This is a genomic window from Streptomyces sp. NPDC057702 (assembly GCF_042799315.1).
Taxonomy (GTDB): Bacteria; Actinomycetota; Actinomycetes; order Streptomycetales; family Streptomycetaceae; genus Streptomyces.
Genome location: NZ_JBHVJC010000008.1, coordinates 115,344 through 173,014, shown reverse-complemented (window position 1 = coordinate 173,014; position 57,671 = coordinate 115,344). Strand labels below are relative to the sequence as shown.

The following is a 57,671-nucleotide window of genomic DNA, read 5'->3' as shown; positions in this document are numbered from 1 at the left end:
GGGCCCGGGCCGGCCGGTCCGGCCCGGGTCGCCCCACGGGCGGTGGGCCCGTGGGGCGGGGTCGCCCGGCGTGTGGGCAGCCCGTCGGCGGCGGCGTCTCACGCGGCGTTGGGGCCCACGTCCGCCGGGGTGAGGGAGGTGCGGACGGGGGCCTGCGTCGCGTACTCGTCCGCGCCGATGTCGCGCTGGGCACCCCGTGCGTGGCCGTCGATGTCCTCGGTCACCGTCAGGCTCGTGAGGGTGGCCGCCGCGATGGCCGGGCTGCCCGCCCCGAGCCGGTACACCCCGTCCGACGCCTTGCGCAGCAGGGGGTTGGCCCGGGTGAAGCCGTCGGCGGGGATGGTGCCGTTGGACGCCGCGCCCCACAGGATGTTGCTCTGCCAGGTGAAGCCCTTCGTCTTGTCCATCGCGACCAGACTGCCTGTCTCGCCGACCAGCAGGTTGTCGGCGACGACCACGTCGCGCGGCTCGTGGGTCCGGCTCTCGCCGGCGAGGGCGCCACGGTTGTTGAGCAGGGTGTTGTGCGCGATCACCACCCGGTCGCACGCGTCCTTGCCCCGCCGCTCGTCCTCGCTCTCGCCGGCGTGGTGGTCGCGCGTGGTGCCGCTGCCGATCACCAGGGCCTGCGACGACAGCCCGCTCAGGTAGTTGTTGACGATGAGGTGGTCGTTGCCGTAGACGCGTATCCCCGCGGCCCCGCCGAGCAGGTAGTTGCCCTCCACCGTGGTGCGGTTGCCGTGACGCAGCACGATGCCGCCCCGACTGTCGCGGATCGTGTTGTAGCGGATGGTGTTGTCCGAGGACTTCACCGAGACGGCCTCGGGGTCTCCGTCGCAGCGCTCGAACAGGTTGTACTCCACGACGGCGTGCGCGCTGGCCAGCGCGCGGCTGCTGACGCCGAGTCGGATCGTCTCGCCGCCGTTGTCGCCGCTGAAGGTGTGGTCGGAGAAGTGGTTGCGGAAGACGTGCAGCCGTTGCGCCATGGTGTCGGCGTCCGGCCCGTCCAGGACGACGAAGATGCCCGCGGTGGTCTTGTGGTGGAAGTGGTTCCGGTCGATCTTGACGTCGTCGCCCCGGACGACCACCCAGTAGAGCTTGGTGACGTCCGCGAGTTGGAAGTCGTTGCGGGTCAGACGGATGCGCTGGCAGCTCGCCGGGATCTCCAGGCCCGTCTTCTGCCGGAAGGCGAAGCCGCTGACGGTGATGTTGCTCGACTTGTCGAAGACGAAGCCCCGGTCACCCTGGAGGACCACGCCGCCCCGGGTCTCCGCCGAGATGGTGATGGGCGCGCTGGTCGTGCCGTTCTTGCCGAGGACGTTGATGGCGCCGCCCGACGGAACGGTGTACGTGCCGTTGGCCAGGACGATGCGGGCGCCGGGTGCCGCGCGGTCGATCTCGACCTGGAGCGCCTTGAGCGAGGTGACCGGGGCCGCCGACGCACTGGCCGCCGGCAGCACGGCGGTGAGCGCGGTACCCAACACGGTGCCGGCGAGAAACGTACGTCTGTGCATGGTGCCTCCTGGGGACGGGGTGCTGCCGGGTCGACGCGATGATCGTCCCCGCTGCCCGAGCGGTGGAAAAGGGTGCGGCGCGCGCACCGGGCGGGGGTGACACGGGCGCCGGGCGCGAGCCGTCACGCCGGGCGGGTGACGCCCCTCCCGCACAGTCTCGGGCACGGCTCTGCCGTACCGCTGACGTACCGCTAACGCGGGTCGGCCGCGCCGCGCGCTCGCGCGCGAGGTCGGCCGGGTGGGAGCGGGGCGAGTCGCTCGCGGGCCAGGGTGGGAGTGGGTCCGAGGCGCGAGCCGGGGTGGGAGGAGGTGATCCCGCCGCCTGGGAAGACGTGGTGAGCTGCTGGGTCACCGCGAGGTTCCCCGGTCACCGGAAAGTGCGTTCTCCCATGTCAGCGGCGGCTCTCCTAGGGTCGTGGCGTAACCACGAGAGACCGAGTCACCCTGGCTCGGCCGTCGCGGGCCCGGGGGTCCGCGTCACGAGGAGGCGAGCCGTATGGCCATCACCCTGATCGATCCGAGCGGGCTGCCGGCCGTGGACGCGTACCGGCAGGTGTCGGTCGCCACCGGGTCCAGGTTGGTCAGCGTCGCCGGGCAGGTCGCCTGGGACGCCGAGGGGGCCACGGTGGGCGCGGGCGACCTCGCCGCCCAGGTCGAGCGGTGCTACCTCAACGTCGACACGGCGCTGGCCGGGGTCGGCGCCTCGTTCGCCGACGTGGTCAGGCTGCGGGTGTACGTCGTCGACTGGACCCCGGACAAGATGGCGCTGTTCGCGGCGGGCGTCGCGCGGGCCGCCGCGACGCTGGGCATCACCCCGCTGCCGCCGGGCACCCTGCTGGGCGTCGCGGCGCTGGCCTTTCCCGAGCACCTGGTGGAGGTCGAGGCCACCGCCGTCCTGGACTGAGTCCGACACCGACCGCCCCCCGGTTCACCCGGTCCGGCGCGGCGCGGGCCGGGCGTGATGGCGCTCGCGCGCGGGTCGCGCGTCGAGCTGGCGGGGCCCTGGTGGCTGACATAGCCTGATCCGAAATGCCCGAGATGCCTGCTTTTCTGCGGTATCCCGAACGGGCGCGGAGCGAGAGGGTGAGTGCCGTGACCACCTCCCAGGACGAGCCGGCGGCGGAGCGGGCTCGCGCAGAGTCCGCCACCCGAGGGGAGCCGGAGTTCCGCCCGTACCGCCATCCCGCCGCCGGCTGGGGTGCGGCGAAGAGCGTGAGCCGATTCCTGGTGCGGGAGGGCGCCCTGGTGGACGGGCCCCGGGCGATCGCGCGGATGAACCACGAGAACAAGGGGTTCGACTGCCCGGGCTGTGCCTGGCCGGACGACCTCAAGGGCCTGCACCTGGACATCTGCGAGAACGGCATCAAGCACGTCACCTGGGAGCTGACCCGCAAGCGCGTGGACCGGGAGTTCTTCGCCGCGCACTCGGTCGCCGAGCTGTCCCGGTGGAGCGACCACGACCTGGAGGACCAGGGCCGGCTGACGGAGCCGATGACGTACGACCCGGACAGCGACCACTACGTCCCCATCTCCTGGAAGGACGCCTTCGCGCTCGTCGGCGAGACCCTGCGTGGGTTGGACTCCCCACACCAGGCGTCGTTCTACACCTCGGGCCGGCTCGGCAACGAGGCCACCTTCCTCTACCAGCTGCTGGCCCGGGAGCTGGGCACCAACAACCTGCCCGACTGCTCCAACATGTGTCACGAGGCCAGCGGTCGCGCGCTCCAGGCCGCCCTGGGCACCGGCAAGGGGACGGCCGACCTGGCGGACTGGGAGAGGGCGGACGCGCTGTTCATCCTCGGCGTCAACGCCGCCTCCAACGCGCCGCGCATGCTGACGGCCCTGACCGAGGCCCACCAGCGCGGCGCCCAGATCGTGCACGTCAACCCCCTGGTCGAGGCAGCCGCCACCCGCGCGATCATCCCGCACGACTTCCGGGCCATGGCCACCTACCGCGCCACCCCCACCAGCACCCTGAACCTCCAGCCCCGCGTCGGCGGTGACATGGCCCTGCTGCGCGGCATGGCCAAGGCGATCCTGGAACAGGCGCCGTCCGACCCCGGGGCGCTGGACCGCGAGTTCATCGACCGTCACACCGTCGGGTTCGCGGACTACCGCGCCGTGTGCGAGGCCACCACCTGGGAGACGATCGAGGCCCAGTCGGGGGTGGGTCGCGCCGACATCCTGCGAGCGGCGCGCGTCTACCGCGAGGCGGACCGCACCATCATGAGCTGGTGCCTTGGTGTCACCCAACACGAACACGGCGTCGACACCGTCCGTGAGATCGTCAACCTCCTGCTGTTGCGCGGCAACCTGGGCCGCGAGGGCGCGGGCCCCTCCCCCGTACGCGGCCACAGCAACGTCCAGGGCAACCGCACCTGTGGCATCAACCACCGCCCCGACCAGCACTTCCTGGACCGCCTCGGCGAGGCGTGCGGGATCGACCCACCACGCGAGCCGGGGTTGGACACCGTCGGCACCCTGCGCGCGATGCACCGGGGCGAGGTCAGGGTCTTCGTCGGCATGGGCGGCAACTTCGCGCTCGCCGCGCCCGACACCGCGTACACCTTCCAGGCCCTGCGCACCTGCGACCTGACCGTGCAGGTGAGCACCAAGCTCAACCGCGGCCATCTGGTACACGGCCGCCGGGCGCTCATCCTGCCCTGCCTCGGTCGCACCGAGAAGGACCACCAGCGGGCGGGGGTCCAGCGCACCTCCGTCGAGGACTCGATGAGCATGGTCCACCTCTCCCTGGGCATGAAGCGCCCGGCCTCCCCGCACCTGCTGTCCGAGCCCGCCATCATCGCCGGCCTGGCCCGCGCCGCGCTGCCCGACAGCGCCACCCCCTGGGAGTGGTACGTCGAGGACTACGACCGGGTCCGCGACACCATGGCCCGCGTGCTCGACGGCTTCGAGGACTTCAACCGTCGCGTACGCCTACCGCTCGGCTTCCGCCTTCGCCAGCCCGCCCGCGAACTGGTCTTCCGCACCCCCTCCGAGCGCGCCGAGTTCTCCACCGCCGACCTGCCCGACGTCGTCCCGGCCCCGGGCACCCTGGCCCTGGGCACCATGCGCTCGCACGACCAGTGGAACACCACGATCTACTCCGACGACGACCGCTACCGGGGCGTGCGCAACCTGCGCACGCTCGTCTTCATGAACCGGGACGACATGCGCGAGCGCGGACTCACGACGTTCGACCCCGTCGACATCACCAGCACCGCCAGGGACGGTGGGCGACGTCACCTGCGGGGCTACCTGGCCATCGCGTACGACATCCCGCGCGGCTGCGCGGCCGGGTACATGCCCGAGATGAACGTGCTGTGCGCGCTCTCCGACTACAGCACCCAGAGCGACCAACCCATCATGAAACACGTGAAGGTCACCATCACGCCGGCCGCCTGACGACGGCCCGCTGGCAGCGCGGCCCCCTCCCCATGCCAACCTCCCGGCGCCCGGGCACGCCTCGGCGGCCTCCTGCGCGGTCGGTGGGCCGGGGGTCAGTAGGGGTGCTTGTCACACTTGCACTTCCACGCCCGGTAGGCGGTGTCGCCGAGCTCGGGGTGGACCTGGCGGATGCGGATGAGGCGCTCGTCGAGTGGCTTCTTGAAATCCTCGTACTGGTAGGCGTCGCTGAACCCGATGTCCTCGGTGGCCTTGAGGTCGCAGGCGAAGTAGACGGCGTCCAGCCGCGCCCAGTAGATGGCGCTCATGCACATCGGGCAGGGCGCGCCGCTGGTGTAGATCGCGCAGCCCTTGAGCATGCGTGCCCGGTACTCGACCTTGTCGGGCGATCCCTCCTCGCGTCGGATGAGCTTGAGGGTGCTGGTGTTCTGGCGGTTCCGGGCGATCGAGGGGGCCGAGGGGTTGAGCACCTGGACGGCCTTGCGGATGGCCTCCACCTCGCCGTGCGCGGTGGGGTCCCCGGTCAGCAGGACACGGTTCTGACCCCGGGCGACGATCTTCCCGTCGCGGGTGATGACCGCCCCGAAGGGGCCACCCCAGTTGTTCTCCACCGACTCGGTGGCCAGCCGCGTCGCCTCGGCCATGAACAGCAGGTGCTTCGACATGCCAGGTCTCCGTCCCGGCCCGCGTGGACCGTCGCACAGCCTTGCCCGTTGACTCCTTTTACGACCATATGCGCTGAGGTAGGGACGGCAACTCCATCGCGCCGCTCCGCCCCGGACGGAGCGGGCTCGGCAGTGGCCACCCACCCGGACCACCCCGGCCAGCCCCTCCGGCCCCGGTGTCCGAAACCCACTCCACCGCACCGGCTTGTCGTGGCGCGGAGCCGGCGCTCACCCGGCGCCCGTGACACCCGCGCGCGTCGGCACGCCCTCCGCCCGGGGTAGTCCGCGCCGGGGGCAGAGGCCAAAGTTCAGCGTGCTCGGTCCACGCTGTCGAACCTTCGGGAGGACAAGGTGTCCGTACGACCGTACGTCACGGCGATCGCCGTGCTCGGGCTGCTCGGCGTCGCCGCCGGCGCCACACAGGCCGCACCGACCCACGACACGACCTCGGCCAGCACGACGAAGCACGGCGCCGCGCCCCGTGGCGTCGACGACGGGAGCTTCGAGTACCCCACGGCACCCGCGAACAACTTCACCAACGTCACCACGGGCCAGTCGATAGGCCCGTGGACCGTCACCCAGGGCAACGTCGACCACATCGGCCGCAGCTTCTGGCAGGCGGCGGAGCGCTTCCAGTCGGTCGACCTCAACGGCGGCGCGCCCGGCACCATCACCCAGTCCTTCCCGACGACACCGGGCACGACGTACGCGATCACCTACGCGCTCGCCGGCAACCCCGGCGGCACACCGGTCAAGACGGGCCGCGTGGTGGTCGACGGCCAGACCGTCCAGGACTTCACGTTCGACGTCACCGGCAAGACCACCACGAACATGGGATACGTGGGACGACAGGCCACCTTCGTCGCCCGCTCCACCTCCACGACCCTGTCCTTCGCCAGCACCACCGCCAACAGCGCGCACGGCCCGGTGGTTGACGACGTGGTGGTCCGGGCCTCCTGCTGTTCCTGTTCCTGCGGGAAGGCGGCGACCGACAGACACTGACCACCCTCCCACGACCCCGCCGGCGGCGGGGTCGTGGGAGCGACCGCCGGTCCGCGCGGACCGGCCCGGGGCCCCGACGTCAACCAGCGTCGGGGCCCTCGCGCGCCCGCGTGCCGGCGTGCGGGCTCGGGTGGCACGCGTGCCGGGTCGCACGCGGGTGGGTGGGCCGCCCGTCAGGCGGCCGGGGTAGCGCGCGGGCCCCCAGCGGGCGGCGCGCTCCCGCGCCCACGGCGGCGCGGCGGCCACGACCCACCCAGACGCGGGCCAACGCCGGCGCACGCCCTCACGAGCGGGTGTGGCCGACCGCAGCGGCGACCGACCAGAACACCGGACCAGAACGCCGCCCGGCACGCCGGCCGCGCTCCCCACCTCGCACCCCCAGCCCCGCCCCGGCCGGCGGCCTCGCCCCACCCCGGCCGTGTGAACGGGGTGAGGCCGAGGGTGGCGAGGCTGGACAGGCGGCTGACAAAGCTCAAGTCACCCGGCCTTGCCCGAGCGCCGGGTGCGGCCCGCTCACACCCGGCGCCACCGGCGCTGTCCGGTGGCGCCGGCCGATGGTGACAGCCCACCCCGGGGGTCGCCGTCCTCACCCTGGCGTTCCCCGGCGTTCCCCGAACCCGGCCCGGGAGTGGAGCGGACCGCCGAGTGTCCGCCCCGCGTACGCCGTTCGCCGGAAGCCCGACGACACCCCGGCGTACGCCACGGCCCCGCCGGGCGACGACCCCGGCCACAGCTCCCGACGCGGCCGACCCGCGCAAAGCGACTCTTCGCCAGGTCGCGCACACCCGGGCGCGCGGGCCGGCCAGACCGGATTCCGCCAGCCCAGGCGCGGGCCGCGCGGGTGTCTACTCCCCTACACCAGCGGTGAGTTGGGCACTGGCACCCGATACTCCGCGCTCAGGCGTCACCGGCCGTCGGGTCGGGCAGCAGCGGGAAGAGTCGGGCGATGAGCGCCACCGGCTGGGCGTCGGCCGGCCGGGTGGCCGGCTCCCGCTCACGGTCCTGGTAGGGCGCGAGCGTCCGGCGTACCGCCTCGGCGACCGCGCCCAGTTCGGCGGGGGTCAGATAGACCACCGCACTGAAGGCGTCGTCCTGTCGCCAGGCGGCCGGGGCACGGTCGCGGCGGGTGAGCCAGCGCTGGTAGCTCTCGTCCTCCAACCCACGGGCCAGTTGCCCAAAGCCCGCCCCCAAGGGCCCGGCCGCCGAGGGTGGCTCCGGGGCACGCAACCGCCACGGGCGGGCCCGGCCGCCGGTGTGCGGAACCTCCTCGATACACCCGTAGCGGGCGAGTTGCCGCAGGTGGAACGAGCACAGCCCGGAGCTGTACCCCAGCCGCCCGGCCGCCTCGGTGGCCGTGACGGTGCCTGCCTCGGCGAGCAGGTCCAGCAGGGCCGTACGCACCGGATGCTCGGCGAGGCGGTCGCCAGCGGGCGCGCGGCCAAGGGCCGCCATGGGCCCGGGCTCCGCTTGGACACCTTCTTCAGTCACTTTGCAAAGTCTGCTACTTTGCAAAGGGCTTGGCAAGCGGCCCCGACCGTCCGCCCCGCAACACGCCTCGTCGACCTCGCGAGGGAAGGGATGATGTCCGCGGTGTCCGTTCGTGACGACCGACCCGGCCGTATCGACCGGCGGGTCCGGGTCCAGGGCAAGCCCGTCGACGCCTACCCGCCGCTGCCGCCCGAGGCCGCGCGCGGCTCGGTGCGCCGGATCACCGTGTGGGGCGAGGAGGTGCTGCACCAGCCGTGTCGGGAGGTGACCGAGTTCGGCACGCCCGAACTCGCCGCCCTGATCGACGACATGTTCCTGACCATGCACATCGCCGACGGCGCCGGCCTCGCCGCCAACCAGGTCGACGTCGGTCTGCGGATCTTCGTCTACGACTGCCCGGACGACCACGGCGTACGCCATGTCGGGCACATCCTCAACCCGGTCCTGGACGAGCTTCCCGCGACCGGCCGGCACCTCGTCGAGGAGGGTGAGGGTTGTCTGTCGGTGCCGGGGGCCAGCACGGACCTTCCCCGCCCTGACCGCGCCGTGGTGCGCGGCGTCGACCAGTGGGGTCAGCCGCTGGTCATCGAGGGGACGGGGTACTTCGCCCGGTGTCTCCAGCACGAGGCCGACCACCTCGACGGACGACTGTACGTCCACCGGCTCGCCAGGCGGGACCAGAAGGCCGTGCTACGGCAGATGGCCGACCGCTGCGAGGAGGTCTTCGCGCGGCGGGCCAGCAGGGCGGCCCGACTCGGCCGCTGAGCCCGGCCGCCCCCGTACGCCACGGACGCACGGCCCAGCGGGGGCGGCGGGTTGGCGGGTTGGCAAGGGTCGCTCAGGACGGGTGCTTCGGGTCGTGGGTGGTGAGCTCGTCCACCGTGCGTCGTAGGTGGGCGCGTTCGGGCTCGGTGCCGGCCAGCGCGAGTGCCTCCCGGTAGGCCGCCGCCGCCTCGTCCCGCCGGCCCAGTCGGCGCAGCAGGTCCCCCCGAGCCGCCGGATACGGGTGGTATCCGCGCAGTTGCCGCTCGTCGGCCAGCGCGTCGAGCAGGGCCAGACCCGCCTCGGGTCCGTCCCGCATCGCCACCGCCACCGCCCGGTTCAACGCCACGATCGGCGAGGGTGTGAGCGCGAGCAACACGTCGTAGAGCGCCACCAACTGGGGCCAGTCGGTGGTGGCGAGGTCGGCCGCCTCGTCGTGCAGGGCCGCGATGGCGGCCTGCACCCCGTAGGGCCCCGCCGGTCCACCCCGCAGTGCGCGGACCACCAGGTCCCGGCCCTCCTCGATCATCGGCCGGTCCCACCGGGTGCGGTCCTGCTCGGCCAGCAGCACGAGCGCGCCGTCCGCGTCGGTGCGGGCCGCGCGCCGCGCGTGCGTCAGCAGCATCAGCGCGAGCAGCCCGGTCACCTCCCGCTCGGCGGGCAGCAGCCGGCGCAGGATGCGCGCCAGCCGGATGGCCTCCCCCGCCAGGTCGAGCCGCTGCAGGTGCGGACCCGAGCTGGCCGCGTACCCCTCGGTGAACACCGAGTAGACGACCTGGAGCACCCCGGGCAGCCGCTCGGGCAGTTCGTCGGCCCCGGGCACCCGGAAGGGGATGCGCGCCTCGCGGATCTTCTTCTTGGCCCGCACGATCCGCTGGGCCATCGTCGCGGGCGGGACCAGGAAGGCCCGCGCCACCTCGGGGGTGGTCAGGCCGGCCAGGCAGCGCAGGGTGATGGCCACGCGGTCCTCGGCGGCCAGGGCGGGGTGGGCGCAGGTGAAGAACATCTGCAACCGCTCGTCGGGCAGGTCGTCGCCGACGTCGGCGGGCGGGGCGGGGTCGGCCCGCTCCGCCTCCGCCTGGAGCAGGGCCAGTCGCGCGGCGTACGCCTGGTCCCGGCGCAGCCGGTCGACGGCCTTGCGGCGGGCCGTGGTCAGCAGCCAGGCCCCCGGTTTGGCGGGCACTCCGTCGCGGGGCCAGTGCGTCAACGCCGCTTCGACGGCCTCGGAGGTGACCTCCTCGGCCAGGTCGAGGTCGCCGAAGCGGCGGACGAGGGAGGCGAGCAGCCGGCCGCGCTCCTCCCGGAACACGGCCTCGACCGAGGCGCGCGCGGGCGCTCGGCCGGCGGACTCGCCCGAGGTGTCGGGCGTGGCACGCGGCTCGTCTCCCATGGCTCAGGCGCCGAAGTCGGCGATCGGGCGCACCACCATCGACCCGCTACCGCGCGCGCCGGGGCAGCGGGCGGCCCAGTCCAGGGCGATGTCCAGGTCCGGTACGTCGATGACGTAGAACCCGCCGAGGACCTCCCGGCTCTCGGCGAACGGCCCGTCGGTGACGGTGCGCTTGCCGTCCTCGCCCACCCGGACCGAGGTGGCGGTCACGAGATCGGCCAGCGACTCCCCCGAGACGAAGATCCCCGCGTCCTTGACCTGCTGGTCGTAGACCATCCAGTCCTCGACGGTGCACTCGGCGGCCGAGCCGTCCTCGCCGACCGCGCCAGCGTTGATCAGCAGCATGTACTTCATGGTCCGACTCCTGTCAGGTCCTGTGTTCTTCTCGCACGGCGAGTCGCCGTACACCGTGACGACGAACGGGCGAGGCCCCGATCGACACGGCTTCGAGGATTTTCTGCGGGCACGTCCCCGGCACGGCTCGGACACACCCCGGCACGCCCCGGGCAGGGTCGCGGCACGCCCTCCCCGACGGCGTGCGCGGGTGCGGCGCCCGGCCCTGTCAGGCGACCCTACGCGGCGTGGCCGGGCCCCGCGCGAGCGCCGGAGGCAGACGGGGCGGGGGTGGCGGCCGGCCGGCGAGGGGGTGGGTCAGCGGAAGGCGGCGACGTTCTCCGTGACCCACTGCCGCACGGTGCGGGCCGGGGCGCCGGTGAGCCGCGGGACCGTATCGCGCACCCGGGCCAGGTCGGCGTTGACGTCACCGCCGGTGACGTCCAGGACCGCGTCGGCGGCGTCCGCGCCGAAGACCGCGACCATCCACGGGCGCGCCTGCTCCCGGCTGACCTGCTCGAACGGCACCTCCCGGCCCAAGGCGGCGCCGATGGCCGCGACCTGTTGCCGGGCGGTCACCGGCGCCGGCCCGGTCAGGGCGTACGTCTGGGACCGGTGACCCGGCTCGGTCAGCGCGAGGCGGGCCACCGAGGCGATGTCCGCCGGGTGGATGGTGGGCAGCGCCGTGTCGGCGTACGGCGCGCGCACGGTCCCGTGCTCGCGGATGGTGGTGGCCCACAGCAGGGTGTTGGAGGCGAACTGCGTGGGCCGCAGGATCGTCCAGGCCATACCGCTGCCCTGGAGCAGCCGCTCGACGGCCAGGTTCCCGGCCGCGGGACCCAGGTGTGGGTGGGTCTGGACCGTGATCGAGGAGACCAGCACCACGTGCTCCACGCCCGCCCTCCTGGCGGCGTCCAGCAGATCGGCCTCGGGTCCCAGGCCGGGCACGAGGAACAGTGAGCGCACCCCGTCCAGCGCGGCCGGCCACGTCGCCGGCTCTGCCAGGTCACCTTCCACGGCCGTCACCCCCCTCGGAAGGTCGGCCCGCGCGGCGGCGCGCGTCAGCCCCCGGAGCGGCCCGGCGCCGTGCGCGTGCAACTGTGTCAACAGCGCGCCGCCGATGTTTCCGGTAGCTCCGGTCACCAGGATCATGAGAACGCGCCTCCCGCGGTTGGTTGATCGTCTGGGTGGCACGCTAGAAGTTGCACCAAGCTTCAGGTCAAGGCGAGACCGGCCGCGCCATGTCACGAGCGGGCGCGGGGGCGAGGGGTGGTGGGCGCGGAGAGGGCGAGCGCGGTCCGCCTCGCGTACGCCGGCGGGTACGTCGTGTCCCCCGCGAGCCGCGCGGAGTGCGTCGCGCGGGAGCGCGCGGAGCCCGGATGATCAGCCGTGGTCGAAGACGACCAGCGGCCGATGGGAAAGTGAGCCAAAAAGAAAGGGAAAGGAGGCTGTCCGCTCCTTTCCACTCTCAACTTATAGCGCACCGGGGGGCTTGCGGCAAGGCCCCCGGTGTCCTGCAGAATCACCGGCCGTGGGGCAATGACCTGCGGAAACGGAGAGCACTGAGTGCACGTGTGGGTATCGACGTACGCATCGCGCGGGGGCGCCGCCGCGGTGGCGGGATACGTGGCGCCGGCGGGACAGGCGGGCGCGCCGGCGGGCGGGGGCGTACCGCCGGGCGGCGCGTGGCCGCCGGCCGACACCGGCGCGCCACCGGGGCCGCGCCTCGTGGAGCCCCGGCCCCCCGCATCGCCCGCCCTGCCCGACCCCCCGCTGAGCCACCCGCGATCCCACCTCGGAGCTGATGCCGTGAACCCCCTGAAGACCAGCGCGTTCGCCCTGTCCGACCGCCTCGCCCCCAAGGCCGACCCGACGCTGATCGCCGACGACGAGCGGCACTTCGCGGCCATCGCGGACTGTCTTGAGCGCACGATCGCCGAGATCTCCGACCAGCTCGACGCCGAACGCCGGGCGCCCGGTGGCGTGGGCCGCGAGGCGATGGACCGGGACACGGAGATCCACCGGTTGGCCGGCCGGTTGCGCGCCCTGCGCCGCTTCGGGCTGGACCTGTGTCTGGGCCGCATGGTCGGCGCGGACGACACCGAGCCCGTGTACGTCGGGCGGCTCGGCCTCACCGACAGCACGGGGCGTCGGCTGCTGCTCGACTGGCGCTCCCCGGCCGCCGAGCCGTTCTTCGGTGCCACCCACGCCCGGCCGATGGGCCTGGCCAGCCGTCGCCGGTACCGCTGGAGCGGTGGCCGGATCAGCGACTACTGGGACGAGGTGTTCGCCGCCGACGCCTTCGCCGGGCACGCGGCGCTGGACGACCAGTCCGCCTTCATCGCCAGCCTGGGAGGCAACCGCTCGGCGCGGATGCGCGACGTCCTGGGCACCATCCAGGCCGACCAGGACGCCGTCATCCGCGCGGGCTCGCGCGGTGCGCTGGTGGTCGACGGCGGTCCGGGCACGGGCAAGACCGTCGTCGCCCTGCACCGCTCCGCCTACCTGCTCTACGCCGATCCCCGGCTGGGCCACCGCCGGGGCGGTGTCCTCTTCGTCGGCCCACACCAGCCGTATCTGGCCTACGTCGCCGACGTGTTGCCCAGCCTCGGCGAGGAGGGCGTACAGACCTGCACCCTGCGCCATCTGGTCCCCGAGGGGGCCGACGCGCGGGTCGAGGCCGATCCGGCCGTGGCCCGGCTCAAGGCGTCCGTGGCGATGGTGCGGGCCGTGGAACCGGCCGTCGCGCTCTACGAGGAGCCGCCCACCCGGGGGATGACGGTCTCCACTCCCTGGTCCGAGCTGTGGCTGGGCCCGGACGACTGGGCCGCCGCGTTCGAGGCACCCGAGCCGGGCACGCCGCACAACGAGGCGCGCGAGCAGATCTGGGCGGAGCTGACCGCGATCCTGCTGGACAAGCACGACGGCGACGATGTCTCCCCCGACCTGTTCGGCAGGTCGCTGCGGCAGGACAGGGAGCTGGTCACGGCCCTTCACCGGGCGTGGCCGATGATCGAGGCGACCGACCTGGTCGGCGACCTGTGGTCGGTGCCCGCCTATCTGCGCCGGTGTGCTCCCTGGCTCGGCCCCGACGAGGTGCGTCTGCTCCAGCGCGCGGACCCGCACGCCTGGACCGTCTCCGACCTGCCGCTCCTGGACGCGGCCCGGCAGCGGCTCGGCGACCCGCGGGCGGCCCGGCGACAGCGTCAGCGGCAGGCGGCCCTGGCCGCCGAACGCCGGCGCATGGCCGACGTCATCGACACCGTCCTGGCGGCCGACGAGGACGGCGAGGGCGCGGTGTCGATGCTGCGCGGGCAGGACCTCCAGGACAGCCTGGTCGACACGGACGCGCTGCCCGACACCGACCCGGACCGGCTCGCCGGCCCGTTCGCGCACGTCGTGGTGGACGAGGCGCAGGAGTTGACCGACGCGGAGTGGCAGATGCTGTTGTCGCGCTGCCCCTCGCGGAGCTTCACGATCGTCGGCGACCGCGCCCAGGCACGGCACGGGTTCACCGAGTCCTGGCGCGAGCGGCTGGAGCGGGTCGGGCTCGACCGGGTCACCGTCAGTTCGCTGAGCATCAACTACCGGACGCCGGAGGAGGTCATGACCCAGGCCGAGCCGGTCATCCGGGCCGCGCTGCCGGACGCCAACGTGCCGACCTCCGTACGTGCCAGCGGCATCCCGGTCGAACACGGGCCGGTCGCGCGGCGGGACGCGATCCTGGACTCCTGGCTGGCCGCCCACACCGACGGGATCGCCTGTGTCATCGGCGACCCCACGTTCCGGGCGACGCCCCGCGTCCGGTCGCTCAGCCCCGAGCTGGCCAAGGGCCTGGAGTTCGACCTGGTCGTCCTCGTCGAACCGGAGGCGTTCGGCACGGGCATCACGGGAGCCGTGGACCGTTACGTCGCGATGACCCGGGCCACCCAGCGGCTCGTCGTCCTCACCGATGCCTGACCCCGGCCGGGGAAGGTGCCAACCCTTCCCCGGCCGGACGGCGGCATGGGCACGTCGACTCCTCGTCACTCGATGGCGCTGTTGAAGAACGGCACCGCCAGTCCGAAGGCCGCGACCCCTGCCAGCACGGCCTGGGCGAGCACCACCCCGGTCAGGGCGGTCAGGATCGCCGCACCGACGCCGACCAGGAGCGCCAGCAGCAGGATCAGCGCGGTGCGCGCGGTCATCAGGGACGGGCCCACGATCGGTTCCTCCAGGTACCTCAACGCCCCGTGCCATGAGGTGCGTTCGCCGGGCACTCGCACCGGCCTGGGGCAACAGTGACGTACGCGGTGGGGCGTTTCCGGCCGGATACGGGGGTGTTTCCGCGGGTGGCAACGGAATGTGTGACGGGAACGCGCGTCCCGGCGCGCTCGGCGGCACCGCACTGGTGGCCAGCGGCACACCCGGTCGCCGTCGGTCGGGTCCGGCTACGCCCCGCCGCCGGCCACGTCGGCGGGCAGCATGACGAGCGCGGTGGTGCCGCCGGTGTCCGAGGGTCGGAGCTGGACGCGTATGCCGTGCCGCAGCGCGAGGCGGCCGACCACGACCAGGCCCATGCGGCGGGAGACGGAGAGCTCGGCGGTGGGCGGCGAGGCCAGCCGCTCGTTGATCGCCGTCAGGTGCTGGGGCGCGAGGCCGATCCCGGTGTCGTGTATCTCGGCCAGCACCCGTCCGTCGGGCAGGGCGTGGCAGAGCAGGCGCACCGTGGTCTGTGGGGACGAGAACGAGGTCGCGTTCTCCAACAGCTCGACCAGCAGGTGGATGAGGTCGTTGACCACCCGGCCGACGATCTCGACCCCGGGCACGGCGACCGCCTCGATGCGCTCGTACTGCTCGACCTCGGAGGCGGCGGCGCGCAGCACGTCGGCCAGCGGGACCGGCCCGCTCCAGGGGCGTCTGGCCTCCTCGCCCGCCAGGACCAGGAGGTTCTCGCCGTTGCGGCGCATCCGGGTGGTCAGGTGGTCCAGTGTGAACAGCGCCGAGAGCTGGCCCGGGTCGACGGCGCGCGACTCCAGGTCGGAGATGAGGGACAGCTGCCGTTGGATGAGTCCCTGCGACCGGCGCGAGAGGTTGCCGAACATCGTGTTGACGTTGCCCCGCAGGAGCGCCTGTTCGGCCGCGAGCCGGACCGCCTCGCGCTGGACCTCGTCGAACGCGCGGGCCACCTGGTTGATCTCCTTGCGGTCGTGGATACCCAGGGAGGCCACGGAGATGTCCACGTCACGCGGGTCGGGTTCGGAGAGCTGGGCGACCAGTTCGGGCAGCCGGACGCGGGCGACGTCCTGGGCGACGTCCCGCAGGTGCTCCAGGGCCGCCGCGTCCTGGGCGGCGGTCAGCCGCAGGCGTTCGATCTCTTCGTGCGCCTGGGTGAGGTCCTTCAGGTGCTGCCCCTCGCGTCCGGACGCCTGGGCGATCCGGCGTCGCTCCTCGCGCAGCCGCTTCTCCAACTCCTCCCGCTCGACCTCGTCGTCCACCTCATGCAGTCGGGCCTCCAGCTCTCCGCAACGGCGCTGCGCGGCGTCCCGGTCCGCCTCCGCCTCGCGCACCTGGGACTCCAGCCGGTCGATCTCGCCGCGCAGGTGGGCGCACTCGGCCTCCAGGGATGCCACGCTGCGCCGCTGGACCTCCAGGACGGCGCCCCGCCCGGCGACCTCCCGCGCGTTGGCCGCCCGTAACTCCCGTGTCTGCCGTTCCAGTTCGGCCAGTTGGCGGCGCTGGCCGGCCACCTCCCGTGCCAGCTCCGCTATCTGGAGCTCGGCCTGCTCCCGCTCCAGTACGGCCTCCTCCAGCCGGTCGCTGGCGAGTTGGGCCCGGTAGCGCCCCGGGTGCTCCGCGAGCAGGGCCTCCCGGTGCAGGCGATAGACGTACGCCTGCATCTCCGCGGTCACCTCCTGGTCGTAGGCCCGGCAGGCGGACCTGAGCAGGGCGTCCAGGAACGCCTTCTCCGGAATGCGGGTGGCCGACAGGTAGCGGGAGACCGAGGGCGCGCTGATGTGGTGGTAGACGGCGAACTGTCGCACGGACTTGCCCGCCGCCTTGAACAGGCCCCGCATGACGACGGTGAAGTCCCGCAGCTCGGGGCGCAGGTCCTCGGGCAGTGGCTTGAGCCCGGGCACCTCCCGCGCCCCCTCGAACGGCAATCCGCCGTCGTGCGTGTACTCCGTGCCAGCCTGCCCCGCGTCACTCACTGTCCACTCCCCCGGCAACTCTTCACCCCGTCGGCATAGCGTCTCATCACCCCCGCCTCCGTGGCCCCGTTCGCCATGTTCGGTCGGCGGGTTGGCAGGTTCACCCGGTGATCGCCCGTCGACGGGTTGGCCGGCCCGTGTCGCGGCGGCGCGCGCGGCGGTGGTGGTCGCCGGCGCGCGAGCCGCGCCCAGTACGCTCACATCAGCCCGGCTCCGTCCGGCAGCCCGACCCGATGACGAACGCAGGAGTGAACATGTCCTTCCACGACGTGGAGATCGGCGCCCTCTCCGGCGGCCCCGCCAACCTGGCCCAGTACCGAGGCAAGGCCGTCCTGGTCGTCAACGTCGCCTCGCGGTGTGGCCTGACCCCGCAGTACGCGACGCTGGAGAAGCTGCACGAGCGGTACGCGGCGCGCGGCTTCACCGTCCTCGGGGTGCCGTGCAACCAGTTCGCCGGCCAGGAGCCCGGCACCGCCGAGGAGATCGCCACCTTCTGCTCGGCCACCTACGGCGTCACCTTCCCGCTGACGGAGAAGGCCGACGTGAACGGCGCGCGGCGGCACCCCCTGTACGCCGAGCTCGTCGGCACCTCGGACGTCGAGGGTCACAGCGGTGACATCCGCTGGAACTTCGAGAAGTTCCTCGTCGGCCCCGACGGCGCCGTCACCGCCCGCTTCGGCCCTCGCACCGAGCCGGACGCCCCCGAGATCACCTCGGCCATCGAGGCCGCCCTGCCGGCCTGATCCGCCACCGGCGACCCGCCACCGCCGTCGCGGGCCGACGGGGGGGGCGGGTCGCGGGCGGGGCGGGGTGTGGGCCCATGGGCTGCGGGTCGCGCGCTCGCTAGGCTGGCGCGCGCATCGTCGCGCTGTCCTGTACGGAGGGGCCTTGGACATCCGCACCGCTCAGACGCTCACCTGGCAGAACAAGATCGAGAAAGGGTTCAACACCACCGACGTGCCGCTGGAGTTCGGCCTGCTGACGGCCGAGGTCGGCGAGGCGTTCACCGCCTGGCGCAGGTCACTGCCCGACTTCGGCGAGGAGCTCGCGGACGTGTTCCTCTACGTCGCCGCCCTCGCCGAGATGAACGGCCTCGACCTCGGCCAGGAGGTGGCACGGAAGATCGAGAAGAACCGGCACCGCGTCTACGCGACCGACGCCCAGGGTGTGCCCGTGCGCGTCGGCGACGACCAACCCGCCGACTCGCCGCCACCCGCCGCCGACTCGCCCCGCCCCCACCGCCGAGCCGGCCCCTGACCACCCCTGGCCGGGGATGACTCAGGCGGACGCGGCTCGCCGCGCCCGCGTCCGCGTCAGGTGACGCGCGGTCAGGGCGAGCACGGCCGCGCACAGCGCGAGGGCGAGCGTCCCCCCGTTCAACCACGCGTAGCTGGGGTCACTGGAGTACACGGAGCCGTCGGCGCGCACGCAGTCGAAGCGCAGGGGCAGATAGGCGGTCCGGTGGTGGGTGAGGCCCTCGGTGGTGGCCGTGTCGAACCCGTCGCGGCAGGCCGGCGCCGGGGTCGCGGCCGCGCCGTCGTCGACCTGGAGGTCGGACTCCAGCACCGCGAAGAAGCCCAGGCAGTAGAGGGAGGCCGCGGCGGCGGCGCACAGGGTCGCCGCACGACGCGCCAGGTGCACGGCCCAGGGCTCAGGCCGCCCCGGGACCGCCATGGCGATCACGCCCACCGCGGCGATCAGCGCGCCGACGGCACACGCCCCGGAGACACCCAGACCGATCACCACAGGCGCTCAGCCCCGCGCGGTCGAGGGTGGCGGGAGGGCCGCCGGCTGGCAGGTGGGGGCGGGGTGAGTGGGGTGACAGGCATGCGGCAACCCCACCCGACACCGTCCGGTCGGGCTGTGACGGAGGCCACCTTTCCGGCTACAGCAGTGTCACAGGCGGCCCGCCCTCCGCGAGACGCCCACCGATGTCCCCGGCCGCCCTGGCCCACTCCGCTCCGCCCCGCCCCGCTCGCCCCGGCGCCAGACCGTCCCGGCCCGGCCGGGCCCCGCGTGGGTGTGGCGCGTACCGTGCGGGCCGGGTCTCATATCGTGGGTGACCGGGTCCGGGCACTGGCCAAGATGTTTATATGGGCGTCACACTTACTTGCCCCGCGTGCGGCAACGGCGCCGAGCGCTCATCGATGAACCGGGCCCGAGCGAGCCATGTGCCCGTGCCGGCCCCGGTCACCGCCGCGCCAGAAAGGCACTCTGTGACGACGCGACCCGACGTGCAGCACGTACTCGGCGATCTCCTGGCCGAGATCGAACAGCGCAACCCCGCTCAGCCCGAGTTCCACCAGGCCGTGCACGAGGTCCTGGAGACCCTGGCGCCGGTGCTGGCGGCCCGCCCGCAGTACGCCGAGGCGGCCCTGATCGAGCGGCTGTGCGAGCCGGAGCGACAGGTCATGTTCCGGGTGCCGTGGCAGGACGACCGGGGGCGAGTACGGGTCAACCGGGGGTTTCGCGTCGAGTTCAACAGCGCCCTGGGCCCGTACAAGGGCGGGCTGCGCTTCCACTCGTCGGTCAATCTCGGCGTCATCAAGTTCCTGGGCTTCGAGCAGATCTTCAAGAACGCGTTGACCGGGCTCGGCATCGGGGGCGGCAAGGGCGGCAGCGACTTCGACCCGCACGGGCGCAGCGACGCCGAGGTCATGCGGTTCTGCCAGTCCTTCATGACGGAGCTGTACCGGCACATCGGCGAGCACACCGACGTGCCGGCCGGTGACATCGGCGTCGGCGGCCGGGAGATCGGCTACCTCTTCGGCCAGTACCGCCGCATCACCAACCGCTGGGAGGCCGGTGTCCTCACCGGCAAGGGCCAGGGTTGGGGCGGTTCGCTGATCCGCCCGGAGGCCACCGGGTACGGCAACGTGCTGTTCGCCGGGGCGATGCTGCACGAGCGCGGCGAGGACTTCGAGGGTCAGACGGTGGTGGTCTCCGGCTCGGGGAACGTGGCCATCCACACCATCGAGAAGCTGCGCGCTCTCGGCGCGAACCCCGTGACCTGCTCGGATTCCTCCGGGTACGTCGTGGACGAGAAGGGCGTCGACGTCGCGCTCCTCAAGCAGGTCAAGGAGGTCGAGCGGGGTCGCGTGGACGCGTACGCCGAGCGGCGGGGCTCCTCGGCCCGCTTCGTGCCCGGCGGGCGGGTCTGGGACGTGCCCGCCGATGTGGCGCTGCCGTCGGCCACCCAGAACGAGTTGGACGAGCAGGCCGCCACCGCGCTGATCCGCAACGGCGTGAAGGCGGTCTCCGAGGGGGCGAACATGCCCACGACGCCCGCGGCCGTGCACCTGTTCCAGCAGGCGGGTGTCGCGTTCGGCCCCGGCAAGGCGGCCAACGCGGGCGGAGTGGCGGTCAGCGCGCTGGAGATGGCGCAGAACCACGCCCGCACCTCGTGGACGGCGCGGCGGGTCGAGGACGAGCTGACGCACATCATGAACGACATCCACGCCACCTGTCACGAGACCGCCGACCGCTACGGCGCCCCCGGCGACTACGTGACAGGCGCCAACATCGCCGGCTTCGAACGCGTCGCTGACGCGATGCTGGCCCAGGGTGTGATCTGAGCCCACCCGTCGAACGGCTTCGGCACGCCGTCCGCGTCGGCCACCGGGCCCGGTCGACCACGCCCCGCCCCGGGGGCCGGGGTCGACCGGGCCGGACCGGCCGCCCCGGGCCCGGCGGGCGTTCAGTCCGCCAAAAGGCGCGCGGGGTTCACCCGGGTGATGGCCTGGACGGCGCCGCGTGTCAGGCCCGCGGCCTGGAACCAGCGGGCGCTCGCGGTCAGCCACCCGCGCACGTCCGGCTGGTCGGGCTGGCCCAGGTCGGAACTGAAGACCACCCGGGGGTGTGCGGCGACGACAGCGCCGAGGTGGTCCGCGTCGTGGTGGCCCAACAGCAGGGTCAGGGCGGTGACTTCGACGTACAGGGCGGGCACGTGCGCCAGGTCGGCGAGGTCCTCGCGGGTCAGGCCGGACAGCGGGTGGGTGGCGTGGGTGAGCAGCAGGCGCGGCAGGCCGAGGCGCACGGCCTCGTCCACGACGCGGAGGGTCGCCTCCCGGTCGCAGTGCCCGGTCGCCACGACGACGGGCAGGTCGCGGGCGGCCCTCAGCACCTCACGCACCTCGTCGCGCAGCCGCCCCTTTGGGTCGAGGACCCGGCGGGTTCGCCACCGCCCTGGGTCGAGCCCGGGGTGGAACGGGGTGCGGCGCAACGTCGAGGCGTGCGCGGGGCCGACCAGGGTGGGCAGGTGGACGACGAGGCGCGCGGGGCTGTCCGGCCCGTGCGCGTAGACGGCCGCTTCCACGACCCGAGGGTGCGGGCCGCCGGCGAGTTCGTTGAGGACCAGCGTGCCGGAGACCGGCAGGCCCTCCTGGCGTGCCTCCCAGGCGCGGGCGGCGGTCGAGGTGAGGTGGCTCTTGAGCACCACCCAGCCGTCGACCTCCGCGTACGCCCGGCCCGCGCCGGCCGAGGTCAGGCGGCGGCGGTACAGATCGGGGCCCGCGTGGTAGTGGACGTCCACCACCTGGCGCCCGGCCAGGTCACCCATGGGAGGGTGGGAGGTCGTCGTGGTCCCAGGGGTGGGCGTAGCCGAACTGGCGGCGCGCCGCGTCCAGGCGCTGGTCCGCGTCGAGTGCCCGGGCGATCGCCGTCTCGGTCCGCTCCACGCGTTCGGCTCGGGTCGCGACGTCGGCGGCGTGCTCGGCGGGCACCACCAGGACCCCGTCGTCGTCGGCGACGACGATGTCGCCGGGGCGCACGGTGACCGCGCCGATGACCACGTCCTGTCCCGTCGCCGCCAGTTCCACCCGGTTCTTGCCGCTGACCATGGTGACGCCCGTGCTGAACAGCGGATATCCCGTGGCGCGGGTCTCGGCGATGTCACGGGCCGAGCCGTGCAGGGCGGTGGCGCGTATCCGGCGCCGCCGCGCCAGCCTGGTCAGGAGCGAGCCCCAGGTGGTGCAGGTGGTGCTGCCCGCGTTGTCGACCACGACGAACGCGCCCTCGGGTACGTCGTCCAGGTAGTCGGCCGCGTTGCGAAAGCCCGGCTCGGCGCTGTCGAGGGGCCGGTAGGTGACGGTGAAGGCGCGGCCGACCGCGCGGGCGCCGGGAACGCGCGGGGTGAGGCCGGCGAGGGCGCCGCCGACTCCCAGGCTGTCGAGCGCGTCGGACACGGACGCGGTGTCCAGACAGCCGAGCCGGTCGACCACCTCGTCGGGGGTGGGTGCCTCCTCCTCGCGCGGGGCGAGCTCCCTGGCCACCGCCCGGGCGACCTGCCGCGTGGTGCTCGTGCCACCCAGGTCGTAGGTGAGGGTCGTACGCCGTCTGACGACGGTGCGCACCGCCGCCCGCAGCGCGTCGCCGGGCACGCTCAGATCCAGGTGGTCGAGCAGTTGGGCCAGGCTGAGCAGCATGGCCATGGGGTTGGCCCGGTCCTGGCCGGCCATGCCCGGGGCGCTGCCGTGCACGGGTTCGAAGTAGCTGCCCCGGTCGCCGATGTTGCCGCTGGGCGCGAGGCCGAGGCCGCCCATGACGCCCGCGCCGAGGTCGGAGAGGATGTCGCCGAACATGTTCTCCGCGACCACCACACCGAACCGCTCGGGTCGGCGCACCATCCACAGGGCGACGGCGTCCACGTTCAGGATCTCCGCCTGGATGTCGGGGTGGTCGCGCGCGCTGAGTTCCAGGCGTTCGCGCAGGTGGTTGCCGCTGTGGCGCAGGACGTTGGGTTTGTCGACCAGGGTGAGTCGGGTGTGCCCCCGGGACCGGGCGTAGGCGAATCCGTAGCGCAGCAGCCGGTCGATGCCGTACTCGGTCTGCAGGCGCAGCGTGACGCTGGTCGCGCGCGGGCCCGAGGCGCGGGCGTTGGGGTGGGCGCGGACCAGGTTCCACAGCGCGTCGTCCAGGCCGTGGGAGTCGAAGCCCGCGTACAGCCCCTCGGTGTTCTCGCGGATCACCGTGAAGTCGAAGCGCCCGCCGGTCAGGTCGCTGATCGGGCGGACGTTCGCGTACAGGTGCAGGCGTTGGCGCAGTTGGACGACCGGGGAGACGAAGGGACGGCCGGTGCCCCGCAGTTCGTGGGTGAGTTCGGCCTCGGCCTCACGCGGCGGCTTGCTGGTGACGGCGCCGAGCAGGCAGGTGTCCGTCTCGGCCAGAAGCCGCCAGGTGCGCCGCGGCACCGGGTCTCCCTCCTGGCGCCAGCATTCCCAGCCGATGTCGCCGAGGCGTGGTTCGAGGGGAAGGCCCAGGGTGTCCAGGATGTCGAGGGCCGTGGCGGTGACTTCCGGGCCGATGCCGTCACCCGGCAGTACGGCGATGCTCTTCATGGGTGTCCCTTCTCTCGTAGGAAGGCTCCGACCAGGGCGGACACCTCCGCGGTGTGGGTGAAGTGGGGGCGCATGCCGGCGCGTTCGACGATCGCCACCCGGTGGTGGGGCGCTGCCACGGTGTGGCGTGGGGTGACGAGTTGGGAGCGGCCGCCGACGATCTGTAGCAGTGGCCCGGGGTGGGCGCGCACCACCGGCCCCAGGTCGACGTCGCGCAGCAGCCGCATCCCGGCGGCCAGTCGGCGCCCGGCGCCCGGGGCGGGCGCCGTGAGGGTGTGCTCGCCGTCGTCGGGGCGGTGGTCGTACGGTCTGACGCGCCGGCCCAGGAGGGCGAGGGCCCGGTCCGGGCGACCGCTCGCCGCCAGGTCGGCGATCTCCGCGAGCCTGGCTTCGAGGAGGGCGTCGGTGCGGGCCGGCCCGGAGACGAGCAGCGCGGCCGTGTCGGGGTGGGTGTCGGGGAGCAGGGCCTGGGCGACCGCGCCGCCCAGCGCGTTCCCGCAGAGCAGGTCGACGGGGCCGTGGCGGGTCAGCAGGGGACGGCAGCGGGCGGCGAGGGCGGTCAGGGTGGGGGTGTGCTCGTCCCACAGGGCGAGTGTGTCGACCACGGTCACCCGCAGGCCGGCGCGTACCAGGGCCCGGGTGACCGGGGCGAAGAACGCTCCGTCGTCCCAGCGGGGGGTGACGGGGGCGAAGACCAGTGCGTGTGCCGTGCCGGCGGCGGCCCGGGGTCCGAAGACCGCCGTCGGCACGAGGGATCGGGTGGGGGTCATCGGGGGGCGGCGAGGGCGCGCGCGGTGGCGATGCCCGCGCGGTGGTCGCCGCCCGCCAGGTCCGCACGGTGCTCGACCGGCAGGTCGTAGCGGCCCAGGACCAGGTCGGGCAGCGGCAGCGACGGTGTGCCTTCGGGGATGGTGGCCAGGAGCAGGTCCGCCAGTTCCAGGGCTGGTCCCAGGTGGAGGGGGTGCGCGGTCTGGGCGTGGCCACGGTCCAGGTGTGCCAGCCACTGCTCGGCGATGAGGTTGCCGGGCCCCTTGCCCATGCCCTGGATCGAGGAGTCCATCCAGGTCGCGCCGGCGGCCACCGCGCTGATCGCGTTGGCCAGGGCCAGTCCCAGGTTGTTGTGCGCGTGCAGGCCGACCGGGCCGCCGGTGACCGACCTGGTCAGGGTGGTGAGGTCGGTGGTGTCCACGGGTGAGAGGCTGCCGTTGGAGTCGGCCAGGTAGACGAACTGGGCGCCGGCGTCGGTGGCGGCGGTGGCGACCTCGACGACGCGTCGGCCCGACCACCGGCTGACGCGGGCGAAGTTCACCCCGACGACGAACCCGAGGTCCCTGGCCTGGCGTACCCGCTCCAGGCCCCGCGCGTAACCCCGGGGCGGGAGGATGACGCGGACCAGGCGCGCCCCTGCCGCGTACATGGCGGGCAGGTCGTCGTCGGTGATGTTCTTCGGGTGCAGGATCATGGCCACCCGGTCCGAGCCGATCTCCCCGGCCACGGCGGCGATGAGGTCGTCGTCCCCGCGTCCGGTGCGCCCGATGTCGGGCAGGGGCAGGAGCGAGCCCTTGCGGTAGGCGATCTCGACCCAGTCGAAGCCCGCCTCGACGCTGAGCAGCGCGTGCCGCAGCACGTAGTCCACGGGAAAGTCGAAGCCGTTGCGGTACCCGCCGTCGCGGAGGGTGACGTCGATGTTGACGATGTTCATGACTCTCCCTGATGGCTGGCGGGGGCGGACGCGGCCGGGATCCGGGTCGCGGCGTGGTGGGCGGCGAGTCGGCCGAAGACCAGGGAGCGCAGCACCGAGGTGGCCGGCGGGTAGGCGTGGTAGAAGAGGCCGGTGGCCTCGCCCGCCGCGTACAGACCGGGGATGGGGGTGCCGGAGGGTGTGACGACGCGGCCGTCGAGGTCGGTACGGATACCGCCGTAGGTGAAGCAGATGGCGGCGGTGACGGGCACGCCGATGAACGGTGGGGTGTCCAGCGGGGTGGCCCAGTTGGACTTGCCGGGCTCGATGCCCACGGTGGCCTTGCCGTCCAGGCGGGTGGGGTCGAACACACCGGGGCGGACGGCCGCGTTGAACTCGGCGACGGTCCTGCCCAGGCGCTCGGCGTCGATGCCGAGCTTGTCGGCGATCTCCTCCAGGCTGTCCGCCTGCTCCGGGGGCACGTCGCTGAGCAGCGCGTTCGTGATGCCGGGGATGGCGAGCGTCTTGGCGTCGGCGATCCAGTACGCGCGCTGCTCCTGGTTCTTCCAGATCTCGTAGCCGACGTGTTCGAAGGTGTTGTCCCAGGTGTCGCGGCCCTCGTCGAGGAACCGCCGCGCCCGGCCGTTGACGAAGATGCCGGCGCTGAAGCCGTACAGGACCGCGTCGGCCTGCTCACTGCGCCGGTCCACGGGTTCGGCGTGGATGCCGTCGAACTGGCCGGCGGTGTCGGCGCCCAGCTCCAGGGCCATGCGCAGCCCGTCGCCCCGGTTGTGGGTGAGGCCGGGGGCGATCAGCGGCAGGTCGCAGGCCCGGTCGCCCAGGTAGCGGGTGAGCATCTCGGGATTGCCCTCGAAGCCTCCGCAGGCCAGCACGACGGCGTGACCGGCCAGCCGCCGGGTGTGGCCGTCACCGGTGCGGACCAGCACGCCGCTGACGGCACCGTCGTCGTGGGTCGTCAGGCGCAGCGCCTGCGTCGCGTAGTGGAGGTCGACGCGCGGGTCGCTTTCCAGGGCGGCGCCCAGGTGCTCGACGAGAGAGGCGCCGCCGCCGCGGAGGCTGGCCGGCGGTGTCATGGAGGGGGTGCCGCCGTCGAAGGTGTGCGGCAGCGGGAAGTGTGCGAAGACGACCTCGACGCCGTGCCGTTCGACGAAGGCGAGGGTCTGTCGGGTCTCGCGCTCCACGACGTGGCAGTACGCGAGGTCGGCGAGGCCGCCGGAGACCCGGTCGACGTGTCCGGCCCAGTCGGTGTCCAACCGCCTGTCCCGGTCGACGCGCAGGAACGCGCCGGTCCAGCGGGTGGCGCCGCCGCGCTCGCGCCGTTCGGCCCGTTCGAGGACGGCGATCCTGGCGGCGGGTTCGCGGGCCTCGGTGGCTTCGGCGTAGGACAGGGCGGCTGACAGGCCGGCGGCGCCGAAGCCGACGACGATGAGGTCGTAGTGCGGTGGGTTGGTCGAGCCTGGCATGTTCTCTCCCGGGGAGGGTGGGGTACGGGTGGGCCGTTCGTGGGCGGCGGGGGCTCAGCGGCGGGGTGTGATGACCCGACTCGTGCGGTACAGCCGGTACGTGGCGCCGGTCGTGGTCGCGGCGAACGCCTGGTAGCGGCGGGTGAACTCGGGGTCGGTGAAGATGGCCTCGAACCGCCGCGGGTCGGCCCACGCGGCGAGGTTGACGACGGCGTCGCCGTCGACGCTGGTCAGCAGGCGGGAGCCGCCGAAGCCGTCGGCGGTGGTAGCGACGTGCTCGACCGCGGACGCGAGCGCGGCCACGCTGGCCGCCGCGTCGTGCGTGGTGGCCACGTTGACGAGCAGGACGCTCCCGTCCGGTCGCGCGGCGGTGACCAGGCCGGGGCTCACGTCGCGCCCGTCGAAGGACAGCCGCTGGTAGGAGGCGATGCCGAGTCGGTGCCACGGGTCACTGGCGACCAGCTCGGCCACCTGGGTCGCCTCCAGGTCGGCGGTGACGAGCACGGCGCCGCCGCCCTCAGGCCGGGGGCCGCTGAGCAGGACGCGGCCCTGGTCCGCGTGTGCGCGCAACCAGGCCCGGTGCTCGGCCAGATGAGCGGCGAGGGTCGCGCGCGAGGCGCGGTGGGTGAGGGTCAGTACGTGGATCATCGGAGTCTGCCTCGATGGTGGGAAGGCGGGCGGCGGGCAGGGGCCTGGTCAGGCGGCGGGAGCGGGCGGGCCGCCGGGCGCCGGCGCGATTCTCGTGAGGATCCTCGCCGCGTCGGCCACGACGCCGTGGACGACCTGGGCGGCCGGCGGGACGTCCCGGACCAGGTCCAGGACCTGGCCGGCGAACAGGGCGCGCTGGTCGGTGTCGTCGCGGGCGACGGCGGCGGCCCACCCGGGCTCGATCTCGGTACGGCGGGCGGCGAGTTCCGTCTCCCGCCCGGCCCAGGCGCGCGTGAAGTCGTTACGAACGGAACGGGCCCGGTACGCCGCGTCCCACGGGATACCCCGGACCACATCGAAGCAGCGGGTGTCGACGGTGTCCCCGGCGTGCGCGGCGACCAGGCGGGACCGGAACCCGGCGGAGGCGAGCGACTCCCGGGTCGCGGCGAACCGGGTGCCCATCATGACGCCGTCGGCACCCAGCGCGAGGGCCGCCGCCAGGCCACGGCCGTCCGCGAACCCGCCGGCGGCCACCGTCGGCACCGCGCCGCCGATGGCGTCGAGCACGGCCGGGACCAGGGGCAGGGTGGCCGTCGACGCGTGGTGGCCACCTGCCTCGGCGCCCTGGATCACCAGCGCGCACGCCCCGGCCCGCACGGCGACCAGGGCCTGCTGAGGGTCGTGGACCTGGACGACGACCCGGGCGCCGGAGCCGGCGGCGGACACCACGTACCGCTGGACCTGTGCCGCGTCCCCGAAGGAGAGGGCGACGACCGGTGGGGCGTAACCCAGCACCCGTTCCCACAGGCCAGGCCGTGTGTCGAAGGTGAACATGACGCAGCCGACGCCCCACACGCCGCCGGCCTCGGCCGCCCGGGCCAGGTGCTCGTCGATGAAGGCCGCGTCACCGTAGCTGGCGCCGACCAGGCCCAGGCCGCCCGCCCGGGTGACGGCCGCGGCGAGCTGGCCGCCGGACACGGACCCCATGGGGGCGCAGACCACCGGGTGGTCTATGGCGAGCAGTTGGGTCAGCTTGGTCGATATCACGACGCTCCCCTTTTCCGGTTCATGACATGGCGCGACCCGACGAGCCGACCAGGAGAAGCGGCTTCACACCGCACACGGAATTACGCTGGGAATACGGGAGGGGAATCCGGAGAAGCCGTTTCCGGTTCACGGGGAATCTCGCCTGCCGTACGTTCACGAGATTAGCCCTGCCTTTCCCTGGCCGTCCAAGACGTAAAGCGCGTGACAGCCATAAGCGGGCGCCTATACCGAGCGACGGGAAAAGCCGACGGCATGTGACCGGGGCGGTGGGCCGCCGTGATCACCTGCCGTCGAAAGAGAACGGGGTCATGCGCCGAGGAAGACCCAGCCGCGCTCCGCGGCGACCGATTCCAGCAGGCGCGCGGCGGGGCTGTCACCGAGGGCGAGAACGGCGAACCGCTCGCGCGGCGGCGTGCTGGTGGGCAACGGCCGCCACACCAGGCTCGGCTCGCGCTCCACGGCCGGCCGTGGGCGCAGGGCCACCAGGTCGGTGGTGGTCCGCAACGCGTGCAGGAACAGGGCGTGCTGGTCCTGGTCGACCGGGTGCGGTACGCAGTCCCACCCCAGGCCGGCCAGCTGCGCCGGGACGAACTCGGCGTACCCCGGCGCGCAACCCTTCTCGTACCACAGCAGGCGCTGGCCGGCGAGGTCCGCCCACTGCGGGGCGGGGCCCGCCGCCAGCGGGTGCTCCCGTGCCACGACGAGGCCGAGCGGCTCGTCCCGGACGACGGCGCGCACCACGTGCGGCAGCGGGATCGGCAGGCGCACGATGCCGAAGGCGATCTCGCCGTGGCGCAGGAGTTCGCCCTGCCGGGCCGCCTCCACCGAGCGCATGCGCGGCGTGGCCCCGAGGTCCCGGCCGCCGTCCGAACGGTGCGCGGACAGCGCGTTCTGCACCTCGACGAGAACCTCGGCCGGCACTCCCCCACACACTCCGACGGGCCGGTCCAGTGGCGTGGGAGTGGCAGCGGCGATAGCCGACCGCAACTGGCTCGGAATCCCCTGAATTTCGTGCAGAAAGGCCCGCCCGCCGGCGGTGAGTTCCACGCCGCGCGAGCCTCGGATGAACAGCGCGCTACCGACGCGCTGTTCGAGGCGTCGAATTTGCTGACTGAGGCTCGGTTGCGATATTCGCAGCTCCTGTGCTGCCGCCGAGACGGTCCCGGCCCGCACCACCGTCAGGAAATACCGCAGGTGTCGCAGGTCGAAGTTGTCGACATCGCGCGCGTCGACCGTCGCGCGCAGTAGGACGTCGTCCGTCGGGCTCGGCCCCGGTGTGCCGAGGCTCGCCCGTTCGAAGGGGGCCCGCCCCGCTCGTTCGTCCACCATGCTGGTTCACTTCCCCCACGTGTCGCCACCCCTGCCCCGCGCAGGGATGCGCCCGCCCGCCCCCGCGCGGAGGGTTCGGGTGGAGCGCGACGGCGCCCACGGACGACACCCGGCCCGGCGCCACCTCCGCCTCTCGGCGCGTCGAGCCACGTCTCCGCCTGTCTCGACGGCGCCGTACGCGGCGGCCGGCAGGCGCAGGCGCGGAGGCCGCACGTCCGGCGCGGGCGGCGGATCAGCGAAGCCCGAGGCGACGCCACCGACGGCGACCCCGACACCCGCGCCCGGGGCGGCGGGCTCGATCATCGCCCCGGGCGTCACCGCCCGGCTGGACCGCTCACCCTCCGGGCCGGCCGGGCGGAATCTCCCCAGGACCACAGCCCCTCCAGCGCGCGGAGCCGGGAGGGTTCACCCCCGTGAACGCCGTACGCGAGGCCGCCGCCCGGAGGCGTACCGCACTCCCGAAGCCCCGGACCTTGGCCACGGTCCCGGACTCTCCCACCATCGGCCGGGGACTCCTCCCCGGCCGGCCCTCCCCCGCCATGGTCGACGCGAAACCGGCGGACGAGCACCGACACCGCCGGCCGGTCGCCAGATGGGCCGGCCGGGGAGCGGGCGCGCGGCGCCGCAGCGGGGTGGAGGGGAGCAGGGCTTCGGTGCGTCAGCGACGAACCGGCCACCCCGTCACCGCGCCGACCCACGGCACGGACGTCCGGGCGGGCGGGGAGGCCGATCGAGCGGGTCAACGCGGGCCCGGCGCGGCGCGGCGCGACGTGCGGCGAGCGCGTGGGCCCGGGAGCCGGGCGGAGGCGTCGGGCGCGGCCGACCGACGGTCGACCGGCGAGCGACAGGCGACGCCGGTCGCGTGAGGCCCCCACCGGCGGGGGCGCGACCGGCGAGGGCCTCGGGTGGGAACGTTGCCCTGCGGCCCGCTCGGCGCGGACACTCGGTGGACGCGATCGGCAGCGGCGTTCGGCGGGGGTGGTCGGGGGTCGGGGGGCGCGTCGGCGGAGGCCCTCGGTGGGGGCCGTTCCGACGGGGGCGTCCAGCGGGGGCGAGCGTCCGCGGGTGGTGTGGTCCGACGTGGCGGGGAGCGGTGTACGAGGCGATCGGTCGACGTCCACGCGCCGTCAGGCGGGGTCGGTCACCTCACGCCGGGTGGCGAGGACCATCAGGCCGCCGATGCCGGCGAGCGCCGCGAGGACAACGGCGAAGACCGTGGCACCGCTGGTCAGTCCGGTGGCGTCGCTCAGGTACCCGGCGGAGACGGGCAGGATCCCGGCCGGGATGTAGCCGCCCACATTGAGCGCCGCGTTGGCCTCGGCGAGACGGCGAGGCGGGATACGGGAGTTGAGTAGCGAGAGGCCGCCAAGTTGTCCCATGCCCTGGCCGGCGCCGGCCAGCATCGCGGAGACGACAAGGGCCGGCACGGCTGAGGCGTGCACGGCGATGACCAGCGCGGCCATGCTCAGAGCGGTGCTGACCGCCCCGGCCGTGAGGAGGGTGCGGCGGCTCAGGCGCTGGACGGCGAACTGCACCCCGGTGGCGGCGAGGAACATCACGAACGCCATGGCCCCGGCGACGATCCGGTTGGTGGTGTCCAGCAGGCCGGACAGCAGTGAGGGGCCGAGCGAGAGCACGAAGGACGTGGCGGTGATGCCGGGGGCGAACACGGCGATGCCGAGGGCGAGATGGCGACCGCTGCCCTGCGGGACACCGGGCACGCGCACCCATGCGCCCTTGACCCGCGTCTCGGGACGGCGTAGCGGCATCCGCAGCACGCACCACACCGCCGTGACCAGGAGCACGCCTTCGACGGCGAAGACCGTGACGGTCGGCCCGGGAGCCAACTCGGAGAGCAGGCCGGCGAGCAGCGGGCCCAGTCCGGCGCCGAAGACCATCGCACAGGACGCGAGCAGGGCGGCGAGCCGCTTGCGCTCGGGGCCCGCGACATCCGTCACCGCGGCCATGCCGGCCGAGACGACGGCGCCCACCGCGATCCCGGCGCACAGCCGCGCCACGACGAGGGCGACCACGCTGGTGGCGGTCGCGAAGACGAGGCAGGCCACGAGGGCGAGCGCCAGCGCGGGCAGCAGCACGGGTTTGCGGCCGACCCGGTCGGAGACCACGCCGGAGACCAGCAGCGACCCGACGAGCCCGACGATGTAGAAGGCGAACACCACGGTGAGGGTGCCCTTGGAGAATCCGATGTCGCGCTGCCACAGCACGTACAGCGGAGTCGCCGCGTTCGAGAGCACGAACACCGCCGTGACCGGCCACGCCGCCAGCCACACCCACCACAGCGGCGCACCAGGCCGCCCGTCAGCCGCCGCGATCGCGGTACGCCCCCTCCCGTCAGCGGCCTCGACGCCCCCGATTCGAGTCTCGGACATGCCTGCTCCTCCCGTTCCGCATGGCAGCTCTCGTCAGTACGTATTGAGTCGAACTTAGCACGCAGTACGAGATAAGTCGTACAGCCGGACCCGCACGCCACCCAGAGCCCGACACCGACGAGACGGCCGGCCGCCTGGCGCTACGGGAAGGCCCACCAGAAGCCGGCTTCGGCGCGTACGGCGGAGGTGGGCGGGGATCAGCTGGTCGCCCGCTTCCGCTCCGGAGGGACGTGAGGGGCGGGGGCCCGCCCTCGCCGGGCGGGTCCGGACCGGAGCACCCCAGGGGGGTGGCTTGATCGGTCGGGCGGCTGGGCGCCTCAGGCAGCGGTGACACCCGCCCTCCGAGGCGCGAGCCGTCCAGAGCCCGGGGGCTTCCGGACTCTGGGAAGCCGGCAGCACTTCTGTCGGGCGAGGCGCGGTGAGGGCGGCGCCCCTGAAATGTCCGGGGCGGCGGTCACGTACGGATTTCGGGCCGGCGGTTGTCGGTTCGGACAGGGAATGTCGGGCGTTGACCACGCCGCCCATGACGGTGGACTCTCTGGCGATGGAGCCCGTCATCCGACAATGGCTTTCCACCCCTTACGGCGAATACCACCCCGTGCGCCACATCCACCCATCCCGCCGCTTCGGTCCCGAAAAGTCCCGCCGTGACGAATGGCATCTACCGCAAGGTTCATTCCTCGCCGAGCCGACCTCCGGGCATGGCCGGCGGCCTTCCGGACCCCGCCTCGCACCGACGCGGGCTTTGCCGGTGAGTCACACAGGACGATGACGCCACGGCGACCCGGGGCGCATTAAGCGCGGACATAAGGCAACTGGTTTCCGGCTCGGCCACGTCGCCATAGCCCGCCGCGCCAACCCACCGTGCCGCGACTCCCACCCCATCCGACGCCGGCCGCCTCCGGCCCACCGCAGCACCCGCGGGCGCCAGCCCCCGATGGCGCGTCACCCTCATCGACAGCGCGGGCCCCGCCCCGCATCGACCCAACGGCCAACACAAGAACGCCAGCCAGTACCACGGCGCCACCTCCCACCTCCGGCCACCTGGCGACAACGACAGACGCGACAGGGAGGCCGCCACGGCCACCTCGCTCCGCCCCGTAACCGGCACCTGTCCCGGGCGGGCGGAGGGGCCGGGATCATACGCGGCGGACGGCGGCGGCCGGCACACCCTGTGGGCCGCTGGGAATGCGACGACCCACCCGGCGCGGGCATCCTCGCGCGGCCCACTCACACGCCGTGGGGCGCTTCCCCCACCCTCTCCGTTCCAAGCGCCAGAGCTACACCTCCCCCTTTTCTTTTGCCCTACCTCCCCTTTCGCAGAGGGATAGCGAGGAAATCCATCACCCACGCGATCCCCATTCCCCCGAACGCGAGGTACGGCCATCCCCTTCACGACCCGTTAACCCCACCAAGAAATCCCTCACTATTCGATGGCGGCCCGTTCCGCGGACAGGGAATCGACAGTCAGCGATATGCCGACAGCACATCACCATTGTCCCGAAAGGCGCACTCGCATCGCACGGGCCGCCCCCTCAGCAGGAAGATCCTTTTTAGCGCCCCGCCTCATCCCGTCTCGCACATGGGCCGCCTCCCGATCCGCCCCGAGCGGCGCGGAGCAGGCACCCCACACGTTCGGACACGCGGGCACGCCCGACGCGGGACGAGGGCGAGCGACGCGCACCGCCGCGAGCCAGGAGGTCCACCAGGCACGGAAGAGAAGGCGTTTTTGCGCCAATCCCAAGGCACGCTGATCCGCCCCAGCGTTACTCCTCAGTAAACACCTGACGCGTTACCAGCAGTACGCCCAGCACCACGGCAAAGCCGTTTCCGGAGCGCGGCGTGACGCGGCGCCAGCGAGTCCCGGCCGCACACGAATAAACAATTCCTTTACGTATAAATGTTTGACCGCTCGAACGCCGTTCCCCCTGGCCGGCGACACCGTCGGATCCCCCGTCAACCTCGAGGCGACCCAGCAAAAGCACAGGTCAGCGACGTGGACACGGGACCCGTCCAGGCGACCGGGCCGCGTCAGCTCACGGCGCCATATCAGCACTTGAACGACAGTTCCACCCCTTCACTTTCACGTTCCGGTCAGTACGCTGGCATCCATCGGGGAAGAACACGTGACCAGGCGTTAGGGCGTAACCCGCTCTCCGCGTCGCGTCATCATGTTTCTATGGACAACATTCGGGGGTCTTTTCGACCGTGGATTATCCAGTGCATTTCCACGTCCTTGGTCCGGTCGGAGCAAGTGTTCACGGCAGTCCGGTAAACCTCGGCTCGGCCCGCCAACGCGCCGTCCTGTCCGCCCTGCTCCTCGTGCCGGGCCATCCGATGACGGCGGAGCAACTCACCGAGGCCGTCTGGCCACGCAGAGCGCCCAGCGCGGCCATGGCGAACCTGCACAGTTACGTGTCCAATCTGCGGCGCACGCTGGAGCCGCACCGACCACCGCGCAGCCGGGACAACGTCCTGCGCCGCGAGGCGGCGGGTTACGTCCTGGCGGCCGATCCGGAGAACATCGACGCGGTGCGCTTCGAGCGGTTGATGCAGGAGGGACGACGTCTGCTGGCGGCGGGCACGTCACAGAAGGCGTGCCGCTTGCTGGAGCAGGCCCTGGCACTGTGGCGCGGGGGCGCCCACCCGGAGGTCAGCGACTACTCGCTGGGGGCCCAGGTCGCCGCCCGGTACGAGGAGTTGTGGCTGCTCGCGCTGGAGAGCTACTGGGAGGCGCGACTGGCGGAGCCGGGTGACCTTTCGGTGATAGCGGCCGAGCTGTCGGCCCTGAGTGCCCGGTTCCCGACCCGCGAGCGCTTCAACCTGTTGTTGATGAGGGCGCTGTGCCACGCCGGACGCCGCGCCGAGGCGATCGACACCTACCACCGTGCGCGGCGGGCGCTGGCGGACGAGTACGGCATCGATCCGGGCGAGGAGCTGCAGAAGCTGTTCCGACGGATTCTGTGCGGCGACCCGACGGCCGAGCGCCGTCACCCGAGCCGGGTGTCCCGCACGTCCTACGTCCCTGTGTCGCGCACCACATAACCTCAGAACCTCCACACGAGCCGTGCCCCGGTGGCGCGGAATCGACGCTGGCCCACCCCGTTCCGCCTGTTGGCGGGCCCCGGGGTGGGCCAGCGTCGTTTGCGTTTCAACAGCCGTAAGAAGTCTCCAAGTTGGTTCCAAGACGACTCCAAGAACCCCGTGGCAGGGTGCTGATCAGCGCGTGGGACGAGGCGTACGGGGCCACAGGTTCGCTGCTCCCCGCCTCGCGCGCGGGGACAAATGATCACCGTAGGCAGCAGGGGACGTGCGAGGGGGCACAGCCCGGAGACCGGGCTTCTGACAAGGACTCAGGTATCTCTCCCAGCGGCCACGACCGATGCCGTACGCCCCGCTCGGCGACGGACCCGCCACCTGCCCCGCTCACGGAATCCATTGCACAGGAGTCGTCACCTTGCCCGGTGGACCGGATGGGTGAGTCGAGTTGATGAGGAAGCCCGTGCCCCAGACAAGCCGTCACGTCGATCCCGTCGTCATCGTCGGACTCGCCACCCACCGGGAGGCGGGTGACGTGTCCGCCGGCGACGAGGACCGCGCGTTCTTCGGTCTGCCGGCGACATCCGAGCTGACCGCCGACCGGTCGCTGGCCCTGCGGCTCGCGTGGACCGCGCTGGAGGACGGCGGGATCGTGCCCGGCGCGCTCGCCGACGGCAGGGCAGGGGTGTTCCTCGCCTCGGCCGAGGACGGGCTCGCGGAGTTCGTCGCGGCGGGGCTCCGGCTGGACGGCCCCCAGACCACGGTGCGCCCGACCGACGCGACGACCGCGGACCACGACACCGTCCTGGCGGCCGTGACGCGAGGCGCCGACGGGCTGCGGCGTGGTGACATCGACCTGGCGCTGGTCGGCGCGATCGGGCCGGGCGCCGCCGAGGTCGGCGATGCCGTTCTGGTGCTCAGGCCGCGTTCCCGGGCGGTCAGGGACGGGGACCGCATTCACGGCGCCTTTCCCGACACCGACACGGCGGGCGAGTGCTCCACCGGCGAGCCACCCACCGAGTCCGCGGCGCTACACGACACCACGGCTACGGCTACGGCTACGGCTACGGCTACGGCTACGGCTACGGCTACGACACGGGGTACCCCGGCGGCCGAGGCACTCGTTGGTGTCGGGGCACGGGGTGACGTGGCCGAGGTACTCGCCCTGGTCGGCGCGGTTCCGGCGCCCGCCGCGCCCAGTCCGACCACGGCGGCCGTGCCAGCGGAACCGGCCGACCCGGCTCAGGTGCCGCTTCGCACGGCGCCCCTGGTCCCCCTCCTCCTCTCCGGGCACACGGACGCGGCTCTGCGGACCGTCGCCGGTGACCTGCACACCCTGCTCGACAGCTCCCCCGGGCTCGATCTCGCGGACCTCGGGCTGTCGCTGGCCACCACGCGTACCGCGTTGGCACGGCGGGCCGTCGTCCTGGCCGCCAGCCGTGCCGACGCCCTCCACGGCCTGCGCGCCGTGGCCGACGGCACCTTCGCCCCCACCGTCGTCAGCGCCACCGCCCAGCGCGACGGCGCGGAGGTCGCCAGGGGTACGGACCCGCGCCCGGTGCTCGTCTTTCCGGGGCAGGGCTCCCAGTGGCAGGGGATGGCGCTGGACCTGCTGGGGTCCTCCGAGGTCTTCCAGCGGCGGATGCGGGCCTGTGCGGACGCGCTGGAGCCACACGTTCCCTGGGATGTGCACGAGGTGCTGCGCGGTGCGCCCGGGGCCCCCGAGCTGCGAGCGGTCGACGTCGTACAGCCCGTGCTGTTCGCCGTGATGGTCTCGCTCGCCGAACTGTGGCGCGCGTGCGGTCTGGAGCCGGCCGCCGTGGTGGGCGCCAGCCTGGGCGAGATCGCCGCGGCTCACGTGGCCGGGGCGCTCACGTTGGAGGAGGCCGCCCAGGTGGTGGCGTTGTGGAGCCAGGCGCAGGCCGGGGCGACCGGGGACGGCGATCTGGCCTCCGCTCTGGCGTCCCGCGCGGAGCTGGAACGACGGCTGGCCCGGTGGGGCGACCGGCTGCACTTCGCGGGCTCCAACGGTCCGCGCTCCGTGCTGTTCAGCGGCGACCGCGAACCGGTGGCCGGGCTCCTGGCCGAGCTGACGGCCGACGGGGTGCGTGCCAAGCGGCTCGGCAACGACCTTCCGGCCCACTCCCCCACACTGCGCCTCGACAGCGAACTCCTGCTCGGCGGCGTGGCCGGGCTCGTCCCGCGCGCGTCGTCGGTGCCCTTCTACTCGTCGTTGACCGGTGAGCGTCTGGACACGGCCGGCCTCGACGGCCCGTACTGGCAGCGCAACATCACCCACGAGATCCGGTTCGAGCAGGCCACCCGGGCCCTGCTGGCCGCGGGCCACCGGACGTTTCTGGAGGTGAGCCCGCACCCCGTGCTGCTCGGCGGCGTGCAGGAGACCCTGGAGGACGAGGGGTTGCGCGCGCACGCCACCGTGGTGGGCTCCCTGCGTCGGGACCAGCCGGGCGTGCCCGCCTTCCTGCACTCCCTGGCGGAGTTGCACGTACGCGGCGTAGCGGTGGACTGGAGCGCCGTGTTCCGAGGCTCGGGCGGCCGGCGGACGGAGCTGCCCACCTACCCGTTCGGGGCACGTGCGGCGGGCGGATCGACCGCGGCCGGCGACGACGGGCCCGCTGACCGGCTCCGCCGCGAGCTTGTCCTACGCTCCGCCGGCGAGCAGCGAGTCTGGCTGACGGACCTGGTGTGCTCCCAGGTCAGTGCGCTGCGCGGGGTGGCCACCCTGACGGCGGGGGACACGCGCCGGCCGTTTAAGGAGCTCGGGTTCGATTCGATCACCGCCGTCGAGCTACGCAACCAACTGGTGGCGGCGACGGGGCTGCCGCTGCCGATGACCCTGCTCTTCGACCATCCGACGGTCGAGACGGCCGTCGAGTACGTGCACGGTGCGCTGCTGCGCCCGGCGCCCGAGGCTGCCACCGACACCCAGGCCGGGCCGGAGCCGGGAACCGTCGACGAACCGATCGCCATCATCGCGATGAGCTGCCGTTTCCCCGGTGACGTCGCCACCCCGGACGAGCTGTGGCGACTGGTCACGGACGGCACGGACGCCATCTCCGCGTTTCCGGCGAACCGGGGTTGGGACGCGGTGCACGACCCCGATCCGGACCGCCCCGGCACGACGTACGTCAGCGAGGGTGGCTTCCTGCACGATGCCGACCAGTTCGACGCGGGCTTCTTCGGTATCGGTCCGCGCGAGGCGTTGGCCATGGACCCGCAGCAGCGGCTTCTGCTGGAGACGACCTGGGAGGCGTTCGAGCGGGCCGGCATCGACCCGGCGACACTGCGCGGCAGCCGGAGCGGGGTGTTCGTCGGTGCGATGACGCAGGACTACGGCGAGCCCATGCACCTGGCGTCCGAGGAGGTCAAGGGACATGTGCTGACCGGGAACACCGTCAGCGTGCTGTCCGGGCGGCTGTCGTACGTGTTCGGGTTGGAGGGCCCGGCCATCACGGTGGACACCGCCTGCTCCTCCTCCCTGGTCGCCCTCCACCTCGCCGCCCAGTCACTGCGACGCGGCGAAAGCACCCTGGCCCTGGCCGGCGGAGCCGCCATCATGGCCGCACCCGGCATGTTCATCGAATTCAGCCGACAACGCGGCCTCTCCCCCGACGGCCGCTGCAAAGCCTTCGCCGCCACCGCCAACGGCACCGGCTGGAGTGAGGGCGTCGGCGTACTCCTCCTCGAACGCCTCACCGACGCACAACACAACGGACACCAGGTACTCGCCGTCATCCGGGGCTCCGCGACCAACCAGGACGGCGCGTCGAACGGGCTGAGCGCGCCCAGTGGTCCGGCGCAGCAGCGGGTCATCCGCCAGGCACTGGCCGACGCACGCCTGAGCCCCGACGAGGTCGACGCCGTCGAAGCCCACGGCACCGGCACCCGCCTCGGCGACCCCATCGAAGCCCAAGCACTCCTCGCCACCTACGGCCAGGGCCGGGCGGACGACCGGCCGCTGTGGCTGGGCTCGCTGAAGTCCAACATCGGGCACACCCAGGCCGCAGCCGGCGTCGCCGGAGTCATCAAGATGGTGCAGGCGCTACGGCATGGCGTGCTGCCGCGCACGCTGCATGTGGACGAGCCCACGCCGCACGTCGACTGGGACTCCGGCGCCGTACGCCTCCTGACCGAACAACGCACATGGCCCCACACCCAACACCCCCGCCGAGCCGGCGTCTCCTCCTTCGGCATCAGCGGCACCAACGCCCACGTCATCCTCGAAGAGGCCCCAAAGCCGACCCCAGAACTCATGTCGGAGACGACCGCCCCCGGGACGGTGGCAGCGGATGGCGAGAGCGCGACAGTTCAGACGGGTGTCGTGCCGGTCGTCCTCTCGGCCCGCGACCCGCAGGCCCTCCGCGACCAGGCCGCCCAGCTCGCCACGTACATCCAGGAACGCCCCGACGCCGATCCGTACGCCGTCGCCCACACCCTGCTAACCGCGCGAGCCACCCTCGAACACCGCGCCGTCCTCCTAGCCCCAGACCGTGACCACCTACTCGACGCCCTCGACGCGCTGGCTGAGGGGCGGGAGCACCCGGGTGTGGTGACGGGAGAGGGAAACCACGGCCGCCCCGTCTTCGTCTTCCCCGGCCAGGGCTCCCAGTGGACCGGCATGGCCACCGACCTCCTCGCCACCTCGACCGTCTTCCAACAGTCGATAGTCGAGTGCGAGAACGCCCTGGCCCCCTACGTCGACTGGTCGTTGGCCGACGTCCTCACCAGCGGCCAACCCATCGAACGCGTGGACATCGTCCAACCCGCACTCTTCGCCATCATGGTCTCCCTGGCCAGGGTCTGGCAGTCCCTGGGCGTCCAACCCACCGCCGTCATCGGACACTCCCAAGGCGAAATCCCCGCAGCCGTCATCGCCGGCGCCCTCACCCTCAACGAAGGGGCTCGGGTCACCGCCCTGCGTAGTCAGGCCATCCACACCACCCTCACCGGGCGTGGCGCCATGGCCTCCCTCACCCTCACACCCGAAGCCGCCCAACAACTCCCCGGCCCCTGGGGCGAGCAGCTCCACATCGCCGCGCACAACGGACCCCACACCACCGTCATCGCCGGCGACACCCAAGCCATCGAAACACTCCTCACCCACTGCGAAACACACGACATCCACGCACGACGCATCAACGTCGACTACGCCTCCCACAGCCCCCACGTCGAAGCCATCAGCGAACACCTCGCCACCGCGCTGGGAGACATCAAGCCCACCACGAGCGACATCCCCTTCTACTCCACCACGACCGGCCAATCCCTCGACACCACCCAACTCACCGCCCACTACTGGTACACCAACCTGCGCCAACCCGTCCTCCTCACCCACGCCACCACCACCGCACTGGACAACGCACACACCACCTTCATCGAAATCAGCCCCCACCCCATCCTCACCACCGCACTCCACAACATCACCGAACAAGCCGCCACCAGCGCCGAACCCGCCACCATCACCGGAACCCTCCGACGCGACCACGGCACCTGGACCCAACTCCTCACCCACGCCGCCCACCTCCACACCCACAACACACCCATCAACTGGCACACCCTCCTCCCCGCAAACCCACCACACCTCGACCTCCCCACCTACCCCTTCCAACGCCAGCACTACTGGCTCACCGCTTCCTCCGCCGGTCGCCGCCTCGGCGACGACTCGACTGGTCATCCGTTTCTGCTTACCCGTACGAACCTTGCCGCCAGCCAGGAGACGCTTTACACGGGAGAGATCTCCACCGACACCCATCCCTGGCTCACCGACCACGCACTCTGGAACACCCCACTCCTCCCCGGCACCGCACTCCTCGAACTCACCCTCCACACCACCCACCACACCGGACTCCACCACATCAACGAACTCACCCTCCACACACCACTCACCCTCACACCCCACCAACCCCGACACATCCAAATCCACATCGCCAACCCCAACACCAACGGACAACACCCCCTCACCATCCACTCGCGCCCGCAGGGTGCGGAGGACGGTGCGTGGGTGCGGCACGCGGTGGGGCTCGTATCGGCGACGGGGGCTTCGCCGGACGACGGGGCGTGGCCGGATCGGGGCGTCGCACTCGCCGATGTCGGTGAGCTCTACGGGCGGCTGGCCGAGGTGGGGTTCGACTACGGGCCCGCGTTCCAGGGGCTGCGGAGGCAGGCGCGGGTGGGTGACGACCTGATCGCGGAGGTCGAGCTACCGGGGCCGTGGCGTTTGGACGCCGAGCGCTTCGACCTGCACCCCGCGCTGCTGGACGCGGCCCTGCACGCGACGCTGTTGGAGGGTGCGGACCAGGTGCGGCTGCCGTTCACCTTCAGCGGGGTGACGCTGCACGCCACGGGCGCCACCGAGTTGCGCGTACGCCTGGCACCGACCGGACCGGACACGGTCGCCGTGCTGGCGTCGGATGCCGGGGGGCAGCCGGTCATCTCGATCGACGCGTTGACGCTGCGGTCGGTGACCGCCGAGCAGTTCCGCGCTGTGGCCAGTGGCTTGAACGACCCGTTGTACCAGGTGGAGTGGGTTCCGGCGGTGGTCGAGCCGGCGCCGCCGGGCACCGGGCGGCCCGTGCTGGTGGGGTCCGCGGCGTCGCTGCCCGACATCGCGGACGCGGCCCCGGAGTGCGTGGCCGCCGATCTCGACGCGCTGGTCGCCAGCGTCGCCGCCGGCGACCGGGTGCCGGACACGGTGTTGGTGCCCTGTCTGCCCGAGGTCGGGGCGCGGGATGTGGTCGGCGACCACCTTGTCGAGATCGCGCACACGGCCGTGGGTGAGGCGCTTGAGCTGGTGCGGTACTGGCTGGCCGAGGAGCGGTTCGCGGCATCCCGGCTGGTGCTGCTCACGCGCGGGGCGGTGGCCGTCGATGACGAGGACGGCGCCGTGGATCTGGCGCGGGCGCCGTTGTGGGGGTTGCTCAGGGCCGCGCGGTCGGAGCATCCAGGCCGGGTGGCGGTGGCCGACCTGGACGACGACCCCGACTCGTACCGGGTCCTGCTGGGCGCGCTCACGTCAGGGGCATCGGACGAACCGCAGCTCGCGGCGCGCGCGGGGCGGCTGTTCGCCCCGCGTCTGACCAGGGTGGCCCCCACGGCCGGGGGCGGGGTGAGCCCGTTCGACGGCACGGGGACGGTGCTGATCACCGGCGGTACCGGTCTGCTCGGCTCGCTGCTGGCCCGCCATCTGGTCACGGCGTACGGCGTACGGAGCCTGCTGCTGCTCAGCCGTCGCGGACCGGCCGCCGAAGGGGTGGAGCGGCTGCGCGCGGAGTTGGCGGAGCTGGGGGCGCGGGTGACGGTGGTCGCCTGCGACGTCGCGGACCGTACGGCGCTCGCCGCCGCTCTGGAGGCTGTGCCCGCCGCGCATCCGCTGACCGGTGTGGTGCACACGGCCGGGGTGTTGGACGACGGGGTGGTCGCCTCGTTGACGCCGGAGCGCGTCGCGACGGTGTTGCGGCCGAAGGTCGACGCGGCGTGGAACCTGCACGAGCTGACGCGCTCGTACGACCTGCGGGCCTTCGTGCTCTTCTCGTCGGCTGCGGGCACGCTCGGCCAGGCGGGGCAGGCGAGCTACGCGGCGGCCAACGCGTTTCTGGACGCCCTGGCGTATCACCGTCGCGCGGCCGGGTTGCCCGCTCTGGCGCTCGCCTGGGGACTGTGGGCCGAGGCGGGTGGGATGACCGGCCATCTCGCCGAGGCCGACCTGCGGCGGTTGGGTCGTACGGGCCTGGCGCCCATGCCGTCCGAGCGGGGGCTCGCGTTGTTCGACCTGGCGGTGCGGGCCGAGGCGGACGCGCGGGCCGCGGCCGAACCGACGGCCGCCGGCGGGTCGGAGAGCGGGCGGGCCGCGCTGGTGCCCGCCATCCTGGACTTCGCCACCCTGCGCGCCCAGCCCGAAGTACCGGCCCTGCTGAGGCAGCTGGTGCGCGTCGCGACCGCGGCGCCGTTGCCGACGGCCGGGCGGGCCCAGGCGGCCACGGTCGGGGAGCGGCTCGCCGGGCTGGCGCCCGACGAGCGCCGCCAGGCGCTGGTCGACCTGGTACGGAGCCAGGTGGCGACCGTGCTGGGGCATGCCACGGTGGCCGCGATCGACCCCGGACGTGGCTTCCTCGATCTGGGTGTCGACTCGCTGACCGCGCTCGACCTGCGTAACCGGCTCGGCGCCGAGGTCGGGCGACAGCTGCCCGCCACTCTCATCTTCAACCACCCCACCCCCCTCGCCACCGGGCGCTTCCTGGCCGCCGAGCTCTTCCCCGGCGACGACGCGCGTCCCGGCGACGGTGGACCCGACCCGGTCGAGGCCGACGAGCAACCGGACGAGGCGGAGTTCCGTCGGGCGTTGGCGGCGATTCCGCTGGCCCGGTTCCAGGAGGCAGGGCTGGTACGGACCCTGCTGGGGCTCGCCGACGCCGACGGCGCACAGGGTGCGGCGCCCGTGGCGGAGGAGCAGGGCAGCGCGCTGGACGCGATGAACCTGGACGACCTCATCCGGGTGGCCCTCGGTGACAACTGATCGTTCATTCCACGAGGTTCGGAGTTATCGATGACCGCATCGAGCGAAGAAGTCGTCAAGGCGCTGCGGGCCTCCCTCAAGGAGGTCGAGTCCCTGCGGCAGCGCAACCACGCGCTGACCACAGCGGCCTCCGAGCCGATCGCCATCGTCGGCATGGCCTGCCGCTACCCCGGGGGTGTGAGCTCACCGGAGGAGCTGTGGGAGCTGGTGGCGAGCGGGAGTGACGCGATCTCCGGATTCCCCGAGGACCGTGGCTGGGACGTCGCCGAACTCTACGACCCGGACCCGGACGCCGTCGGCAAGAGCTACACCCGTTCCGGGGGCTTTCTGAGCGGCGCCGCCGACTTCGACCCGGAGTTCTTCGGGATCAGCCCGCGCGAGGCGACCGCCATGCACCCACAGCAGCGCATCCTGCTGGAGGTCGCGTGGGAGGCACTCGAACGCGCCGGGCTCGACCCCACCTCGGTCCAGGGCAGCCGTACGGGTGTGTTCGCCGGTGTGATGCACCAGGACTACGCCGCCCCGCTGCACGAGACACCCGACGACCTTGAGGGCTACCTGATGACAGGCAGCCTGGGCAGTGTGGTCTCGGGCCGCATCGCCTACACCCTGGGCCTTGAGGGACCGGCCGTCACGGTGGACACGGCGTGCTCGTCGTCGCTGGTCGCGCTGCACCTGGCGGGCCAGTCGCTCCGGTCCGGCGAGTGCTCGATGGCCCTGGTCGGCGGCGTCACGGTGATGACCACGCCGGTCGGGTTCGTGGAGTTCAGCCGACAGCGCGGGCTCTCCCCCGACGGCCGCTGCAAGGCGTTCGCCGCGTCCGCCGACGGCACCGGCTGGGGCGAGGGTGTCGGCGTCCTCGTCCTGGAACGCCTCTCCGACGCCCAGCGCAAGGGTCACCAGGTACTGGCCGTACTGCGCGGCTCAGCCATCAACCAGGACGGCAGCAGCAGCGGCTTCTCGGCGCCCAACGGCCCGGCACAGGAACGGGCCATCACCCAGGCCCTGGGCAACGCCCGGCTGGCCTCGGTGGACGTGGACGTGGTGGAGGCGCACGGGACCGGCACCACCCTGGGTGACCCGATCGAGGCGCAGGCGCTGCTGGCCACCTACGGTGTGGGACGGCCCGCCGACCGGCCGCTGTGGCTGGGCTCGTTGAAGTCCAACGTCGGTCACACCCAGGCCGCCGCCGGTGTTGGCGGGGTCATCAAGATGGTGCAGGCCATGCGCCACGGCGTGCTGCCACGCACGCTGCACGTGGACGAGCCCACGCCGCACGTCGACTGGGAGGCCGGTACCGTACGGCTGCTCACCGAAGAGCGGGAGTGGCCCGAGACGGGGCGCCCGCGTCGGGCCGCCGTCTCCTCGTTCGGCATCAGCGGCACCAACGCCCACGTCATCCTGGAAGAGGCCCCCCAGCAGGAGGTCGTCCCGGAGGACGGGGGCCCGACCGTCGATACGGGTGTCGTGCCGGTCGTCCTCTCGGCCCGCGACCCGCAGGCCCTCCGCGCCCAGGCCGCCCGGCTGGCCGCGTACATCGAGGAACGCCCCGATGCCGATCCGTACGCCGTCGCCCACACCCTGCTGACCGCGCGAGCCACCCTCGAACACCGCGCTGTCCTCCTGGCCCCAGACCGTGACCATCTGCTCGACGCGCTGCAGGCCCTGGCCAAGGGTGACGAACACCCCGGCGTCATCACCGGTAACGCCAACCACACCAAGCCTGTCTTCGTCTTCCCCGGCCAAGGCTCCCAATGGACCGGCATGGCCACCGACCTCCTCGCCACCTCGACCGTCTTCCAACAGTCGATAGTCGAGTGCGAGAACGCCCTGGCCCCTTATGTCGACTGGTCGTTGACGGATGTCCTCACCAGCGGCCAACCCATCGAACGCGTGGACATCGTCCAACCCGCACTCTTCGCCGTCATGGTCTCCCTGGCCAGGGTGTGGCAGTCCCTGGGCGTCCAACCCACCGCCGTCATCGGACACTCCCAAGGCGAAATCCCCGCAGCCGTCATCGCCGGCGCCCTCACTCTCAACGAAGGGGCTCGGGTCACGGCCCTGCGTAGTCAGGCCATCCACACCACCCTCACCGGGCACGGCGCCATGGCCTCCCTCACCCTCACACCTGAAGCCGCCCAACAACTCCCAGGGGCGTGGGGCGAGCAGCTTCACATCGCCGCGCACAACGGACCTCATAACACCGTCATCGCCGGCGACACCCAAGCCATCGAAACACTCCTCACCCACTGCGAAACACACGACATCCACGCACGACGCATCAACGTCGACTACGCCTCCCACACACCCCACGTCGAAACCATCCAGTCACAGCTCATCGACGTACTCGCCGACCTGAAGCCGCGCAACAGCGACATCCCCTTTTACTCCACCACCACCGGCCAATCCCTCGACACCACCCAACTCACCGCCGACTACTGGTACACCAACCTGCGCCAACCCGTCCTCCTCACCCACGCCACCACCACCGCACTGGACAACGCACACACCACCTTCATCGAAATCAGCCCCCACCCCATCCTCACCACCGCACTCCACAACATCACCGAACAAGCCGCCACCAGCGCCGAACCCACCGAACCCGCCACCATCACCGGAACCCTCCGACGCGACCACGGCACCTGGACCCAACTCCTCACCCACGCCGCCCACCTCCACACCCACAACACACCCATCAACTGGCACACCCTCCTCCCCACTCGTGCGCCGCGACTCGACCTCCCCACCTACCCCTTCCAACGCCAGCACCTCTGGATCTATGACGAGGCAGCCGATGGCGTGGGGGGTGGCCAGGTTCCGGGAGACGAGGCCGACGCGGGGTTCTGGGCCGCGGTGGAGGGTGGTGATGTCGGCGCGCTGACGGAGACGCTTCAGATCGAGGACGAGGACGGACGTTCGTCGCTGTCCGCGCTGTTGCCGACGTTGTCGGCCTGGCGCAGGCAGCACCGTGATCGCGACGCGGTCGACGGGTGGCGTTACCGGATCGCCTGGAAGCCGGTGGGGCGGGTGTCCTCCGCGCCGCTGTCCGGGACCTGGCTCGTGGTGCTCGCCGACGGGCAGGACACGGACCCGTGGGTCGCGGAGGCGCTGCGTGTGCTCGGTGGCCACGGCGTCCGCGTCGTACCGGTGGAGTTGACCGAGTCGGACGCCGACCGCGAGGCGCTGGGGGCCCGGCTGCGGGACGTACTCGCCGAGGCGGGGGGCGCGGAAGGGGAAGCCGAGACGGCGGGTGTGCTGTCCTTCGTGGGGTTGGACACGCGTGCGCACTCACGGTACGGCGCGCTGGCGACGGGGGTGGCTCTGACGCTGACCCTGGTTCAGGCCCTGAGCGATCTCGGGTCGCGGGCGCCGCTGTGGAGTGTCACCCGAGGTGCGGTGTCCACGGGCCCGTCGGACGCTCCGGCCGATCCGGTACAGGCACAGGTCTGGGGACTTGGCCGGGTGGTCGCCCTGGAGCATCCGGCGTTGTGGGGCGGGTTGGTTGATCTGCCGGCGAGCCTGGACGCGCGGTCGGGCGCGCTGCTGCGGCAGGTGCTGTCCGGTGCGACGGGCGAGGACCAGGTGGCGGTGCGTTCGGCCGGGTTGCTCGCACGGCGGATGGTGAGCGCGGCGGGCGGCGGGCGGCCGGCCCGCCGGTGGCGGCCTCGCGGCACGGTACTGGTCACGGGTGGCACCGGGAGCCTCGCGCCACGCTTGGCAGACTGGCTGGTCGCCCAGGGGGCTGAGCACCTGGTGTTGGTCAGCCGGTCGGGACCGGCCGCGCCCGGCGCCACGGAGTGGGTGAGCGACCTCGAACGGCGTGGCGTGGCGGTGACCGTCGCGGCGTGCGACGTGGCCGACGACGACGCGGTGGCGAGTCTGCTCGACCGGCTGCGAACGGAGGGGCACACGGTACGTACCGTGCTGCACGCGGCCGCGTTCATCGAGTTGGCACCGGTGGGTGAGACGACGTTGCCGAGCCTGGACTCGGTGTTGGCCGCCAAGGTCAACGGTGCGGTGCGGCTGGCGGAGTTGCTCGATCCCGAGGAGTTGGACGCGTTCGTTCTCTTCTCTTCCATCGCCGGCTTCTGGGGCAGTGGTGACCACGCGGCGTACGCGGCGGCGAACGCGGCCCTCGACGCGCTGGCGGAGCAGGGTCGGGCCCGTGGAGTGCCGATGACGTCGGTGGCCTGGGGGGTGTGGGAGGACGCCGTACACACCTGGCGGAACCTCGACGGGGTGGACGTCCAGGAGACCCGGGAGCGGGTGCGTCGCCAGGGGCTGCCGCTGATGCCGGCCGAGTTGGCCGTCGCCGCGCTCCAGCAGTCGCTGGACCACGACGACACGCTGGTGGCCGTGGCCGACATCGACTGGGGTCGCTTCGTGCCCCTGTTCACCTCGATGCGCGCGAGTCGGTTGCTCGACGAGTTGCCGGCGGCCCGGCGGCTGCTGGACCGGCCGGCGGCCGAGGATGACGCGGCCGGGAGCGGTGTCACCGCGCGGCTGCGCGACCAGCTGGCCGCGCAGCCCGTGGCGGACCAGGAGACGACGCTGACCGAGCTGATCACCCGGCATGCGGTGGTGGTGCTGGGGCTCGGCTCGGCGGAGTCCGCCCGTCCGGACCGGGCGTTCAAGGACGCGGGGTTCGACTCCCTGACGTCGGTGGCGCTGCGTAACCGGCTCGCGGAGGCGACGGGGCTCCGGCTGCCGGCCACCCTGGTCTTCGACTATCCGACGCCCTTCGCGCTGGCGGCCCATCTGCGTGAGCTGCTGGTGGAGACCACCCCGGTGGTGCCCGTGGCCGACCAGGGTGTGCCGCCGGTGGCCACTGTGGCGGACACCGATGACGACCCGATCGCCATCATCGCCATGGCCTGCCGCTTTCCCGGCGATGTCGCCAGCCCCGACGACCTGTGGCGGTTGATCAGCGACGGTGGGGACGCCATCTCGCCGCCGCCCACCAACCGTGGCTGGGATCTGACCGAAGCCTTCGGCAGCGGCGACGCGGGCACAGCCAACGAGGGCACCGGCCGTCGACGTACCCGGGAGGGTGGCTTCCTGCGGGACGTCGCCGGGTTCGACGCGGCGTTCTTCGGCATCGGCCCGCGCGAGGCGCTGGCCATGGACCCGCAACAGCGGCTGGTCCTCGAAACCTCCTGGGAGACGTTCGAGCACGCCGGCATCGACCCGGCGACGCTGCGCGGCAGCCGTACCGGCTCCTTCATCGGAGCCATGTCGCACGCGTACGGCCCCCGATCGGCCGATGCGCCACCCGCTGTCCAGGACTACGTCATCACCGGCGGCATCACCAGCGTCATCTCGGGCCGCCTGGCCTACACGTACGGGCTGGAGGGTCCGGCCGTCACCGTGGACACCGCATGCTCGTCGTCGCTGGTCGCGCTACATCTGGCCACCCAGGCGCTGCGTACGGGAGAGTGCACGATGGCGCTCGCGGGCGGCGCGGTCGTGATGCCCACGCCGGACGTGTTCATCGGCTTCAACCGGATGGGCGCGCTGTCCGAGAACGGCCGCTGCATGGCGTTCTCCGAGGAGGCCGACGGCTTCGGCCTGTCCGAGGGCGCCGGCATGGTGCTGCTCGAACGCCTCTCGGACGCGCGGCGCAACGGGCACCGAGTGCTCGCCGTCATCCGGGGTTCCGCGACCAACCAGGACGGTGCCTCCAACGGCATCGCCGCCCCCAACGGCCCCTCGCAACAACGCGTCATCCGCGCGGCGCTGGCCGACGCGCGCCTAGCACCCGACGACGTGGACGCGGTGGAGGCGCACGGCACCGGCACCCGCCTCGGCGATCCCATCGAAGCGCAGGCCCTGCTCGCCACGTACGGCCAGAACCGGCCCGCTGACCGGCCGCTGTGGCTGGGATCCATCAAGTCGAACATCGGTCACACCCAGTCCGCCGCCGGCGTCGCCGGAGTCATCAAGATGGTGCAGGCGCTACGTCACGGCGTACTCCCCCGCACCCTGCATGTGTCCAAGCCCACCACGCACGTCGACTGGGCGGCCGGCGCGGTCGAGTTGCTCACGGAGGAGCGTGCCTGGGTACGCGGCGAGACTGGGCCGCGCCGGGCCGCCGTCTCCGCCTTCGGCATCAGCGGCACCAACGCCCACGTCATCCTGGAAGAGGCCCCGGACCTGGTCCCGGAGCCCGCGTCGGAGACCACCGACACGGAGACGGGACCAGACACCCTGAGCGCACCAGGCGAGGTGGGTGTCGTGCCGGTCGTGCTCTCGGCCCGCGACCCGCGGGCCCTCCGCGCCCAGGCCGCCCAGCTCGCCACGTACATCCAGGAACACCCCGACGCCGATCCGAACGCCATCGCCCACACCCTGCTGACCGCGCGAGCCACCCTCGAACACCGCGCCGTCCTCCTGGCCCCAGACCGTGACCACCTACTCGACGCCCTCCACGCCCTAGCCAAGGGTGACGAACACCCCAGCGTCATCACCGGCAACGCCAACCACACCAAGCCTGTCTTCGTCTTCCCCGGCCAAGGCTCCCAATGGACCGGCATGGCCACCGACCTCCTCGCCACCTCAACCGTCTTCCAACAGTCGATAGTCGAGTGCGAGAACGCCCTCACCCCCTACGTCGACTGGTCGTTGACCGACGTCCTCACCAGCGGCCAACCCATCGAACGCGTCGACATCCTCCAACCCGCACTCTTCGCCGTCATGGTCTCCCTGGCCAGGGTGTGGCAGTCACTGGGCGTCCAACCCACCGCCGTCATCGGACACTCCCAAGGCGAAATCCCCGCAGCCGTCATCGCCGGCGCCCTCACCCTCAACGAAGGGGCTCGGGTCACCGCCCTGCGCAGTCAGGCCATCCACACCACCCTCACCGGGCGTGGAGCCATGGCCTCACTCACCCTCACACCCGAGGCGGCCCAACAACTCCCCGGCCCCTGGGGCGAGCAGCTTCACATCGCCGCGCACAACGGACCTCATAACACCGTCATCGCCGGCGACACCCAAGCCATCGAAACACTCCTCACCCACTGCGAAACACACGACATCCACGCACGACGCATCAACGTCGACTACGCCTCCCACACACCCCACGTCGAAACCATCCAGTCACAGCTCACCCAGCAACTCGCGGGCCTCAAACCCACCCCAAGCCACATCCCCTTCTACTCCACCACCACCGGCCAATCCCTCGACACCACCCAACTCACCGCCCACTACTGGTACACCAACCTGCGCCAACCCGTCCTCCTCACCCACGCCACCACCACCGCACTGGACAACACACACACCACCTTCATCGAAATCAGCCCCCACCCCATCCTCACCACCGCACTCCACAACATCACCGAACAAACCAACCAACCCACCACCATCACCGGAACCCTCCGCCGCGACCACGGCACCTGGACCCAACTCCTCACCCACGCCGCCCACCTCCACACCCACAACACACCCATCAACTGGAACACCCTCCTCCCCGCAAACCCACCACACCTCGACCTCCCCACCTACCCCTTCCAACGCCAGCACTACTGGCTTGCCACGCCTACCACCACGCACCACGACGCCCACCCCGCCGATCATCCGTTCCTGTTCACCCGTACCGCGCTCGCCGCTGGTCAGGGTGTGGTCTATACCGGGGAGATCTCCACCGACACCTATCCCTGGCTCACCGACCACGCACTCTGGAACACCCCACTCCTCCCCGGCACCGCACTCCTCGAACTCACCCTCCACACCACCCACCACACCGGACTCCACCACATCAACGAACTCACCCTCCACACACCACTCACCCTCACACCCCACCAACCCCGACACATCCAAATCCACATCGCCAACCCCAACACCAACGGACAACACCCCCTCACCATCCATTCAGCCCCTCGGGTGTCTCAGGGCGACGAGGTGGAGTGGACGTGTCACGCGACGGGGTCGCTGTCGGCGGTCGCGGAGGCGGGAGTGCCGGGTGGGGGCGTGGGGGTGACGTGGCCGCCGGAGGGGGCGGAGCCGGTGTCGGTCGAAGGGATCTATCCACGGCTGGCGGAGGACGGGTTGGTGTACGGGCCGGCGTTCCAGGGGCTGCGTGCCGCCTGGCGGCGGGGCGTGGAGGTGTTCGCCGAGGTGCGGCTACCTCAGCCGCAACGGGCCGACGCCGACCGGTTCGACCTGCACCCCGCCCTGTTGGACGCGGCCCTGCACGCGACGATGCTGGACGGCGTGGAGCGGGTGGTGCTGCCGTTCTCCTTCAGTGGGGTGACGCTGCACGCCACGGGCGCCACCGAGTTGCGCGTACGCCTGACGCCGACCGGGGCGGACACGATGTCCCTCGCGGTGGCCGACGGGCGTGGCGTGCCGGTGGTCACGGTCGACACGCTCGCGGTACGCCCGGTCGATCAGCGGCAGTTGGCCGTCTCGGGTCGGACGGCCTTGACAGACTCGCTGTTCCGGTTGGCGTGGCACGCGGTGCCCGCCGGTCAGCCGGCGGAGCGGGGGGCGCACTGCGCCGTGGTGGGGGTCGACGGTCTCGGGGTCGGCGCGTCGCTGGTGGCGGCCGGAGGTGTGGTGACGGCCCACCCGACGCTGGCGGAGCTCGCCCAGGCCGTGGCCGGGGGCGCGACGGACGCGCCGCGCGTCGTGGTCGCCCCGTGGTCGTCGCCGGCTGACGCGGAGCGTCGTTCGGCGGACGCGGCCGGCGAGGCGGTGGTGGGTGTGCTCGACCTGCTGCGGGAGTGGGTCGCGGAGGAGGGCCGGTTCGGTCAGGCGCGGCTGGTCCTGGTGACCCGCGGGGCCGTGGCGGTGTCGGACGGCGACGGGGCGACGGGGAGCGTGTCGGATCTGGCGGGGGCCTCCGTGTGGGGTGCGGTGCGGTCGGCGCAGGCCGAGCATCCCGACCGGTTCACGCTGGTGGACCTGGACGCGCACGCCGACTCGGGGCGGGCGCTGGCCGAGGTCCTGGCCGGGGCCGAGCCGCAGTACGCCGTACGGGGCGGGCGGGTGTGGGTGCCCCGGTTGGAGCGGAGTCGCCCCTCGGTCACGGAGCGGGCCCCGGTGGCGCGGCCCGAGGGGACGGTGGTGGTCACCGGTGGTACCGGCGTCCTGGGCGCCCTCATCGCCCGCCACCTGGTCACCCACCACCACGTACGCCACCTCCTCCTCCTCTCCCGACGCGGACCACAAGCACCCAACGCCACCCAACTCCACCACGAACTCACCCAACTCGGCGCCACCACCACCATCACCGCCTGCGACACCAGCAACCCCCACCAACTCACCACCGCCCTAGCATCCATCCCACCCCAACACCCCCTCACCGGCATCATCCACACCGCCGGCGTACTCAACGACGCCCTCCTCACCAACCTCACACCCCAACACACCCACACCGTCCTCCAACCCAAAACCCACACCGCCTGGCACCTCCACCAACTCACCCAACACCACCACCTCGACTTCTTCGTCCTGTTCTCGGCGGCCGGGGGTGTGCTGGGCAACGCGGGGCAGGCCAACTACGCGGCGGCCAACGGCTATCTGGACGCCCTGGCGGACTACCGCGCGGGGCTCGGGTTGCCGGCGGTGTCGATGGCGTGGGGGCTGTGGGAGCAGGCCAGCGAGATGACCGGCGGGCTGGATCAGGGTGACCTGGCGCGGCGGGCCGGTGTGCTGCCGCTGTCCTCGGCGGACGGGCTGGCGCTGTTCGATCTGGCGCTCGGACAGGACCGGCCTCTGGTGCTTCCGGTGCGGCTCGACCTGGCGGCGCTGCGTGCTCGCACCGGTCCACGGCCGGCGCTGCTGCGCGCCCTGTTGGGCGCTACCGCGCCGCCCCGTGCGGTGGCCGGCGGTGCGGCGGCGGTCGTGTCGGACAGCGCGCCGGAACCGGAGGGCGTCCAGGCGTTCGCCGCGCTACCGCCGGCCGAGCGGGCGCACGCGCTGCGCGAGTTGGTGCGTAGCCAGGCGGCGTTGGTCCTGGGGTACGCGACGGCCGACGCCATCAGCGACGAGCGTGGTTTCCTCGACGCGGGTTACGACTCGCTGCGAGCGGTGGAACTGCGTAACCGGCTGGCCACGGCCACCGGTCTGCGGCTGCCCGCCACGCTCGTCTTCGACCACCCCACGCCGGCGGAGGTGGCGTCCCGCCTCGGGGAACTGCTGCGCGAGCGGGAACGCCCGGACCTGGGTGGGGTGCTGGCCCGGCTCGACGGGATGGCGGCGGACCTGTCGGCGGTGGCGGCGGACGAACCGGCGCGGGAGCAACTGGCCGGGCGGCTGCGCGCGTTGCTGGCTGACGTGGTGGACGCGGGCGGGGAGCGGGGTGGGCCCGGCGGGGAGCGGCCCGCCGAGGAGGGTGACGAGTTCGGTGAGGTGTCACTGGACGAGCTCCTGGACATCGTCGACGACGAACTGCGCGGCTGACGTGAACGACGGGACCCATCACCTCGCGGGGGAGACGCACACCAGCATGACGAGCGACAAGAAGGTTCTCGACACCCTCAAGCGGCTCACCTCGGACCTGCGCCGGACCCGGCAGCGGCTGCGGGAGGTCGAGGAGGCCGACAGCGAGCCGATCGCGATCGTGGGCATGGCCTGCCGCTTTCCCGGCGACGTGGCCTCGCCCGAGGATCTGTGGCGGGTGGTCACGGACGAGCGGGACGCGATCTCGGCGTTCCCGACGGACCGGGGCTGGGACCCTGACCTGTACGACCCGGACCCGGCCCGGCACGGCGGCGTCTCCGTGCGCGAGGGTGGCTTCCTGCATGACGCGGCCTCCTTCGACCCGGGGTTCTTCGGGATGAGCGCCCGCGAGGCGCTGGCCACCGACCCGCAGCAGCGGCTGCTGTTGGAGACCTCGTGGGAGGCGGTCGAGCGGGCCGGCATCGACCCGGTGGCGTTGCGCGGCAGCCACACCGGGGTGTTCGCCGGGGTCATCTACCAGGACTACGCGGCACGGCTGCGGCACGCGCCCGGCGAGTTCGAGGGCTATCTGGGGAACGGCAGTACGGGCAGCGTGGCATCCGGTCGGGTGGCGTACGCGCTCGGGTTGCGGGGGCCGGCGATCAGTCTGGACACGGCCTGCTCGTCGTCGCTGGTCGCCGTGCACCAGGCGGCGCGGGCGCTGCGCTCGGGTGACTGTGCGCTGGCGCTGGCCGGTGGGGTGACGGTGATGGCCTCGCCGATGGCGCTGGTGGAGTTCAGCCGGCAGCGTGGGCTCGCGGGTGACGCGCGCTGCAAGGCGTTCGCGGCCGGGGCCGACGGCACGGCGCTGGGTGAGGGTGTGGGCATGCTCCTGCTGGAGCGGCTGTCGGACGCGCGGCGTGCCGGGCGGCGCGTCCTCGCGGTGATCCGGGGCAGCGCCGTCAACCAGGACGGCGCCAGCAGCGGGCTCACCGCGCCGAGCGGCCCGGCGCAGCAGCGGGTGATCCAGCAGGCGCTGGCCGGGGCGGGGCTGGCCGCCTCCGAGGTGGACGCCGTCGAGGCGCACGGCACGGGCACCACCCTGGGTGACCCGATCGAGGCGCAGGCGCTGCTGGCCACCTACGGTCAGGACCGGCCGGCGGACCGGCCGTTGTGGCTGGGTTCGGTGAAGTCCAACATCGGGCACGCGCAGGCCGCCGCCGGGGTCGCCGGGTTGATCAAGACGGTGCTCGCGTTGCGACACGGTGTGCTGCCGCGCACCCTGCACGTCGACGCGCCGAACCCGCACGTGGACTGGTCGGCCGGTGCCGTGCGGCTGTTGACCGAGCGGCGGGCGTGGCCGGAGACGGGCCGCCCGCGCCGGGCGGGGGTGTCCTCGTTCGGGGTCAGTGGCACCAACGCGCACGTCATCCTGGAGCACTCCCCCGATCCGCGGCCCGAGCCCGGGACGGTGGCGGTTGGGGGCGGTGGCGGCGCGTCCGGGCCGGGTCCGCTCGCGCCGTTGTCGGGTGGCGTGCCGTGGGTGCTCTCCGGGCGCGGCGCCACGGCGCTGCGCGCCCAGGCCGAGCGGCTGGCCGCGTACGTGGCGGAGCGCCCCGAGTTGACCGCCGTGGAGGTGGGCGCGGCGCTGGCGCGTACCCGTTCGACCTTCGACCACCGGGCCGTGGTGTGGGGCGCGGACCGTGACGCGCTGGTGGCGGGGGTGCGATCGCTCGCGGCGGACCGTGACGCGCCGGGTGTGACGCGTGGGAGTGTCCGCGCCGGCGAGCGGGCCGTGTTCGTCCTGGCCGCCCCCGCGCGGCTGGACTGGGCCGCCCGGCTGGCCGACACCTCGCCCGCGTTCGCCCGGCGCCTGGGCGAGTGTGACGAGGCGCTGAGCGGCTTCGCTGACTGGTCGGTACGGGACGCGCTGCGCGGCGAGCGGCCCGAGACGACGACACGGAACGCGCGGGTCGTGGACGGGGCGGTGCGGTGGGCGGTCGTGGTGGCGCTGGCCGGGCTGTGGGAGGAGTACGGCGTGCGGCCCGCGGCTGTCATCGGCGTGGGTGCCGCCACGGTCGCCGGGGCGTGTGTGGCGGGCGCGCTGTCGTTGAAGGAGGGTGCCCGCGCGGTGACCTCGGCGGCCCCCACGCCGGTTGACCCGGCGGGGGCCCGAGTGCCCTTCCAGGCGGCGCCAGAGGACCCGACGGACGCCGTACGCGAGGCGCTCGCGCGCGGCCACACGCTGTTCGTGGAGGTCAGCGAGCGGGATGCGGTCGCGCCGGCGCTGGCCGCCGTGGCCGGCGATGGTGTCCGGGTGGTCGCCTCGCCCACCGGTGGGGCCAGCGGTGCCGACGGGCTGCCGGCCACACTGGCCGCACTGCACGCCCACCGGTTGACGGTGGACTGGTCGGCGGCGTTCCCGAGCGGGACGCCCGAGGTCGAGCTGCCCACCTACGCTTTTCGCCGCCGGCGCTACTGGTTGGACGACGGCCCCGAGGACGTCGACGTGACGGCGGCCGGGCTGGCCCCGGCCGGCCACCCGCTGCTCGACGCTGCGGTGCCGCTGCCGGACGGGGACGGGGTGCTGTACACCGGACGGCTGTCCGCGCGGTCCCACCCGTGGCTCGCCGACCACCGGGTCCTTGGCCGGGTGGTGCTGCCCGGCACCGCGGTGGTCGAGCTGGCGTGCTGGGCGGGTGAGCGGGCCGGGTGCGGGCAGCTCGCGGAGCTGACGTTGGTCGCCCCGCTGGAGCTGCCCGGCCCGGACGCCGGCCCGACGGAGGGCAGCGCCCTGCGCCTGCTGGTGGGGGCCTCGGACGCCACGGGCCGGCGCGCGTTCGAACTCTCCGCGCGCCCGTCGGCCGACGCGGACGGCCGGTGGACCCGGCACGCGGTGGGGACACTGGCTCCCGCCTCCGGCTCGGTGGGCGCGGCCCTCGACGTGGCCGAGTGGCCGCCGCGCGGTGCCGAGCCGGTGAGCCTTGAGGGGTTCGCGGAGCGCACGGCGCGGCTGGGTATCGGCGCCGGGCCGGCGTTCGACGGGCTGCGGGCCGTGTGGCGGCGCGGCGACGAGGTGTTCGCCGAGGCGGCCCTGCCGGCCGCCGTTCAGGCGCGGGCCGGGCGGTTCGGGGTGCATCCGGCGCTGCTCGACGCCGCGTTGCGGGCCGTGCTCGCCACGGCGCCCGCCGAGGCCACGGAGCGGCTGGTCCCGTACGCCTGGCACGGGGTGCGGGTGCACGCCACCGGGGCCGACACCCTCCGCGCGCGGATCACCCCCGAGGGCCCGCACGCGGTGCGGGTGACAGCCACCGACGCCAGCGGCGCCCCGGTGCTGTCCGTCGCCCGGCTGGAGTCCCGGCCGCTGCGGGCCCCGCTGCCCGCCGCGTCGGGGTCGCTGTCGCGTACGCACTGGGTGCCGGCCGCCCCGGCCGGGCGGGCGGCCGGCCCGCTCGCGGTGCTCGGCGCCGCGGACGCGCTGCCGCTGGCCGTGGACGCGGCCTACCCGAACCTGCCGGCGCTGGTCGCGGCGGTGGCCGCCGGCGCGCCGCCGCCCGAGGTCGTGCTGTGGCCGGTGCCCGTGCCGCCGGGCGCGGAGTCCGCCAGGCTGCCGGACGCGGTCCGCGCCACGGTGGGTGAGCTGCTCGACCTGGCGCGGGCCTGGGTGGCCGCGCCGGGGCTCGCCGCCTCGCGGCTGGTCGCGGTCGTCGAGGAGCGGACCGGTGTGGCGGCGGCGGGCCGCGCTCTGGTGGGCGCCGCGGTCCAGGGGCTGCTACGCGGTGTGCGGGCGGAGCACCCGCACCGGTTCGGCCTGCTGACGCTGGCCGGTGCGGCCCCCGGGGTTGCCGCGCCCGCGCTCGCGTCGCTGGACACGGAGCCGGAGATGGCTCTGCGCGACGGTCGGTCACTGGTGCCCCGGCTGACTCCGGTGCCGACGGCGGACACCGGGGAACTCCCCGGCTCGGCCCACGGCACGGTGCTGGTCACGGGCGGCACGGGCACGCTCGGCGGGCTGGTCGCCCGGCGGCTGGCGGCACAGGGCGCACGCCGGCTGTTGCTGG

The 57,671-nt window shown here is 72.9% G+C and carries 28 protein-coding genes and 1 pseudogene (1 of these 29 only partly in view); 12 read left to right on the top strand and 17 right to left on the bottom strand.

Annotation, left to right across the window (positions count from 1 at the left end; translation table 11 throughout):
* Window positions 1-98 precede the first annotated feature (98 nt).
* Window positions 99-1,511: a chondroitinase-B domain-containing protein gene (locus tag ACFVFR_RS08235; RefSeq protein ID WP_383698879.1), complete on the bottom strand. Its 1,413-nt coding sequence runs from the start codon at window positions 1,509-1,511 to the stop codon at window positions 99-101.
* A 496-nt stretch (window positions 1,512-2,007) separates the two neighbouring features.
* Here ACFVFR_RS08235 and ACFVFR_RS08230 point away from each other — a divergent pair, with 496 nt between their 5' ends.
* Together ACFVFR_RS08230 and ACFVFR_RS08225 are read left to right on the top strand one after the other, a co-directional pair.
* On the top strand, window positions 2,008-2,415 hold the full coding sequence (locus tag ACFVFR_RS08230; protein WP_383698878.1) for a RidA family protein: 408 nt from the start codon (window positions 2,008-2,010) through the stop codon (window positions 2,413-2,415).
* Between the two features lie 134 nt (window positions 2,416-2,549).
* Window positions 2,550-4,916, top strand: a complete 2,367-nt coding sequence (locus ACFVFR_RS08225; RefSeq protein ID WP_383698933.1) for an FdhF/YdeP family oxidoreductase — start codon at window positions 2,550-2,552, stop codon at window positions 4,914-4,916.
* Between the two features lie 95 nt (window positions 4,917-5,011).
* On the opposite strand, the gene ACFVFR_RS08220 is transcribed toward ACFVFR_RS08225, so the two are convergent.
* Entirely contained in the window at window positions 5,012-5,581 is a 570-nt protein-coding gene (locus ACFVFR_RS08220) for a nucleoside deaminase (protein ID WP_383698877.1), read from the bottom strand.
* Window positions 5,582-5,932: 351 nt separating this feature from the next.
* Here ACFVFR_RS08220 and ACFVFR_RS08215 point away from each other — a divergent pair, with 351 nt between their 5' ends.
* The gene (locus ACFVFR_RS08215) at window positions 5,933-6,583 is read left to right on the top strand and encodes a choice-of-anchor C family protein (RefSeq protein WP_383698876.1); all 651 of its coding nucleotides are present in this window, start codon (window positions 5,933-5,935) and stop codon (window positions 6,581-6,583) included.
* Between the two features lie 897 nt (window positions 6,584-7,480).
* On the opposite strand, the gene ACFVFR_RS08210 is transcribed toward ACFVFR_RS08215, so the two are convergent.
* Window positions 7,481-8,035 carry a helix-turn-helix domain-containing protein gene (locus ACFVFR_RS08210; protein WP_383698932.1) on the bottom strand — a complete coding sequence of 185 codons (555 nt, stop codon included), beginning with the start codon at window positions 8,033-8,035 and terminating at the stop codon, window positions 7,481-7,483.
* A gap of 129 nt (window positions 8,036-8,164) precedes the next feature.
* Here ACFVFR_RS08210 and def point away from each other — a divergent pair, with 129 nt between their 5' ends.
* Window positions 8,165-8,836 (top strand): peptide deformylase, encoded by a 672-nt coding sequence (gene def / locus ACFVFR_RS08205; protein WP_383698875.1) that lies wholly within the window; start codon window positions 8,165-8,167, stop codon window positions 8,834-8,836.
* Window positions 8,837-8,909: 73 nt separating this feature from the next.
* Here def and ACFVFR_RS08200 read toward each other — a convergent pair whose 3' ends face one another.
* The 3 genes from ACFVFR_RS08200 to ACFVFR_RS08190 form a co-directional block, all read right to left on the bottom strand.
* Window positions 8,910-10,223 carry an RNA polymerase sigma factor gene (locus ACFVFR_RS08200; RefSeq protein ID WP_383698874.1) on the bottom strand — a complete coding sequence of 438 codons (1,314 nt, stop codon included), beginning with the start codon at window positions 10,221-10,223 and terminating at the stop codon, window positions 8,910-8,912.
* A gap of 3 nt (window positions 10,224-10,226) precedes the next feature.
* Window positions 10,227-10,577 carry a YciI family protein gene (locus tag ACFVFR_RS08195; protein WP_383698873.1) on the bottom strand — a complete coding sequence of 117 codons (351 nt, stop codon included), beginning with the start codon at window positions 10,575-10,577 and terminating at the stop codon, window positions 10,227-10,229.
* Window positions 10,578-10,874: 297 nt separating this feature from the next.
* Window positions 10,875-11,708, bottom strand: a complete 834-nt coding sequence (locus ACFVFR_RS08190; protein WP_383698872.1) for an NAD(P)H-binding protein — start codon at window positions 11,706-11,708, stop codon at window positions 10,875-10,877.
* Window positions 11,709-12,365: 657 nt separating this feature from the next.
* On the opposite strand from ACFVFR_RS08190, the gene helR reads away from it, so the two are divergent.
* Window positions 12,366-14,516 carry an RNA polymerase recycling motor ATPase HelR gene (helR, locus tag ACFVFR_RS08185; protein ID WP_383698871.1) on the top strand — a complete coding sequence of 717 codons (2,151 nt, stop codon included), beginning with the start codon at window positions 12,366-12,368 and terminating at the stop codon, window positions 14,514-14,516.
* 93 nt (window positions 14,517-14,609) lie between these two features.
* On the opposite strand, the pseudogene ACFVFR_RS08180 reads toward helR, so the two are convergent.
* Window positions 14,610-15,871, bottom strand: a pseudogene (locus tag ACFVFR_RS08180) (ATP-binding protein); the annotation flags it as partial.
* A 1,130-nt stretch (window positions 15,872-17,001) separates the two neighbouring features.
* On the opposite strand from ACFVFR_RS08180, the gene ACFVFR_RS08175 reads away from it, so the two are divergent.
* Together ACFVFR_RS08175 and ACFVFR_RS08170 are read left to right on the top strand one after the other, a co-directional pair.
* The gene (locus tag ACFVFR_RS08175; protein WP_383698931.1) at window positions 17,002-17,490 is read left to right on the top strand and encodes a glutathione peroxidase; all 489 of its coding nucleotides are present in this window, start codon (window positions 17,002-17,004) and stop codon (window positions 17,488-17,490) included.
* A gap of 145 nt (window positions 17,491-17,635) precedes the next feature.
* Window positions 17,636-18,004 carry a MazG nucleotide pyrophosphohydrolase domain-containing protein gene (locus ACFVFR_RS08170; RefSeq protein ID WP_383698870.1) on the top strand — a complete coding sequence of 123 codons (369 nt, stop codon included), beginning with the start codon at window positions 17,636-17,638 and terminating at the stop codon, window positions 18,002-18,004.
* A 21-nt stretch (window positions 18,005-18,025) separates the two neighbouring features.
* Here the strand turns inward: ACFVFR_RS08170 and ACFVFR_RS08165 are convergent, their stop codons facing one another.
* Window positions 18,026-18,493: a hypothetical protein gene (locus ACFVFR_RS08165; protein ID WP_383698869.1), complete on the bottom strand. Its 468-nt coding sequence runs from the start codon at window positions 18,491-18,493 to the stop codon at window positions 18,026-18,028.
* A 470-nt stretch (window positions 18,494-18,963) separates the two neighbouring features.
* Here ACFVFR_RS08165 and gdhA point away from each other — a divergent pair, with 470 nt between their 5' ends.
* Window positions 18,964-20,322, top strand: coding sequence for an NADP-specific glutamate dehydrogenase (gene gdhA, locus ACFVFR_RS08160; protein ID WP_383698868.1), 1,359 nt, complete (start codon window positions 18,964-18,966; stop codon window positions 20,320-20,322).
* Between the two features lie 122 nt (window positions 20,323-20,444).
* On the opposite strand, the gene ACFVFR_RS08155 is transcribed toward gdhA, so the two are convergent.
* From ACFVFR_RS08155 to ACFVFR_RS08115, 9 genes are all read right to left on the bottom strand, one after another.
* Entirely contained in the window at window positions 20,445-21,305 is an 861-nt protein-coding gene (locus tag ACFVFR_RS08155) for a DUF6282 family protein (protein WP_383698867.1), read from the bottom strand.
* Window positions 21,298-23,082 carry an isocitrate/isopropylmalate family dehydrogenase gene (locus ACFVFR_RS08150; RefSeq protein ID WP_383698866.1) on the bottom strand — a complete coding sequence of 595 codons (1,785 nt, stop codon included), beginning with the start codon at window positions 23,080-23,082 and terminating at the stop codon, window positions 21,298-21,300. The genes ACFVFR_RS08155 and ACFVFR_RS08150 overlap by 8 nt, the downstream gene beginning before the upstream one ends.
* Entirely contained in the window at window positions 23,079-23,852 is a 774-nt protein-coding gene (locus ACFVFR_RS08145) for an alpha/beta fold hydrolase (protein WP_383698865.1), read from the bottom strand. Before ACFVFR_RS08145 ends, ACFVFR_RS08150 begins: the two co-directional genes overlap by 4 nt.
* Window positions 23,849-24,784 (bottom strand): hypothetical protein, encoded by a 936-nt coding sequence (locus tag ACFVFR_RS08140; RefSeq protein ID WP_383698864.1) that lies wholly within the window; start codon window positions 24,782-24,784, stop codon window positions 23,849-23,851. Before ACFVFR_RS08140 ends, ACFVFR_RS08145 begins: the two co-directional genes overlap by 4 nt.
* Window positions 24,781-26,247: an FAD-binding protein gene (locus ACFVFR_RS08135; RefSeq protein WP_383698863.1), complete on the bottom strand. Its 1,467-nt coding sequence runs from the start codon at window positions 26,245-26,247 to the stop codon at window positions 24,781-24,783. Before ACFVFR_RS08135 ends, ACFVFR_RS08140 begins: the two co-directional genes overlap by 4 nt.
* A gap of 54 nt (window positions 26,248-26,301) precedes the next feature.
* The gene (locus ACFVFR_RS08130; protein WP_383698862.1) at window positions 26,302-26,895 is read right to left on the bottom strand and encodes a YciI family protein; all 594 of its coding nucleotides are present in this window, start codon (window positions 26,893-26,895) and stop codon (window positions 26,302-26,304) included.
* A gap of 48 nt (window positions 26,896-26,943) precedes the next feature.
* A complete protein-coding gene (locus ACFVFR_RS08125; RefSeq protein ID WP_383698861.1) occupies window positions 26,944-27,942 on the bottom strand; it encodes an NAD(P)H-dependent flavin oxidoreductase in 999 nt (332 codons plus the stop codon).
* 306 nt (window positions 27,943-28,248) lie between these two features.
* On the bottom strand, window positions 28,249-29,271 hold the full coding sequence (locus ACFVFR_RS08120; RefSeq protein ID WP_383698860.1) for a LysR family transcriptional regulator: 1,023 nt from the start codon (window positions 29,269-29,271) through the stop codon (window positions 28,249-28,251).
* A gap of 1,127 nt (window positions 29,272-30,398) precedes the next feature.
* Window positions 30,399-31,661: an MFS transporter gene (locus tag ACFVFR_RS08115; protein ID WP_383698859.1), complete on the bottom strand. Its 1,263-nt coding sequence runs from the start codon at window positions 31,659-31,661 to the stop codon at window positions 30,399-30,401.
* A 2,220-nt stretch (window positions 31,662-33,881) separates the two neighbouring features.
* Here ACFVFR_RS08115 and ACFVFR_RS08110 point away from each other — a divergent pair.
* From ACFVFR_RS08110 to ACFVFR_RS08095, 4 genes are all read left to right on the top strand, one after another.
* On the top strand, window positions 33,882-34,706 hold the full coding sequence (locus ACFVFR_RS08110; protein WP_383698858.1) for a BTAD domain-containing putative transcriptional regulator: 825 nt from the start codon (window positions 33,882-33,884) through the stop codon (window positions 34,704-34,706).
* A gap of 457 nt (window positions 34,707-35,163) precedes the next feature.
* A complete protein-coding gene (locus ACFVFR_RS08105) occupies window positions 35,164-43,230 on the top strand; it encodes an SDR family NAD(P)-dependent oxidoreductase (RefSeq protein ID WP_383698857.1) in 8,067 nt (2,688 codons plus the stop codon).
* 30 nt (window positions 43,231-43,260) lie between these two features.
* Entirely contained in the window at window positions 43,261-53,631 is a 10,371-nt protein-coding gene (locus tag ACFVFR_RS08100) for a type I polyketide synthase (protein ID WP_383698856.1), read from the top strand.
* 46 nt (window positions 53,632-53,677) lie between these two features.
* Window positions 53,678-57,671, top strand: the 5' portion of a protein-coding gene (locus ACFVFR_RS08095) for a type I polyketide synthase (protein ID WP_383698855.1). 1,388 nt of this gene lie beyond the right edge of the window; 3,994 of the gene's 5,382 nt are visible here — the first part of the coding sequence; it begins with the start codon at window positions 53,678-53,680; the stop codon falls past the right edge of the window.

What these genes read in the sequence shown, in the direction of transcription:
- ACFVFR_RS08150 (WP_383698866.1), bottom strand. Translation starts at nt 23,082, where the DNA reads ATGAAGAGCATCGCCGTACTGCCGGGTGACGGCATCGGCCCGGAAGTC.
- def (WP_383698875.1), top strand. Translation starts at nt 8,165, where the DNA reads ATGTCCGCGGTGTCCGTTCGTGACGACCGACCCGGCCGTATCGACCGG.
- ACFVFR_RS08135 (WP_383698863.1), bottom strand. Translation starts at nt 26,247, where the DNA reads ATGCCAGGCTCGACCAACCCACCGCACTACGACCTCATCGTCGTCGGC.
- ACFVFR_RS08230 (WP_383698878.1), top strand. Translation starts at nt 2,008, where the DNA reads ATGGCCATCACCCTGATCGATCCGAGCGGGCTGCCGGCCGTGGACGCG.
- ACFVFR_RS08155 (WP_383698867.1), bottom strand. Translation starts at nt 21,305, where the DNA reads ATGGGTGACCTGGCCGGGCGCCAGGTGGTGGACGTCCACTACCACGCG.
- ACFVFR_RS08130 (WP_383698862.1), bottom strand. Translation starts at nt 26,895, where the DNA reads ATGATCCACGTACTGACCCTCACCCACCGCGCCTCGCGCGCGACCCTC.
- ACFVFR_RS08225 (WP_383698933.1), top strand. Translation starts at nt 2,550, where the DNA reads ATGCCTGCTTTTCTGCGGTATCCCGAACGGGCGCGGAGCGAGAGGGTG.
- ACFVFR_RS08220 (WP_383698877.1), bottom strand. Translation starts at nt 5,581, where the DNA reads ATGTCGAAGCACCTGCTGTTCATGGCCGAGGCGACGCGGCTGGCCACC.
- ACFVFR_RS08120 (WP_383698860.1), bottom strand. Translation starts at nt 29,271, where the DNA reads ATGGTGGACGAACGAGCGGGGCGGGCCCCCTTCGAACGGGCGAGCCTC.
- ACFVFR_RS08235 (WP_383698879.1), bottom strand. Translation starts at nt 1,511, where the DNA reads ATGCACAGACGTACGTTTCTCGCCGGCACCGTGTTGGGTACCGCGCTC.
- ACFVFR_RS08200 (WP_383698874.1), bottom strand. Translation starts at nt 10,223, where the DNA reads ATGGGAGACGAGCCGCGTGCCACGCCCGACACCTCGGGCGAGTCCGCC.
- ACFVFR_RS08210 (WP_383698932.1), bottom strand. Translation starts at nt 8,035, where the DNA reads ATGGCGGCCCTTGGCCGCGCGCCCGCTGGCGACCGCCTCGCCGAGCAT.
- ACFVFR_RS08115 (WP_383698859.1), bottom strand. Translation starts at nt 31,661, where the DNA reads ATGTCCGAGACTCGAATCGGGGGCGTCGAGGCCGCTGACGGGAGGGGG.
- ACFVFR_RS08175 (WP_383698931.1), top strand. Translation starts at nt 17,002, where the DNA reads ATGTCCTTCCACGACGTGGAGATCGGCGCCCTCTCCGGCGGCCCCGCC.
- ACFVFR_RS08190 (WP_383698872.1), bottom strand. Translation starts at nt 11,708, where the DNA reads ATGATCCTGGTGACCGGAGCTACCGGAAACATCGGCGGCGCGCTGTTG.
- ACFVFR_RS08195 (WP_383698873.1), bottom strand. Translation starts at nt 10,577, where the DNA reads ATGAAGTACATGCTGCTGATCAACGCTGGCGCGGTCGGCGAGGACGGC.
- ACFVFR_RS08140 (WP_383698864.1), bottom strand. Translation starts at nt 24,784, where the DNA reads ATGAACATCGTCAACATCGACGTCACCCTCCGCGACGGCGGGTACCGC.
- ACFVFR_RS08145 (WP_383698865.1), bottom strand. Translation starts at nt 23,852, where the DNA reads ATGACCCCCACCCGATCCCTCGTGCCGACGGCGGTCTTCGGACCCCGG.
- ACFVFR_RS08100 (WP_383698856.1), top strand. Translation starts at nt 43,261, where the DNA reads ATGACCGCATCGAGCGAAGAAGTCGTCAAGGCGCTGCGGGCCTCCCTC.